This is a genomic window from Phytohabitans aurantiacus (genome assembly GCF_027923225.1).
Classification (GTDB): domain Bacteria; phylum Actinomycetota; class Actinomycetes; order Mycobacteriales; family Micromonosporaceae; genus Phytohabitans; species Phytohabitans aurantiacus.
In genome coordinates, this window is record NZ_BSDI01000009.1 from 173014 (window position 1) to 229238 (window position 56225).

The window sequence follows — 56225 nt, forward strand, 5'->3', positions numbered from 1 at the left end:
CCCGACCAGCCACTTCCCTGGCTACTGGGCATCGCTCACCAGCTGCACCGAGCCCGCCACGGCACGCCGGTGCCGTGGACGCCCCTGGCCCGCGCGGACGCCCAACTGGCCGCCGCGTGCGCTGAGCTGACCGACGACGAACGCACCTGCCTGCTGCTGTTCGTGCTCGACGACCTCACCGACGAGGAGGTCGCCGAGGTCGTGGGGTGCGACCCCGCGGCGGCCCGGCGCAACCGGGAGCGGGCTCGCGACAAGCTGCGGCACGCTCTGGGCGGCGTGATGACCGCATGAGCGACGACGATTTTCGCGACGACGACCTGGTACGCCGTGCCGCGGTGGTCATGGACCCGACGTACGGCCGGCCGGTGCCCGCGCCGCGCCGCAACGCCGCCGAGCTGATCCAGATGGCGCACCGGCAGCGCCGTTCCACCATCGCGCGCCGGGTGTCCTGGGTGGTCATGCCGGTACTGCTCGTCGTCGCGGCCGCCGTCGGGCTGGCCACCGGTGCCCCGCCGAAGCCGCCCGTCGTGGCACCAAGCCCCTCCGCCGCGCCGTCGCCCTCGCCGCTCGCGGTAGCCGACCACGCCGATGCGGTGCCGGCACGCGCGCCGCTGACAGTCCTGGAGGGCAAGGTCGGCGCCGGGTCCGACCTGCGCCGCACCGGCCGGTACACGTTCGTGCACCTGCGCACCTGGGCGTCCGACACCACCGGGTTGTCCACCGCCGTCAACCGCGACGAGAAGCTCTGGTGGACGCCCGACCGGGCCGGCCGCCAGCTCGTCATCGACCTGACGACGGCGCCCGCCCGGGAAGAGGTCACCGAGTACAAGCGCGGGCAGCTCGCGGTACCGGTACCCGACCCGTCTGCCGAGCCCGCCATCCTCGCCAGCCAGCTCGCCGAGCACCAGCCCTTCGACGCCGGCCCCCATGCGGCCCTGCGCGCGGTCGTCGACCTGTACCGCTACCACGCCCTGGACGCGGCACACCGGGGCGCCGCCCTGCGCGTACTCGCCGACACCGACGGGATGACCTACCTCGGCGATACCGTGGACCGCGCCGGGCGGCCCGGAGTGGCGGTCGCCGCCGACAGCGACGCCGGCGCGGTACGCGAGGTGGCCGTGTTCGACCCGGAGACCGGTGCGATGCTGAGCTACGAGCGGCTGGACCGGTCAGCCGACGAAACCCGGCTCACCGACTTCATCGTGTTCCTCGCCGCCGGGCACACCGATCACGCGGCGTGACTCAGGGGCCATCTCATACTTTGGTCGTAGGCGGCCGGCCGACAATTACGCTCCTGGTAGGTCGCGCCCGTGGGGGTTCGCTTCCTAGGCTTCTTGCCATGGGGGAACAGCTACGCACCGAAGTCACGGTGGGCGCACGGGGGATCGATGTGCGCGTCACCGGCGAGATAGACATAGCAAACGTCGACGAGTTCCGCGCTCAGCTCTGGGCACTGCCAGCGGGACCGCTGCCCGTACGGCTCGACCTGCGTGGCGTGGGCTTCCTGTCCGCCACAGCGGTGCGTGCGCTGGTAGCCGTACATCTGCGGATCCGGGCGCGCGGCGGCCAGCTCGTGCTTTGCGACCCCAACCCGGTGGTTCGCCGCACCTTGCGAGCCACCCGCGTCAACCGGGTCATCCCGATCGTCGGCAGCGCGGCAGTCGGCGCGAGCGACCCGTCCGAGGCACTACGCCGCCCGTGGCCGAGCACCCCTCTACGCCCCCGAATCCCCGCCCACCACTAAACCGCCCCATACCCCGTCCGCGCCTGCCTCGTCCGCCCGCCCCGCCCGCCCCGTCCGCGCGCGCCGGTCCGCGTGCGGCGCCGGTCCGCGCGGCGCCCTTCCGCGTGCGGGCCGCTCTTCCGCGTGCGGCGGGCCGCGCGGCTGCGGCGCCCCCTTTCCGCCGATCAAGGGCGAATGCACGCGGTTCGATCTCTTTTCCGCGTGCATTCGCCCTCGATCCATGCGGTTGCCCTTGATCGCCGCCGCTGAGCCACGTGATCTGGCGCCCTACCACCGGCTGCAGGCGTGGCGGCGCTGGGCGCCGCCCGCCGGTCGGGTCGGACTACTCGGGCTGTGAACATCTATTGCTGCTGGAGCAGTAATAGATGTTCACAGCCCGTCGTGTGATCGGCCCGCGAACTCGTCCCGACGGCGATGGCTTGATCGGCGCTCCACCGCGCCGCCTTCCCAAGCCATACGTCGTTCCGCTGGCCGTCGGCCGACGGCAGCGCGAGCAGCGCGCTCAACCTTCCCGCGCGCCGGGCGCACATACCGCGTAGTGCGCGGACGCCGATCCGCGTGCGATGCAGCAACATCGGGGAAAATGCGGCATCCGCCGCCCTCCGACCCCGCGAAATCCCGGAACATGCGCGAACGCCAGGCCCGCACCGGCACCCGAGCCCGCACCCTCCGCGCGGGCCGCACCCCCCGCGCGGGCCTGCGCCCCGGTGCTGGGCCCGACCGTCCCCGCCCGCGCTGTCCGTGCAGACGAGGCGGGGGTGCATCCCCCCGGGAATGCACCCCCGCGTTCCTCCCCCCACCCCGCCGGGGAGGTGTGGCGCGACCGGCCCCCTGTTGGCCGCGCCCCCAGCAGGGTCTGGTTAGAGGAGCGCCGGCACATCCGGGTGATACCCGAAGTTTTTTTCGCCACATCCGGTATCAGGGGCGCACGCAGGCACCTCCTCTCGGGTGTGCGCGCGCACTGCGCCCACCGGGCCGATACCGCGCACTTACCATGGCGGGCAGTCTGTGACCTTTGGGGAGGAGGGTCATGACGTCTACGACCTCTGGCGACACCGGGGTCGCGGTGCCTTCGTGGGAGCTGGCCGCCCGCGAGTTCGCCGCGTGGCGAGCCGGTGACCCGGATGCCCTCGACCGACTCGTACGCGTGCTGACCCCGGTGCTGTGGCACGTGGTCCGGGCGTACGGATTGGATCGGGAGTCAGCCGAAGACGTGGTTCAGACGACGTGGCTCGCGCTGGTGCGCAACGTGGAGTCGGTGCGCGACCCGCGAGCAGTCATGCGTTGGGCCACGACGACCGCGCGCCGCGAGGCGTGGCGGATTTCCCGGGCCGGCAGGCGTGAAGACGTCGCCGAGCCCGAGACGCTCGACACCGCCCTGCCACCCGTGGACGGGCCCGACAAGACGGTGCTCGCCGCCGATACGGCCCGGATTCTGTGGCGGGCCTTCGCTGATCTGCCGGAGCGCTGCCGCCGGTTGCTTCGCGTGATCGCATTCGACGACCGGCCTGACTACGCGACGCTCTCCGCCGAGCTGGGCGTACCGGTGGGCAGCATCGGCCCGACAAGAGGGCGCTGCCTCGACAAGCTGCGCGGCCGGCTGGCCGCCGACCCGGATTGGAGTGGGGCGGCGTGACTGATGACGTGACCCTGTTGAGGGACGTCCACGACATGTGGGAGGCCCTCGACCCGGCCCCGGCCGACCTCGCCGACCGAATCCTCTTCACGCTCGCTCTCGAAAACGTGGAGCACGAGTTGATGCGGCTGCACGAGAGCCTGGCGCCGGTCGGTGCGCGCGGGCCGGAGACCGCAGCGACGATGACCTTCGCCGCCGAGAGTCTCACCGTCATGGTGACCGTCTCGGACGCCGGCCCCAGACAGCGCCGCATCGACGGGTGGATCGCGCCAGGAGCCGCCCTGCGCGTCGAGCTGCGCACCGCCCGTGGCGTACAGGAGACCGTGGCCGACACCGACGGCCGGTTCGCGTTCGCCGCCCTGCCGGCGGGCCTCATGCAGATCATGATCCATCCGACCGCTGGGGCGGCTCTGCCCCTGCACCGCGCGGTCGCCACCCCTCCGGTGCAGCTTTGAATCAGGAGTCCATTGTGGCTAGAAGCGATAATCATGTTCCCGCGCCGTCGGGCCGCCTGCTGGCCGCGTACGGGGCCCGTGCGCTCGACCCGGTTTCCGCACAGGTGCTGCCCGACCAGCGGCTCCAGTCGACGGTCTACGTGGCGAACCGCCTGCTCATGCGCGACGCCGCGCCGGGCAGCCACCGCCGGCCACTCGACGAGGCGGTCCGCGAGCTGCGCCTCCGTCTCGACGGCGACGGGCGGGGTGGCCGCTGCGTTCGGGTCGCACCAGGCGAGGGTGCGCCAGCGACACCGGACGCCTGGCGGGTCCTCCAGACGCTTCGGGCTCGTGACGCGAGGGGTATGCGATCACTGGGTGTGGGCCTGGATCACCTGATGTTCGCAACGACCATCTTCGCCCACCCCTACACCTCGGCGCATCCCTACACATCCGCCCACCCCTACACATCGGCGCATCCGTACACCTCCGCGCACACCGGCCCGGTAGCGCAGTACGGGATGGTGGGCTTCGGTGCGACCCAGCCGGTCAACCTGGTGCTGCCGAAGCCGGCGCGCCGGTCCGACACGGCCTTCCGGCGCCCAGTCGTCGCTGTGCTCGACACCGGTTGTGGCCAGCACGACTGGCTGACCGAGGGCGTACTTCCGGCGATCGACGCGATCGGCGACACCGGCCCGGGTCTCGACAGCGACGGCGACGTGGCGGGTCCGCTCGACGGCATGCGCGACCCGCTCGCCGGCCACGGCACATTCATCTGCGGCCTGATCCGCCAGACCTGCCCGGACGCCGACATCCTGCCTGTTCGCGTCATCCACTCGGACGGCGTGATCCTCGAATCCGAGCTGCTCAACGCGTTGCAGATGGTCGCCGACCTCGCTCGCAAGCACGCCAATGGCGAGGCTGGCGGCCAGCCGATCGACGTGGTGACGCTGTCGCTCGGCTTCTACCACGAGTCGCCCGACGACGAGGCATACACGTCACTGCTGTACGAGGCGGTGCGCGACCTGGCCGATCTCGGTATCGCGGTCGTGGCCGCGGCGGGCAACGACGCTACCGCGCGGCCGATGTTCCCGGCGGCGTTCGCGGCGACGCCGGATGGTGCCGAGGAGCCGGCGGTACCGGTGTCGAGCGTGGGTGCGCTCAACCCCAGCGGCTCGATCGCGCTGTTCAGCAACAGCGGCGACTGGGTGCGCTTCTGGGAGCCGGGCGCTTCGGTGGTCAGCACCGTGCCGGCCTCCTTCAACCACGGCCTCCAGCCCGCCGCCGCGGTGCCGGATCCGCATCACGGCATGCTGCGCGAGAACATCGACCCTGACAACTTCGCCAGCGGGTTCGCGATCGCCAGTGGCACGTCCTTCGCGACACCGGTCTTCGCTGGTCGGATCGCGCAGGAGCTGATAGCACAGCAGAACTCCCTGTCCCTCGCGACCGGTGACGAGCCGGTAAAGCGGATCCAGCGCGCCATCGAGACCCTGACCGCGCGCCAGCGCGAACGGATCGGGCGCCGCTAGCGACGAGCCTCGGCTGGCGGCGGGCGTGCCATGATACGGGCGTGTCCGTCGCCAGCGCCGAAGAGCTACACAGGCAGGCCGTACGGGAGACCGAGCACGGCCGGCACGGGGTGGCACAACGGCTGCTGCGCAGTGCGTTGCGCCGGCATCCCGAGCCGAGCTTGCGTGCGCAGATCCTCGTCAGCCTCTCGTTCCACGCTGCCGAGCGCCGGAGTCTCGCGGACGGACTCGCCGTACTCGACGAGGCAGACGCGGCACCAGACCTGCCGGAACGCATTCGCGGTCTGGTAGCGGGGCAGCGGGGTCTGCTTTACGTGCGCGCGGGCCAGCCCGCCGACGCGCTCGCCGCGTTCGACGTGGCGCTGCGCCTGCTCGACGAGACCGAACCGCAGGATGTCTGCCGGCCGCTGCTCAACCGGGGCGTCGTCCACATGCAGCGCGGGGCTCTGCGGGCCGCCCGAGCCGACTTCGCGCGGTGCGTCGACATCGCCGGTCGGCACGGCCTTGATGTCATCCGTGCCAAGGCGTCGCACAACCTGGGCTACCTGTCGCTGCTGTCCGGTGCGCTGCCGCAGGCACTCCGGGAGATGGACGCCGTCTCGTCGGCGCTGAGTAGTCAATCCGAGATCTACGCCGCGATCTATCACGTGGATCGAGCACAGGTACTGCTGGCCGCCGGCTTGTGGCGCGAAGCCGACGACGACCTCGCGCAGGCCGTTGACCTCTTCAGCTCCGCGCGCGCCCCGCAGGACCGGGCGGAGGCGGAGCTGGCTCGGGCCCAGGTGGCGCTGCTCGAGGAGCGGTTCGCGGAGGCGCGCCGGCTCGCCGGACGGGCGCGGCGGCGGTTCGCCAACCGGGGTGCGGACGCGTGGGCTCTGCTCGCCGATCAGGTCGCGCTCGCCGCGACGGTTGGCGAGGGGCGCGGGGTGCGGGCGGCCGCCGCGGAGGCGGCCCGGGTCGCTGCCGCGCTCGCCGACGCGGGGCTTGGTGACGACGCCCGGCGGGCGGTTCTCACCGGTGTCGCGGCGCTACTGTCCACAGGAGACTTCGCGGCTGCGAGCGAGGCGGCCGGCGACGCGATCCGGTTGCGCCGCAGCGATCCCATCGCCACCCGGTTGCAGGCCCGGTCGGTACGGGCGACGCTGGCCGAGGCGGGCGGGCGGCCGCGAGAGGCCGAGGCGGAGTTGCGTGCCGCCCTTGGCGACCTGCACCGGTACCAGGCGTCTTTCGGCAGCCTGGACCTGCAGACGGCGGTCAGCGGGCACGGACGGCGGCTCGCGGAGCTCGGACTGGCGAGGGCGCTCGCCAGCGGCCGGCCCGCGACGATCTTCGGCTGGGCGGAACGGGCCCGCGCCCTCTCGACCCGCCTGCCACCGGTGGTGCCGCCGGCCGACCCGGAGGCCGCCCAGCTCCTGGAGGAGCTGCGCCACGCGCGGGTCGAGCTGCGCATGCAGGTGCTGGCGGGCCAGCCAGCCCGCTCCCTGTACGCCCGATGCGCTCGGCTGGAGCGGTTGATCAGGCAGCGTTCGTGGTACGTGTCGGGTCCCGGGCAGACGATCGCGCCCGCGCCGCTCGGCCAGCTTCAGGACCGGCTCGCGGTCGCCGACGCCACGTACGTCGCGCACCTGCTCTCGGGCGGCCGCCTCTACGCGCTCGTCGCTGGTCCGCGGCGCCGCACCGTGCTCGACCTCGGCCTGGCCGACCGCGCCATCGAACTGCACCGCCGGCTGCGCGCCGACCTCGACGCCCTCGCCACCATCAACCTGCCCGAAGTGGTGCGCGCTACGGTGCGGGCGGCCAGCCGCACGTCGCTGCGAGCGCTCGACGAGCTGCTGTGGCAACCGGTACGCCGGTATCTGGCCGATGGTCCATTGCTTCTCGCACCGGCGGCCGGGCTGGTCGCGGTACCGTGGACGCTCCTGCCGACGCTGCGCGGACGTCCTGTGGCGGTCGTCGGCTCGGCCACCGCTTGGCTCGCGGCCCGCGACCGGGCCGCACTTCCCGAGCGGCCGGTGGTCGGCCTGGCCGTCGGGCCGCGCGTTGCGCGCGGCGCCGAGGAAGCCAGGCTCGTCGGCGCGGTCTGGTCGGATTCTTCCGCGCCGCCCGGGTCCACCACATCAGAGGTACGCGACGCGGCGCGCGCCTCGGACGTGCTGCACGTGGCCTCGCACGGCGTGCACGAGCCCGACAACCCGCTCTTCTCGCACTTGGAACTCGCCGACGGGCCGCTCTTCGGCCACGAACTGCACCAGCTTCCCAGGCTGCCCGCGCACATCGTGCTGTCGGCGTGCGAGTTGGGCCTTGCCCGGGCCCGCCCCGGCGAGGAGACGCTCGGCATGACCGCCGCGCTGCTGCACGGCGGCGCCGGCAGCGTGGTCGCCGGGGTGGCCCGGATCGCTGATTCGGTCGCCTACCAGGTCGGGCCCGCCCACCACGCCGCGTTGCGTGATGGCAGCTCACCAGCGGCCGCACTGGCCACTGCGATCGAGACCGCGGCGAAATCCGAGGAGGACCCGGCGCCGCTGGTCTGCTTCGGTGCTGGCTGGTGAAGTTCGCTCATGACAGGTAAGAGCACGCAGGCGGTTATCCGATACATCCCGCGTCGGACTTCGGGTAGCGTCACCCGTATGGCATGCGCCCACGCTCTGATCAACGGAACCCTCGCCGCCGGTGCGGCCGCGTGGGGTTCTTCCGTGGTGACCAGGCTGCGGCCGGGGCTACCGGCCCTGGTCTGATCTTCGCCGCCCTTCCACCCGCGCGCGTCCGCCCGGGGCCATTCCGCTTTTCCGCGTTGGCCCTTGCCTGGGAGAGGACGCCCCTGTGGCGCAGAACACCTATCGAATTCGCAATGAGCGCGAGCGTGCCCGCCGCGCTTACTCACAGACCTTTCTGACCGACCGCGGCGCGCTCGGCCAGGTCGTGCGCGCGGCCCGTCCGGCGGCCACCGATCTGGTACTGGAGATCGGCGCCGGCGCTGGCCACCTGACCCGGGAACTAGCTCGGGTGGCGGGGCGCATCGTGGCGTACGAGGTCGACCCCGATCTGGTCCGTGCTCTAAACCCACCGTCCAATGTGGTGGTCCAGCAGCGAGACTTCCTGGCCGCCCGGCCGCCTCGGGAAGACTTCGCCGTCGTAGGCAACATCCCGTACGCGTTGACGGCCCGGGTCGTCGAATGGTGCCTGCGCGCACCATCGTTGACCTCGGCGACACTGGTGACGCAACTTGAGTACGCGCGCAAACGTACCGGTGACTACGGTCGCTGGAGCCGGCTCACCATTGAGACCTGGCCCACGCACCGGTGGGTGCTGGCCGGGAAGATCGCGCGGCACAAGTTCCGGCCGGTGCCACGGGTCGACTCGGGCATCCTGCGGCTGGAACGGCGCCCAGTACCGTTGGTGGAGCCCCGTCTCCTTGAGCCGTACCGGCGCTTCGTCGAGCTGGGCTTCAGCGGCGTCGGCGGCACACTGCACGCAAGCCTGCGCCAACGCCACCCCGCACGCCGAGTCGACGCCGCCTTCCGCGCGTGCCGCCTCGACCCAGCCCTGGTCGTCGCCTACGCCTGGCCCGAACAGTGGCTAACGCTGTTTCGCGCCCTCCACTCCTCGTGATCAGGGCGTCCCTCAAGTTGTTAGGGCGACTTGAGGGACGCCCTGATCACGGGTCAGCGCTCTTCGCGGAACTCGACGTGCCGGCGCGCCCGTGGGTCGTACTTGCGCAGGACCAAACGATCGGGATCGTTGCGCCGATTCTTGCGGGTGACATACGTGAACCCGGTCCCCGCGGTGCTGCGGAGCTTCACGACCGGGCGGGCTTCATTGTTGCGGGCCATGCGCTTAGTATAACGAAAACCGTTTTCAACAACAAGGAGCCGCCATGCCAGCCGTCACGGTGCTGTCCGGGTTCTCGCCCGCCGCCACCCATGCCGTCGCCCGCGGTCTGCTAGCGGATGACCAGCGACTCATTCTCATTCGGCACGATCTGACCGGCGTGCGCGACGGCATCGTGCACCGGATCGTTCGGACGGCGGGGGAGGTGCTCGAAGACGAGCGGGTCACTCTCGTACACGGCTGTGTCTCGTGCACGCTTCGCGAAGACGTGCTGCCGACCCTGGTGCGCCTCGCCCGCGCCCACCCCGACCGCGACCAGGTGCTCATGCTGCCGGAAGCCGTCGAGCCGGAGGCCGTGGCAGCCGCCACCGGGTGGTGCCTGATCGACGGCGCACCGGTCACCGATCATGTGCGCTTCGCCTCGTACACCACCGTGGTGGACGCCGGGCGGGTGCTCGACGATCTCACCACCACCGACTCGCTGCGAGACCGAGCGTTGCACGCCGCCGATGACGACCATCGTGAGGTCGCCGACATCGTCGCGCGGCAGATCGAGTACGCGGACACCGTCGTGATGTGGGGCTTCGGCGAGATGAGCCTTCCGGTACTGCTGCATCGGCTCGCGCCGTGGGCCACTCACGTGCCCGCGGCGGGTTTCCGGCCCGAGGCGCGGCACCGTCCCGGTACGCCCGGCGTGCTCGTGCGCGGGATCGAAGGGTACGCCGTGGGCGTGCACGAGCCGGTGCCGGACTGCGGCGTGGTATCGATGTTGTTCCAAGCGCGGCGGCCGTTTCACGCCGGGCGCCTCAACGACGCGCTCAACACGATCGTCCGCCCGACGCTGCGCGGTCGCGGGCACCTCTGGCTGGCGAACCGGCCCGATACCGCCATCGCGTGGGACTCGGCCGCCGGCGGGCTGTCGATGGGGTCGCTCGGGCGCTGGCTCGCCGCGCTGCCGGAGGAGCGCTGGGAGGAGGCGAGTGAGGGCCGGCGGCTGGCCGCGACGGTGGAGTGGGACCCGTATTACGGGGACCGGGGCAACCAACTCGCGTTCGTCGGGATGGAGCTGGACGCGGCTGACCTGCACCGGCGGCTCGCCGCGTGCCTGCTCACCGACGACGAGCTGGCCGCTGGGGAGGATACGTGGAAGACCTGGTCCGACCCCTTCGCTGGGTGCCTGCGTGTGGGGGAGAATCCGGTTCGTGACTGACGATCCATACACCGTGGTCTGGTCGGAACACACGGCGCACCTGCACGTCGTCGCGCGGGAAGAGGCCGGCTGGTACGCCGAGGTGGCCCGCGCCCTCATCCGCCCGCGCGACATGCTGGCGGTCGACATCGGTTGCGGCGGCGCGGGCATGACCAAGGCGATGGCAGCCGTGCTCGGCGCGACCGGCCGCGCGGTTGGAGTCGACGGCGACACCACGATTCTCGAGGCCGCTCGGGCGACGGTACCCGATGCGCAGTTTCTGCACGCTGACCTCGACGGCGATCTCGCCGACCTGCGAGCCGAGTTGGGCGCGCCGGCCGACCTGGTGTGGGCGTCCGCGTCCGTGCACCACGCGGGCGACCAGCAGGCCGCGGTCGACGCGCTGGCGACGCTGCTCGGGCCCGGTGGCCGGCTCGCGCTGGCCGAGGGCGGGCTGCCGCCCCGGCATCTGCCGTGGGACCTCGGCGTCGGCGAGCCCGGCTTGGAGATCCGGTTGGACGCCGCGCAGGACCGCTGGTTCGCGCGGATGCGGGCCACGCTGCCCGGCTCCCGCCCGATGCCGTACGGCTGGACCGAGGCGCTTCGCCGTGCCGGGCTGACCGACGTGACCACGCGGACCACACTGGTGGAGCGGGTCGTGCCACTGTCCAAAGCAGACGTCGAGCGGCTGCTGGACCGGCTCGCCCACCGTGTCGACCGGCTCCGGCCGGCCGACCTGCTCGCGCCGGACGACCTGGTGGCGTGGGACCGCCTGCTGGACCCCGCCGACGAGGCGTGGCTGGGCAAGCGCACCGACCTGTCCTGGCTCGACGCCCGCAGCGTCCACATCGGAACCCGCGCCTAACTCCCGTGATCAGGGCGTCCCTGAAGTCGCTAGAACGACTTCAGGGACGCCCTGATCACGGTTGGAGGAGCACGGTTAGGGGCGGGCTAGGGCTAGCCAGTCGCCTGCTGAGACGTCGGTGCCTGGGGGGACCAGGAGGCGGTCGAGGGTGCCTGGCGACGAGGCGGTCAGGTCCCACACCGCCCCGCCTGGCAGGCGCACCCGGGCCAGTGGCACACCGTCCAGATAGGCCTGGCCCGGCGTCACGAGCCACCGCAGCAGGCGCGCCCCGCCGCCCGGGATGCTCCACGACAGCGGCACGCTCGGCTCGGGCGAGGTGCGCGCGGACACCCGGCGCGGGCCGCTGACCGGTACCCAGCGTGCGGCTCCGCGCACCGTCGCGAGCTCCGGGTCGACGACTCGGCGCAGCGGCAGCCCCAGTCCACGTTGGAGCAGGTCGGCTACCGCGGGCATGCGGGATCCGCCGCCCACCACGAGAGCGGCGGTGACATCGTGCACCGCGACGCCCAGGCGGGCGAGCAGCTCGGTGCAGCAGGTCGCCGTGCGGCCGAGCATGGGTGCGGCCAGCGTCGACAACTCCTCCTGCGACATCCGGTACGACGGTGTGTTGGGCATCAGGAAGTCTTCGACCACGGCCGCGTCGCTGAGCTGGTGCTTGACGCGCTGGGCGAACTCGGTGACCGCCATGCCGAGGCGCAGGGTCGCCGGTGTCGAGGAGCTGGCCGCCGAGGTGAGGGGCGCCAGCCACTGCTGGCCGTCGGTGCTGACGCGGCTCGCGATCAGCGCGTCGATGTCGTGGCCGCCGCAGTCGTCGAGCGCGGCGTGGCCGAGCACCTCGTGCCAGTGTTCGCCGATGCGCACGAGTGCGGTGTCGAAGGTGCCGCCACCGAGGTCGTACACGAGTACCAGGTCGCCGGGCTGAAACGGTGCCCCGGCGATCGGCGCGAAAGCCGCGGCCACGGGCTCGGGGAGCAGCTCGACGGTCTGGAACCCGGCGGCCTCGGCGGCGGCCACCATCCGGGTACGCCGCACGTCGTCGGGCTCGTAGCTCGCGGGGACGGTGAGGACCGCCCGGTGGATCGGTGCCCCGTGAAGGCGTTCCGCCTCGGCGCGCAGCGTGGACACGATCGCGACGATCTGCTCCACGGGCCGGAACCGTCTGGGGCCGAGCAGTACGGAGGTGTCGGCGGCCAGCCCGCGCTTGAACCCGGAGTCGAAAGCCTCAGGGTCGGAGCGCTTGCGCCGCTCGGCGAGCGTGCCGACGAGCATCTGCTGCCCGTCCCAGAAGACCGATGACGGCCAGGTGGCCGCCCCGGTCACCGGCTCGGGCACCAGTACGGTCGTGTCGCCCGCGACGACGGCGGCTGACGACGAGGTGGTGCCGACGTCGATGACGAGGACCGGCGGTGCTGTGCCGTCAAAGGTCCCAGACATCGACCACGCTCCGATCGTCGGACTCCCACACCGCCAGCAACTGCCGGGCGTCCGCGCTGAACCCGACGCGTACCCGTTGACCCGGCGACCCCTGCACGCGGAAGACCTCGTGGTCGGTGGCCACGTCGTGGACGACCAGCGTGGCGGTGCCATCGGCGGTCTCGCTGGCCGTGGCGCGCAGCTGACCGTCTGGGCAGGTGGCCGCGGCGGCGAAGGCGTCGGCGCCGCTCCGGGCGGCGTACCCGGGATTGCGGCGAGCCCACGCGTCGTCGTTGACCTTTTCGAGCCGCGCGCCGGTGCGCAGGTCCCACGTCGTCACGGCCGACCGCCGGTACCGGCCGACGACCTTGCCTTCGGCCTCGGTGGCGAGCCGCCACTGCGCCTCGTCGACGAGTACCTTGTCGGGCGTGCTCGGGTCGCGGAACCGGGTCGCGAGCGTGCCGCTGTCGAGCTCCCACACGGAGATCCAGCCGTCGGCGTCCCACGCCACCAGGCACAGCCGCCCCTCGGGTCCGATGTAGACCCGACCGCCGTGGGGTGCCGCGTCACCCGGCGGCGGAACGAACTCGCTGATCACCGTGCCGTCGTCGACGCCGCGCACGCGCACGTACCGCCCGGCGGCGTCGCACTCGACGAGGCGCTGCCGATCGGGTGCGAGCAGCCACGAGCCGGCGACGTCGAGGCGCTGCCGCTGCGCGGGCGGCTGCTCGGCCAGCGCCTTCGGTGCCTTGGCGGCGGCTGCGACAAGTACCGGACCGACATGGTCGCCGGCGGCCGCGCGATGTGCGAGCAGCGTGCCCGCCTGCGGCGCTATGAGGTCGAAGACCCGCTCGTCGGGGGTGCGCACCTGCGCGACCACCTCGCCCGCCTGGTACGAGTGGCCCTCCGCGACGAGCCAGCGCGACAGCTGCCCGACGGCGCCGGGAATCTCCCACGAGACCGGCTCGATCCGCCAGCGCGGCCGGTCGGCCGGCACCGCCCGGGTGACCGCGCCCACCGACCAGCGTGCGGCTCCGCGCGCCACGGCCAGCTCCGGCTCGGCCGATGTGCGGATCTGGTGGCCAAGCCCGGCGCGCAGGGCCGGCTCGACCATCGGCAGCCGCGCTCCACCGCCCGCCAGCACGATCGCGGACAGGTCTTCCGGTGTGGCGCCCGCCTCGCTCACCACCGCCATGCAGCTCGACACCAGCCAGCGCAGGGCCGGCTCGGCGAACGCGGCCAGCCACTCCCGGGTCAGCCGGTACGGCGGGGCGAGCGGGGTCAGGTGGTCGGCGACCTCGTCGGCGTCGGCGAGCTGATGCTTGAGCCGGCGGGTGAAGTCGATCGCCTCGTAGTACGCCCGGAGGCCCGCGTCACCGGGCGCGGCGAAGAGCGGCTCGATCCACGCCCGGCCCTCGGAGCGCAGGTCGTTGATGAGGAGGGCGTCGAGGTCGTGGCCGGCCGCGGAGACATGGTGGGTGAGCTGCGTGGTGTGATTGCCCCGCACCCGCACGATCGCCGCGGTCCAGGTGGCGCCCAGATCGCAGACCAGCACCAGGCCACCGGCCGGCAGGCCGCCACCGGTCTCCGGATCGAGGGCGGTGCACACGGCGTCGCTGACCAGCTCGACGTCGGGGAAACCGGCCGCCTCGCCCGCCGCCACCAGCACCTCGCGGCGCGGGTCGCCGGGCAGGTAGTCGGCCGGTGCGGTCAGCGTCAGGCGGTGGATCGGCGCGCCGTACTGCTGCTGAGCTTCCAGGTGCACGGCCGTGAGATATGCCGTGAGCGCCTGCACGCCGGTGACCTCATGATTTTCCAGCCACATCGACGCCTGCGCGTCGACGGCCCGGCGGGGCCCGTCGATGTATCGCCGGGGGATTGCCCGCTTGCGCCGCTCCGCCGCGGTGCCGATGAGGTATCCGGTGTCGTCGAGGCACACCGACGACGGCCACACGTAGGTGGCGCCGCCGGGCTCGCGGATAAGACCGGACCGATCACCGTCGACGAGCGCGACTCGGGTGCCCGACGCGCCGACGTCGACCACCAGGATCGGCTCGGCCATGGGCGTACCTCGCACCTCATGTGAAGGGGGGACTGGCTTAGTCTCGACGAGTCTTCCACTCGCGTCCACCCTCTGGTGACCCAACGCATTTCAGTCGAAACAATGTGGTAACAATCAATGCGCCAATCCGATCGGGGCGCCGCTCCGAACTACCTATGTGCACGCGACACTGAGGGGCGGGAGGCTGTCTGGCATGAGTGACGGCGGAAACGACGCGGCCCGCCGGGCCGACCATCTTTCGGCCGTGCCCGAGCCGCCCCCTGACCCGGCGACCGAGGCCGACACCCTCCTGCGGGCCGTCGCGCGCGGCGACGAGGCGGCGTTCACCCGGCTGTACGAGTTGGTCGCCCCACGCGTGTACGGGCTCGTGCGCCGGGTACTACGTGACCCCGCACAGGCCGAAGAGGTGGCGCAGGAGGTGCTCGTGGAGGTGTGGCGCAACGCGACGCGGTTCGACCCGGCTCGCGGCTCGGCCACCTCGTGGGTCTTCACGATCGCGCACCGCCGGGCGGTCGACCGCGTACGGTCCGAGCAGGCGGGCGCCGAACGCATCCGCAAGATCGCCGCCAGTTCGGCCGAGACGCCGTACGACGAGGTGGTCGACCAGGCCACCGTGCACCTGGAGCAGCAGCAGGTGCGGCGCTGCCTGCAGGGGCTGACCGGTCTGCAACGCGAGGCGATCACCCTCGCGTATTACGAGGGGTACACATATCGCGAGGTAGCGCAGCTTCTCGATACCGCGTTACCTACGATCAAGACACGAATGCGCGACGGACTGATCCGCCTGCGCGACTGCCTGGGCGTGGGGGTGGTCGCATGACCGAGGTTCATGCGTTGGCTGGGGCGTACGTGTTGCACGCCTTGACCGACATCGAGCGGGCGTCGTTCTCGCGGCATCTGGCCGAGTGCGAGGCGTGCGCCGTCGAGGTGGCCGAGCTTCAGGAGACGGCGGCGCGGCTCGCCGATGGCACGTGGTCGGTGCCGCCGCCGCGACTGCGCGACAACGTACTGGCAGAGGTGCGACGCACGCGCCAGGTGCCGCCCGGCAAGGTGGACCGCGAGGCGACGCCGGCCGCGAATCGCTGGCGGCGACGCACGCTGGCGGCGGTCGCCGCCGGGATCATCGCCGCGGCCGGGGGCACGGTTTCGTTCGTGGCTCAGGAGCAGCGGGTACGCGATCAGCGCACCGCCGCCTCGGCGGCGCGTGCCGAAGCGGCCCGGGTCGAGGCGGTGCTCGGCGCACCAGACGCCCGGCTGCGCACCGGCACGCTGAGCGGCGGCGGCCGGGTGACCATGGTGCTCTCCGACAGCCGCGACGAGGGCGTCGTGGTGCTCGCCGACGCGCCCGCGCCCGGCCCCGACAAGGCGTACCAGCTCTGGGCGATCGACGCGGGCGGCCCGAAGTCGATGGGCGTGGCGGGCTCCGACACTCAACTTGTCACGGGCGTCCGCGGCATGCAGGCACTCGGTGTGACGGTGGAGCCCGCCACCGGATCGAAGACCCCCACTTTGCCAATCCTGGTCACAATGGCGGTCACATGACGGATTACGAGGTGGGCTCCGCGGAGTAGATCGCTTCGGCGAACTCGTGCAACGAGTGCTCGTCGAGGCGAACGGCCAGGTCCGCTTCACTGATCATGCCGATCAGCCGGCGGTTCTCCATGACCGGCAGCCGGCGGATCTTGTTTTGCTGCATGAGCCGCAGCACCTCGCTCTGGTCGGCGCTGGCCTCCACCCAGATCGGCGTGCCCTTCGCCATTTCCCGTGCGGTCATCGACCGGGGGTCGCCCCCTTCGGCGATGCAGCGGACCACGATGTCGCGGTCGGTGATGATGCCGTGAAGGCGGTCGTCTGCCCCGCAGATCGGCAGCGCGCCCACCTTCAGGTCCCGCATCATGCGGGCGGCGTTTTCGAGTGTCTCGTTCTCGCTGACGCAGTCGGCGCCTGGGTGCATGATCTCGCGAGCAGTGCTCATGGTGTGACCTCCTCATGCTGCACTTGTGCTCACCGTATCCGCCCTGTTCAGAGGCGTCCCGGCAACGCGAAGATCTGTCGAAAGGCAGGTGCGGCGGGTGCCGTTCGTGCACTGTGCCGGGCCACCCGTTTCCGTACGGTCGATCGCCATGACCATCACGTTGACCGGGTTGACGAAGCGGTACGGGTCGACCGTCGCCGTGCACGACATCAGCCTCCAGATAGCGCCGGGCAAGGTCACCGGGTTTCTCGGACCGAACGGTTCCGGCAAGTCCACGACCATGCGGATGATCCTGGGCCTGGACCACCCGACGTCCGGCACCGCGCTCATCAACGGACGCCGGTACGCCGACATCCGCCATCCACTTCGGACAGTCGGTGCGCTGCTCGACGCCAAGGCGGTGCACCCCGGCCGCACGGCGCGCAACCATCTGCGCGCCATGGCCGCCAGCAACGGCATACCCGAGCGGCGCGTGTCGGAGGCGCTGGAGACCGTCGGTCTCACGACGGCGGCGGGCAAACGTGCCGGCACGCTGTCGCTTGGCATGAGCCAGCGCCTGGGCATCGCCGAAGCGCTCCTCGGCGACCCCGAGGTGCTCATCTTCGACGAACCGGTCAACGGACTCGACCCCGACGGCGTGCGCTGGGTGCGCCAACTCATGCGTTCGCTCGCCGCCGAGGGGCGCACGGTGTTCGTGTCCAGCCACCTGATGAGCGAGATGCAGCTCACGGCGGACCATCTCGTGGTCATCGGCAAGGGCCGGGTCATCCGGGACGCCCCGATCCAGCAGGTCATCGCGGGCAGCGCCGCCACCGAGATCCGGGTGCGCAGCCCGCAGGCGGAGGCGCTGCGCGGGCACCTCGCGGCGGCGAGCATCACGGTCCGGCAGACCGCGCCGGACGAACTCGCCGTCGCCGGCGCGCGCATCGAGCAGATCGGTGACATCGCGTACGCCGCCGGCGTGCGCCTGCACGAGCTGAGTCGCCAGGACGCTTCACTCGAAGAGGCGTACCTCGAACTGACCGCGAACGACGTCGAGTACGGAGCCGTCCGATGACCGCCCAAGCCTCTGCCCGATCTGAGTGGATCAAGTTGTGGTCGGTACGGTCGACGTGGTGGTGCCTCGCGAGCAGCGTCCTGCTGATGGCGGCCTGCGCGTGGACCCTCGGCAAAGACTTCGTACACGATCTGGAAAACCCCGCTGAGCAGGCCGTACGGGACACCACCGCCACGACGATGCCCCTGCACGAGCCGCTGGTGCTGTCGGCTCTGCTGGCACAGTTCGCCGTGGTGGCGTTCGCGATGCTGGCGATGACCGGCGAGTACGCGACCGGCCTGATCCGCTCCACCCTGCGGGCCCAGCCGTCGCGCGGTCGGGTACTGCTGGCGAAGGTCGGCGTGGTGGGCGCCGTGACATTCGCGTCCGGCCTGGTGCTGGGCGTTGCCGGCCTTGCCGCCGCACAGCTCGGCCTGTCCGACTACGCGGTCGTAGACGGCGGCGCCACAGCGGGCGCAGTCTTCCGGGTGGCCGCGTACCTGACCCTGGTCAGCGCGATCAGCGTAGGCATGGGCGCGATCCTGCGCGGCGGCGTCGGCACCATGGGCGCCGTCCTGGTGCTCCTGGTAGGCCCCCTGTTGATCGCCGGCCCGTTGAGCGACTACCTCCCCGGCACCGCCGGCGCCACGTTCCTCCGCGACGGCACGGCACGCGATGGGATCGTCCTGGCGCTCTGGACCGCAGCGGTCCTGGCAGCGGCCTACACAACTTTGCGCCGCCGCGACGCCTAACAGTGATCAGGGCGTCCCTCAAGTCGCTCTAGTGACTTGAGGGACGCCCTGATCACGAGGGGTTAGAGGCCTAGGGGGATTGTTTGCTTGGAGACGAGGTGGGCGTCGCGGAAGCAGAGTTGGTAGACGTCCAGCTGGGCGTTGAAGATCTCGCCGTGGGAGCGGTAGTAGCGGCAGACCGCGCCGGCCGGTTCGTCGCGGGTGGGTGGGTCGAGCATTTCGCGGCGGGGGAGGACCTGCTCCACGGTGGCTAGGTCTTGGCCGGTGGTGAGCGCCGCGTAGTCGCGGGGTGTGAGCACCGCGCTCGTCGTCGCGTACACGTAGTAGCCGATCGCCACGGCCCCGAGCACCGCCCCGATCCCCGCTGGCACCGCCACCGCCGTGACCAGGCCGCGCCGGGCCCGGCGCTGGGCGAGGCGGCGGCGGTCGGCGGAGGCGGTCTCGACCGGTGGGGGTGCGACGGTGCCGCCCGCGTACGGCATGCGGGCCATGACGCGGAAGCCGCCGTCTGGTGTGCGGCCGGCGTCGAAGGCGCCACCCGTGAGGCGGACCCGCTCGCGGAGCCCGACGAGCCCCTGCCCACCCTGGCCGATGCCGGGGAGGGGGCCGGCCGGTGGGGGTGCGTTGCGGACGGTGACGGTGACGTCGGTGTCGGTGTGGTGGATGTCGACGGTCACGGCGGCGCCGGGGGCGTACTTGTTGGCGTTGGTCAGCGCCTCCTGTACCAGCCGGTGGACGGCGCGATCGACCATCGGCGGGACCGGGGTCGACGGGGGAGTCGTCGTGAGCTCGGCTGCCATGCCGGAGGCTTTGGCGCGGCGTACCAGCTCGGTGACGTCTTCGTCGGTGGGATGGGTCGGCGCGGGCGCGGTGTCGTCACGGAGTACGCCGATGATCTCGCGGAGCCGTTCGGTGGCGGCACCCGCGCTGGCTCGCAGCGACGCGGCGGCCTCCCGGTGGCGTTCGTCCAGGTCGGGGGCGAGTTCCAGGGCTCCGGCGCGCAGCGCGATGAGGCTCAGCTCGTGCCCGAGGGAGTCGTGCATGTCCTCGGCGATCCGGGTGCGCTCGCGCAGGCGTACCTGGTCGGAGATGATGCGCTGCTCGCGTTCGAGCTGTTCGGCGTGTTCCCAGCCAGCGGCAACGAGATCGAGCTGCTGCCGCCGGTACCGGCCGACGAGCCACGGGAAGAGCCCGGCGTACACGAGCACGCCAGCCAGCGACGCCCAGGTCAGGAAGCCGGTGCGGATGAGGACGTACGGCGAGAAAAGCACCACGATCGCCGTGAACCCGATGGCGGCGGGCCGGATGCTGGCCATCCGCCGGCCGACGAGGTAGCTGATCACGGGCAGGGCGAACGAGAAGTTGCCGTCGATGGCGGTGAGCGACACCACGATGAACAGCGACACGAGCGGGTACCGCCGGCTGACCGCGACGGCGGCGCCGAGGCCGGCCAGCCCGACGAGGAGCAGCCAGAACGGGTACGCGTTGTGGCCGGGCCAGGAGAACGCGACGGGCGCGGCGAGCACGACCCAGAGCCCGATGTCCGTCGCCAACCGCCGCATACAAAGACCGTAACCTGCCGAAAGTGAGTGCCGGCTTACATCCTTTGGCCGGTGCGGGTGCCCCATGGCGCGGCCTAGCGTCGCCAGCATGTTGACAGTCAGCACGGGGGGCCTCAGCACCGCTGAGGTGGCCGAGAGGGTCGCGACGGGCCGGGTGAACGACGTACCGGCGCGGGCGAGCAGGAGCGTCGGGGAGATCATCCGGGCGAATCTGTTCACCCGGATCAACGCGATCATCGGCGTACTGCTGATCATGATCCTGGCGGTCGGGCCGATCCAGGACGCCCTCTTCGGCGGTGTGATCATCGCCAACACCCTGATCGGCGTCATCCAGGAGCTGAGAGCCAAGCGCACCCTCGACCGGCTCGCGATCGTGGGCGCGGCGCGGCCCGTGGTGCGGCGTGACGGGTACGCCGTCGAGGTGGACGCCTCCGAGATCGTGCTGGACGACCTCATCGAGCTGGGCCAGGGCGACAAGATCGTGGTGGACGGCGTGGTGGCCGAGGCGGACCAGCTGGAGGTGGACGAGTCGCTGCTCACCGGCGAGGCCGACCCGGTGGTCAAGCAGCCCGGCGACCAGGTGCTGTCGGGGAGCTTCGTGGTGGCCGGTGGCGGCGCGTTCACCGCCACGAAGGTGGGGCGTGAGGCGTACGCGGCGCGGCTGGCCGAGGAGGCGAGCCGGTTCACGCTGGTCAACTCGCAGTTGCGGAACGGGATCGACGCGATCCTGCGGTTCGTGACGTGGCTCATCATCCCGGCCGGAGCCGCGCTCGTGGTCAGCCAGCTCATGGTGAACAGGGACGACGTGCCCGAGGCGGTACGCCGGATGGTCGCCGGCCTGGTGCCGATGGTGCCGGAGGGGCTGGTGCTGCTGATGTCGGTGGCGTTCGCGGTCGGCGTGATCCGGCTGGGCCAGCGCCGCACGCTGGTACAGGAACTGCCCGCCATCGAAGGGCTGGCCCGGGTCGACGTGGTGTGCCTGGACAAGACCGGCACCCTGACGGAGGCCACGATGGAGGTCGCCGAGGTGCTCAGGCTGGAGGCCGACGCGCCCGTCGAGGCGGTGCTGGGCGCGCTGGGCACCGCCGAGGAGCGCCCCAACCCGAGCCTGCGGGCCATCATCGAGGCGTTTCCGCACCAGCCAGGTTGGACAGTACACAGTAGAACTCCGTTCTCGTCGGCGCGGAAGTGGAGCGGTGCCACGCTGTCCGACCCGTCGGGCGGCACCGCGACGTGGCGGCTGGGTGCACCGGAGGTGGTGCTGCCGGCCGGCGATCCCGCGCTGGTGGAGGCGGACGAGTACGGGGCACGCGGGCTGCGGGTGCTCGCGCTGGCGCGGGATGGCGTACCCGTGGCGCTGGTCGTCATCGCCCAGCGGTTGCGCGCCGACGCCCGCGACACGCTGCGGTACTTCGCCGAACAGGGCGTCGCCGTCAAGGTGATCTCCGGTGACAACGCGCTGTCGGTCGGCGCGGTGGCGCGCTCGCTCGACATTCCCGGCGCCGACGACCCGGTGGACGCGCGCACGCTCCCGGAGGACCCGGACGCCTACGCGGACGCGGTCGAGCGCACGACCGTCTTCGGGCGGGTGGGCCCGCAGCAGAAGCGCGATCTGGTGAAGGCGTTGCAGGCGCGCGGACACACGGTCGCGATGACCGGCGACGGCGTCAACGACGTGCTGGCGCTGAAGGACGCCGACATCGGCGTGGCGATGGGCGCGGGCAGCCCTGCCACGCGCGCGGTGGCGCAGATCGTGTTGCTGGACAACAGCTTCGCCGCGCTACCCGCCGTCGTCGGGGAGGGCCGCCGGGTCATCGGCAACCTCGAACGGGTCGCCAACCTATTCCTGACCAAGACGGTGTACTCGGTGCTGCTCGCCATCGTCGTCGTGCTCGCCCAGGTGCCGTACCCCTTCCTGCCCCGCCATCTCACGCTGGTCGGCTCGCTGACGATCGGGATACCGGCGTTCTTCCTCGCGCTCGCGCCGAACGCGGAGCGGGCCCGGGCGGGCTTCGTGGGGCGGGTGCTGCGGTTCGCGATACCGGCTGGAGTGCTGGCCGCGGCGGCGACCTTTGGCACGTACCTGTACGCCCGCGGGCTTTATGACGACCTGGCGGCCGAGACGTCTGCCGCGACCCTCGCGCTCTTCCTCGTCGCGCTCTTCGCTCTCGCCGTCATCGCGCGCCCGTACACGTGGTGGCGCGCGGCTCTGGTGGCCGCCATGGGCGCGGCGTTCGCGATCGTGCTGGCCGTGCCGTTCCTGCAGGACTTCTTCCAGCTCAAGCTGGTCGGCTGGCGCGGGCCGGGCGTCGCGGTGGCGATCGCGGTCTCGGCTGGCGCGCTGCTGGTCGTCACTGAGCGTCTACTAGACCGGCTTCGTACGCGATGATGGCGGCCTGCACGCGGTTGCGCACGTCGAGCCGGGTGAGGATCGTGCTCACGTAGCTCTTGACGGTGCCCTCGACCAGATAGAGCTTGCGCGCGATCTCGGCGTTGGACATGCCGGCGCCGACCAGGGCCAGCACCTCGCGCTCGCGGTCGGTCAGCGCGTCGATCCGGTCGCGGGCGGCGGCACCGCGCGACATCCGGCCGTCGCGCAACTCGCTGATGACGCGGTGGGCAACCTGGGGCGAGAGGTACGCCGCACCGGCGGCCACCGCGTGGACGCCGGTGATGAGCTCCCTCGGATCGCCGGACTTGAGCAGGAATCCGCTGGCGCCCTCACCCAGCGCCCGCGCGATGTAGTCGTCTTCGCCGAATGTGGTCAGCATCACCACGGCGGTGTCGGGGGCCACGCGCCGGATCTCGGTTGCCGCGGCCAGCCCGTCGAGCTGCGGCATCCGGATGTCGAGGAGGGCGACGGCCGGCCGGTGGGCGCGTGCCTGCTCGACAGCCTCACGGCCGTTGGCGGCCTCGGCCACGACCTCGATGCCCGGATCGGCGGCCAGGATGGCCTTGACACCGGCTCGGATCATGGCTTCATCGTCGGCGAGCAGGACGCGGATCATGACGCCGACGGTACCCGGTGACTGGCCCAACCCCTGTGATCAGGGCGTCCCTCAAGTCGTCCTAACGACTTGAGGGACGCCCTGATCACAGGTTGCGTCGCAGTGCAAAGCTGGGCGCCATGAACCCGGAGAATCCCCCGGCTCCGTTCCAGGGTGGACCGTCCAGTGGTCCGCCCGCCAGCGCGCCGCCGGTAAGCGGTGGTGCGCCCGTGCCCGCCCCCGTCAGGCGCAGCACCCTCGGCCCCATCCTGGGTTCGCTGGCGGTACTGCTGTGTGTCGTCCTCGGCGTGGTGGCGGTGGTGCAGGCGCGGCAGATCGCCAGCCTGCGCGACGACGTGAAGGAGGCGCGCGCTGACGCGCGCTCCGCACAGGCCAGCGGTGACCAGCGGCTCGACAGCCTGGAGGGCCAGGTCGCCCAGCTCGGCGAGCAGGCCGGGCAGCAGTTCAACCCGCAGGTGATCGCGGCCGCGGTGCTGCCGAGCGTGTTCAAGGTCAGCGCCGACAACGTGACGGGTACCGCCTTCGCGGTGGGCAGCCCGTCGGGCGGCAGCACGAAGTTCCTGACGGCGTACCACGTGATCGACGCGGTCTGGAAGCGCGGTTCGACCAGCGTCACGCTCGAACGCGACGGCCAGACGTACCCCGGCACCGTCACCGACGTCGACCAGGCCACCGACATCGCGCTGATCAGCGCACCGTTCGACTTCACCGGGCTCGCGACGGCGAAGAAGCCGGCCGAGCCGGGCCAGCAGGTTGTCGTCGTGGGCGCGCCGCTCGGCCTGTCCGACAGCGTCACCGCGGGTGTGGTGAGCGCCGTGCGCCCCACCGGGTCGGGCGTGGGTCTTGGCCCGCACATCCAGTTCGACGCTTCGATCAACCCGGGCAACTCCGGTGGCCCGGTGGTCAACACCGCGAAGGAGGTCGTGGGGATCGCGACCGCCAAGGCCAACAACGCGGAAGGGATCGGCCTGGCCACACCCATCGCCACCGCGTGCACGACCTTCAACCTCTGTTAACCAGCCACAGGAGGAAGCGATGACCCACCCCGGGTACCCGCCGCCGGACGACCCGCAGCACATGCCGCCGCCGCAGCAGCCGTACCCAGCCGCCGGCTACCCGCCACCGCAGATGCCACCGCCCATGCCGCCGCCGCAGCAGATGCCGCCGCCGCAGGTGCCCACGTCGGGTTGGCCCGCGACCGCCAGCGCACCGCCGTACGCGGTGTCGGGCGCGCCCGCGGTGACCAGTGTCCCTTATGGACAGCCGCAGCCGCCTTCGCAGCGGTCGAGCACGACGACGGTGCTCATCATCACGGCGGTCGCGCTCTTCCTGCTCGGTGGCGTGATGACCGGCCTGTTCCTGGTGAAGAACAACGAGCTCGGAGACACCAAGCAGGAGCTGACCAGCCAGGTGTCCGAGCGCGACAAGACCATCACGTCGAACCAGGAGAAGCTCACCAAGCTGGAGGCGGACCTCAAGGCGGTGACCGACGAGCTGGCCAAGAACAAGACCAGCCTCGCCGACGTGACGAAGGACCGCGACGCGCTGGTGCCGTGCATGCGCCGCTTCAACGAGGCGCTGGACGCGGCGGGCCGCAACAACGAGGCCGCGCTGGACACCGCGCTGCGTCAGGCGACGACAGCGTGCGAGAAGGCAAAGGCCACAGTGGACTCCTGATACGGGTCCCGCCCGGTGATCACAGAAGACGGTGATCACCGGGCGGGAATCCGGTTTAGGAAGCCACCTCGGAGCGGTCGCCGCCCCACAGGACGTGGAACGCGCCCTCGCGGTCGACGCGGCGGTAGGTGTGTGCGCCGAAGAAGTCGCGCTGGCCCTGCACCAGGGCGGCCGGGAGGCGCTCGGCGCGCAGGCCGTCGTAGTACGCCAGCGCCGAGGAGAAGCCGGGTGCCGGGATGCCGAGCTGCGTCGCGGTCACGACCACGCGCCGCCAGGCGTCCTGCGCGCCACGGACGGCGTCGAGGAAGTACTCGTCGACCAGCAGCGACGGCAGGTTGGGTGCCGCGTCGTACGCCTGCTTGATGCGGTCCAGGAACTTGGCGCGGATGATGCAGCCGCCCCGCCAGATCGTCGACATCGCGCCCGGGTCGATGCTCCACCCGTACTCGGCGCTGCCGGCCTGGATCTGGTTGAAGCCCTGCGCGTAGGCGACGATCTTCGAGGCGTACAGCGCCTGCTCGACGTCGGCCACCAGCGAGTACGCCGGCTCGGCCAGCGCACCCGACGGGCCGGGCAGCTCGCGGGCGGCCGTGCGGAGCCCCGCGTCGCCGGAGAGGGACCGCGCGAACACGGCCTCGGCGATGCCGCTGACCGGTACGCCCAGGTCGAGGGCGATCTGCACGGTCCAGCGGCCGGTGCCCTTCTGCTCGGCCTGGTCGGTCACCACGTCGACGAACGGCTTGCCAGTGGCGGCGTCGGTGTGCGCCAGCACCTCGGCGGTGATCTCGATGAGGTACGAGCCCAGCCGGCCCTCGTTCCAGCCACGGAACACCTCGGCGATCTCGCCCGGCTCCATGCCGGCGCCCCGGCGCAGCAGGTCGTACGCCTCGGCGATGAGCTGCATGTCCGCGTACTCGATGCCGTTGTGCACCATCTTGACGAAGTGTCCCGCGCCGTCCGGTCCGACGTGGGTGCAGCACGGCACCCCGTCGACCTTGGCGGAGATGTCTTCGAGCAGCGGCCCGAGCGCCTCGTACGACTCGGGGGAGCCGCCCGGCATGATGCTCGGCCCGTGCAGGGCGCCCTCCTCGCCGCCGGAGATGCCGGCGCCGACGAAGTGGATGCCCCGCTCGCGGAGCGCTGCCTCGCGGCGGCGGGTGTCGGCGAAGTGGGCGTTGCCGCCGTCGACGATCATGTCGCCCGGCTCCAGGAGCGGGGCGAACTCGTCGATGACCGCGTCGGTCGGGCCACCGGCCTTCACCATGATGACGAGCCGGCGCGGGCGTTCGAGGCTGGCTACGAACTGCTCGGCGGTCTCGGCGGGGAAGAAGGTGCCCTCATGGCCGAACTCCTCGACCAGTTCCTTCGTCCGCGAGTAGGACCGGTTGTGCACGGCCACCGGGTGCCCGTGCCGCGCCAGGTTGCGGGCCAGGTTGCGGCCCATGACCGCGAGCCCGGTGACCCCGATGCGCGCCAACTCCGTCATGGTCTTCCTCCTCATGGCCGGGCGATCGCCACGGCGTTGTACTCGGTGTCGGGTGTCGCCTCGGTGCCGAACCGGGCGTTGGGCAGATAGAGCAGGTCGCCGACGGCCGCGACGGTGGTCGGCACGTCGAACCGCTCGTCGCTGAGCTGGTCGACCAGGTCGGCCTGGCTGCCGGTGCCGTTGATCTCCAGCACCGCCACCGTGTTGAGTCGATTCTGCACTACGAACAGAGTCTGCCCGACGACGAGCAGGCCGTCTCCGTTCTGGAGGAGCCCGTCGCCGTTGACGTCGACCACCTCGGAGCGGGTCGTCTCCCCGGTGGCCGCGTCGACGGTGAAGAGCAGGCCGGTGTTGCTCTGGACGATCAGGAGCGTCTCGCCGTCGGGGGCGAGCGCGATGCCGTTGGCGTTGATCCCGTCCCCGTACTCGATGGCGCCGGATAGCGGGATTCGCACCACATCGTCCTGGGCGGGCAGCTCACCGGAGGCGTCGACGGGCAGGTGGTAGAGCACGGGGTTGGTCGAGTCGGTGAAGAACGCGCCCGACGGGGTGAGAACGACGTCGTTGACGAAGCTCTCCGCCTCGGTGGCGAGCGTGAGACTGGCCAGTGCGGCCCCGCTGGTGGCGTCGATCACACGGGCGTCGCCGGCCCGGCCGCCGGCCACGAAGAGGCGGCCGCGGTCGTCGAGCTTCATGCCGACCGAGGGCGTGCCGGGCGGCTCGCCGATCACCTGGCCCTCACCGGTGACAAGGTCGGCCCGGAAGATCGCCCCGTTGGCCAGGGAGCCGAAGAACGCGACCGGCTCCGTGCCGATCGCGATGCCTTCGGGCTGGAAGCCGTTGGGGAGTGTGATCTCGTCGCGCAACTCCGCCGCGGGCGGCTCCTCGCCCGCGACGGCCAGGCCACTCACGGTTGCGAGCGCCGCCGTGGCGGCTCCGGCCAGCACTACCCGGTTTATTCGCATATGAGGTGGTACGCGAGATGTGACCCCAACAGTTCAGCGTCGCTGCCGGCGGGTCATCCCGCCGCCCTGCCACACGCCACCGAAGCCGGGACGCCCCAGCGGTGCCCCCCGCGCCTTCAGCTTGCGACGGGTGCGGACCAGCATCGTGAGGCCGAGGAAGACCATCATCCCGCCGATGGCGAGGCCGACCGGGAGCAACCCGGAGCCGCCACTGGTGCGATCGAGGTCGACGGGCTGGCCGACGCCGCCACCGGCCACCGGCGCGGCGGTCTCTTCTTCGGTCGCCTCTTCGGAGGGCTCCTCCGTGGGCTCTTCCGTGGCCTCTTCGGACGGGCTGGGCTGCGCGGATGAGTTCTCACCCCGGACGCTGCGCGTCACGGTGGCGCTTTCCAGCAGCTGGCCGCGCTGGTCGAAAGCGCCGACCTGCATCGACAGCCGGCCGTTCGCGACGTCGTCGGCGAACCGCAGCGCGTACCGCGCGGTCACCGTGCGGCCGCGGCACAGCGTGCCCGGATCGAGCTGTACGTCGGTGAGCCGCGCCTCGTCGCCGTCGGACTCCACGTCGAGCGGGAACGAGCCGTTTTCCTCGACCCGATCGATGCCGACCTGGTTGAGACGCATGCCGTCGACGCGAAGCACCATCGACCAACGCACCTTGAGGCATTGGTCGGTGCGTTTGGAAGCCACCACGGTCATTTGCGCCTGAGCGCCGGCCTCGAAACGGCTGGACACCTCGGTGATCTGGACCGTGACGCCCTCAGCGGCGGACGCCGGGCCCGCGGCCACCGCCACGAAACCTGCCACGCACGCCAACGCGGTGCCGAGCCGGCCCGCGAAACGCCACACAGTCATCACCGCCTCGCCTTTAGCTCCACTGCCACGCTAGGTCGGAGGCCAGGCATAGCGAAAGGCGCTCAATTCGCGCCAGTCGCGGATGAAGGACACCACTAACACGGACAGTGGTGAACCCTTCACGAAGCGGCCCGAATGAGTCGCTCTGCAGATAGACCAAAGTTGGAAGCGCCGCGGGGCGCGGCGGGCCTACCTTGAGCGAATGCTGGGGGAGCTGCGTAATGAAACCGTCGTGTCATACCCGGCCTGGGCCTGGGGGCTCGTCTGGGCCGGGTTTCCGCTGGCCGGAGCCGGTATCGGGTGGTTGCTCAAGGCGGTCGCCGGCTGGATCGCGGAGCTGCCGTGGGCGCCATTGAAGGGTGTCTTCGAAGCGGTCGACAAGCTCGACGAGCCGCTCGCCACGATCGGCGCGCTGGCTATCGGCGGCCTCGCCGGGCTGGTGTTCGCGTTCCTCGCCGCCGCGGAGGCGCTCACCGTCACGGTCTCCAGCGGGCAGGCCGTCCTGGCACGAGCGGGGAAGTCACGGGCCGTTCCGCGCGCGTCGGTCCAGGTCGTCTTCCTGGACGGCAAGCACCTGGTACTGCTCGGACAGGCGGGCGAGGAACTGGCCCGGGAACCGTCCGATCTGGAGGCCAACCGGGTACGTGAGGCGTTCCGGCAGTACGGGTACCCGTGGCGCGACGGCGGCGACCCCTACCGCGACGAGTACCGCCGCTGGGTGCCCGAGACGCCCGAGCTGCCCAGCGGCGCCGACGCCCTGCTCAAGGCGCGCGCCAAGGCGATCGGCAAGGGCGACAGCAGTGATGCGGCCGACCTGCGGGCGGAACTCGTCAAGCTCGGCGTCGTCGTACGCGACGAGAAGAAGCGCCAATACGTGCGAGTGGTGCGTTAGGAGTGTCCATCGTGGAATGAACTGGTCACTTCCTCGTACGTCAGGTGCAGCGCCATGCCGAGGTCGGCGTGTGCGAGGTTGTGGCAGTGGTTCATCCACACGCCCGGGTTGGTGGCGCGGAAGCCTACTTCCCACACCTCGCCCGGCCGCACGTCGAACGTGTCCAGCAGCAACGGGCTGCCCGTCGGGGCCCTGCCGTCCTTCGCGAGCACCAGCACCCGGTGCCCGTGCAGGTGCCACGGATGGGTCTCGAAGCCCCGGTTCACCACCGTCACGCGCACCAGGTCGTTCGCGCGAACGACCTGCGCCGGCGTGCCCGGGTACGCGCGGCCATTGATCGTGTACGCGTACTTCGGGCCCCCGCTCAGCCGGACGCCCCGGTCCAGCACCATCGTGAAATGGCGATTCTCCTCCCCGAAAGGCGCCGCCGGCCCTCGGGCCGTGCCGTAACGGGTCAGGTCCAGCTCCGGCCAGTCCGCGGTGTTCTCGACCGCTGGCGCGCTGCCGTCCGGTGACAGGCGCAGCCCGGTCATGAGGTCGTCGCCCGCGAGCAACGCGACCGGCCCGTCCGGCATCGTGAACGCCAGGTCGTACCGGCCACCGGCGGGCAGCCGCAACCCGTCGCGCCCCAACTCGCCAGGCCCGTTGAGGTCGTTTCCGTCGACCGCGACCAGCCGGTACCGCGTGCCGGCGAGCGTGAACCGCCGTGGCACGCTGTCGGTGTTGATGATTCGCAGTCGCACGGGTGTGCCTGGTGAAACCCGCCGGGCCTCGACGCGGTCGTGGGTGCCAAAAACCACCATGCCCGCGAACGTGTGCACCGGGATCGTCAGGTCCAGCCCCGTGCTCGCGGCACCGCGCGGCGCCACCACCAGCGTTCCGTACAGGCCCATCCGCACGCCCCGGTCCGAGACCTGGTGGGTGTGGTACCAGTACGTGCCGACCTGGTTCGCGAGGAACCGGTAGGTGTACTCCTGGCCGGGCAGTACGGCGTCCTGTGTCACGCCGGGCGCACCGTCTTCGGCGTTCGGCACGTCGTACCCGTGCCAGTGCAGCGTGACACCCCGATCGATGTCCTTGTTGCGCAGGGTCACCTCGATGAGGTCGCCTTCGGTGGCGGTGAGCGCTGGACCGGGCGCCTGCCCGTTGTACGTCCACGCCGCCACCGTCCGGCCCGAGGCGAGCGCGATCGTGGCCCGCCGAGCGGTGAGCTCGTGCCGCCGCACCGTCCCGCCCGGTGCCGGCTCGGTCGGGCCGCGCAGCGCGCTGACGGGTCGCGCCTGGCCGGCCGCGAGCCGGCTCGGCACCCCGCCGTCGTCGACCGTGTCGCCCGGCACGAAGGCCAGCCCGGCGCCCACCACCGCCGCGAGCGCCACCAGAGCCGTGCCCGCCCGCGCCACCCGTACCTGGGCCGCACGCCAGGTGACCAGCGTCGCCGCGCCGACCAGGGCCACCGTCAGCAGGGCCGCGCTCCACGTCGCCGGGTACCCGATGAGCAGCGGGAAGATCAGGCCGGCCGCGGCGGCGTACCCGGCGGTCAACAGACTCGCGACCGCCGGGCCGCCGGCGGGCCGTGCGCCCCCGAAAACGCGCGGCCCGGCGAGGATGGCGGCGGTTACGCCGCCAGCGAGCAGCAACGGCAGCGTGAGGGTGACCTTCTCCTGCGCGAACCACCAGCCCTCCGCCGCGAGCGTGACGGTGGTGGCAACGCGGGCGAGTGAGGCGGCGACCGCCAGCGCGCACAGCGCCCTGGCCAGGAGCAGGCGACCGGACCCGAGCGTCACGGCCGCGCCGATCCACCCAGCGGTGGCAAGCAACGCCGCCGCCAGATCCGCCGCGGTGAGCTGGGCGATCATGCGCTGACGGGCGTCCGGGCGGCGTCGGCCAACTGGCGGGCGCGGCGCGCGGCCGTGCCGGCGGCCGCCATCATGGCCAGGCCGTTCACCGCGTGCAGGCCGAGAATCGCCAGCCCAGCCGGGCTCGTGTTGTCGTCGGCGCCCCCGGAGATGGCGTTGCCCACCGCGATGATGAGCACCTGCACGACGACGAGGCCGAGCGGCAGCACCGTGAGCCCGATCAGCTTGCCAGGCGCCTTGACGAGGGCGGCGGCGCCGGTCGCGAGCAGGACCAGGAGCGGTATGACCGCCATGCCGTTGATGCTGTGCAGGCGGAACGACCCGTCCTCCTGCGGCCGGTCGAACGCGCCGGTCGCCGCGAAGTAGAACTGCACCAGGATCGCGACGCCCACGAGCCGGGTAAGCACGACGTAGGCCATGCGCATGGGAGGCTCCTCTCTCGATGAGAGGCAGCGTGCCGCGTGGGGCGCCTCCGGTCGTCGGGCCGGAAACGGCGATGGGGTACGGCATCGGGCTCAAGTCGGGCGCGCGACGGGTACGCGCACGGGCGTACCCGGCTACGTCAGCGGACGGATCTCGCGCGCCTGGCCAGCGGATACGATCGCGCCATGCCCCTGATGAGCCGACGCCTGCCGGTATGGGCACAGGACGCGCTGCTCGCGGCGTTCGTGACGTACGCGCAGATCAGCGGCACGCAGCGGTCCGCGCCCGAAGAACTCGCCGCGCTCGACACGGTCGGCATGTACGGGCACGCGATCCTGCTGACCACGAGCGGCATCGCCCTCTCGATGCGACGCCGCTACCCCGTGCCCGTCGTCATCTACGTCGCCGCCGCGAGCCTGGTCTACTACCTGGCCGGGTACCCGGACGGGCCGGGTTGGCTGGCGCTGTTCGTCGCGATCTACACCGTCAACGCGTACGGAAACGAGCGCTACGCGCGGTGGCTGAGCTGGTGCGGGCTGCCCTTCGTCACGGCCGGCTGGGTGCTCGCCGCCCTCCTGTTCCCACCGGTCGAGCCGGGCTGGCTGTTCTTCCGGATCGGCACGGCGTTCCTCGCGGCGATGATGGGTGTCTCGGTGCGGATGCGGCGCAAGCTCATCGCCGAGGCGCACGCGCGTGCGGAACAAGCCGAGCAGACCCGCGAGGAGGAGGCCCGGCGCCGGGTGGACGCCGAGCGGCTGCGCATCGCCCGCGAGGTGCACGACACCGTCGCCCACGCCATCGCGGTGATCAACGTGCAGGCCGGCGTCACCGCGCACGTGCTCGACAAGCATCCCGAGCAGGCCCGCGCGACGCTCGTGACGATCGAGCAGACCAGCGCGCGGGCGCTGCGCGAGCTTCGGGTGACGCTCGGGGTACTGCGCGGGGCCGACGACGACGGCCGGGCGCCAACGCCGGGGTTGGACCGGGTCGACGAGCTGGTCGGGATCGCCCGCGAGGCGGGATTCGACGTCACGGTGGAGAGCCACGAGGTGCTCCGCGAACTGCCCGGCGCCGTCGACACCGCCGCGTACCGCATCCTCCAAGAGTCGATCACCAACGTGATCCGCCACGCCGGGCCGACCCGGGTCACCGTCGCGCTCGCGCAGTGCGCCGACAACCTCACGATCCGGGTCAGCGACGAAGGCCGCGGCCCCTCCGAGGGCAACGGCGGCGGCCGGGGGATCCGGGGCATGCGGGAGCGGTGCGAGCTGCTCGGCGGCGAGCTCACCGCCGGTCCGCGCGCGGCTGGTGGCTTCGAGGTCTTCGCCCGCCTGCCGGTGGTTCCCGCATGACCGACGTGAGGGTGTTGCTCGCGGACGATCAGGTGCTCGTGCGCACCGGGTTCAAGCTGCTGCTCGACTCGGAAGACGGCATCGAGGTGGTAGGCGAGGCCGCCAACGGTTCCGAGGCGGTCAGTCTCGCCCGCGCGCACCGCCCCGACGTGGTGCTGATGGACATCCGCATGCCGGTGCTCGACGGCATCAAGGCCACCCGGGAGATCGCCGGCACCCGCGGTTTGGAGCAGGTGCGCGTGCTGATCCTGACCACGTACGACACCGACGAGTACGTGTTCGAGGCGCTGGAGGCGGGCGCGAGCGGTTTCCTGCTCAAGGACAGCGGCCCGGCCGAACTGCTGCACGCCATCCGAGTCGTCGCCGCCGGTGAGGCCCTGCTGGCGCCGCGGATCACTCGCCGGCTGATCGCCCAGTTCACCGCGGCGCGCGTGGTGCGGCACGTGGCCGACGACCGGCTGGCCGTGCTCACCCAGCGGGAGCGCGAGGTGCTCGCCCTGGTCGGGCGCGGGTTGAGCAACGACGAGATCGCCACCGAGCTGACGTTGAGCCCAGCCACCGCGCGCACCCACGTGAGTCGTGCGATGGTCAAACTGGGAGCCCGCGACCGCGCGCAACTGGTCGTCGCCGCGTACGAGACGGGGCTGGTGTCGCTGGGGGGCTGAAGATTTTTTCGGTGAGGTGTCGATCCGGCTGTCTCCCGTTCGACGCGTTGGCAGAAGGTAACCCGACACACCTGAAGGAGACCGCGATGCGTTTCATGGTTCTGGTCAAGTCGACCCCGCAGTCCGAGGCCGGCGAGATGCCGAGCGAGGAGCTGCTCACCGCGATGATGAAGTACAACGAGGAACTGGTGAACGCGGGCGTCATGCTCGCCGGTGAGGGTCTGCACCCCAGCGCGAAGGGGGCCAAGGTGCGCTTCGGGGCGGGCCAGCCGACGGTGATCGACGGGCCGTTCACCGAGACGAAGGAGCTGATCGCCGGGTACTGGCTGATCCAGGTGAAGTCGCTCGACGAGGCGATCGAATGGGTCAAGCGCGTGCCGAACCCGGACAACGAGGAGTCCGAGATCGAAATCCGCCAGGTCTTCGAGACGGACGACTTCGGCCCCGAGCTCACCCCGGAACTCCGCTCCAAGGAGGAAGAACTCCGCGCCCGCACCGAGGGCTGACAGCGCTCCGCGCCTTCCGGGGCGCGCCGCGCCCCTTCCGGGCGCGCGCCGCGCCCCTTCCGGGCGCGCGCCGCGCCCCGCGCGCGGCCCTCCCCGTCCGTCGATCAAGGGCGAATGCACGTGGTTGGATCTCTTTTCCGCGTGTATTCGCCCTTGATCGTTGGGAATGCCCTTGATCGGCGATCGTCGCGCTTAGGATTTCTTGCGATCCGGCGGCGGTTCATGTCCGGTCCGGGTCCGCGGCGCCGACGTCCCGGGTGAAGGCGCCGCACGGGCGCCGCCGAGAGGAGCCACCATGAAGTACATGATCATGCTGTACGCCTCCCAGCGCGACTACGACGCGATGGCCGGCAAGGGCAGCCCCGGCACGCCGGCGTGGCAGCCGGAAGAGGTGGCGGCCATGCACGACTACATGGGGAAGTGGAATCAGGCGCTGATCGACTCGGGCGAGTTCGTCGACGCGCGCGCACTGTCCGCGCCCGTCCACGCGCGCCGCATCACCGGGCTGAAGGACGGCGTGCCGGTGGTCACCGACGGTCCGTACGCCGAGACCCAGGAGGTGCTGGCCGGCTACAACGTGGTGGAGTGCGCCAGCTTCGACCGCGCCACCGAGCTCGCCGCCCAGATCACGCTCTGCCCCGCGCCGGCCGGCATCGACATGAGCACCTGGTATGTCGACGTGCGGCCGATGGACGAGGGCCCCGACGACACCGAGAGCTGATCACATGGCCGGCGACCGCGTCGAGGTCCTGCTGCGCGAGTTGGCACCGCAGGCTCTCGGCGCGGTGGTGCGCCGGTACGGGCACTTCGATCTGGCCGAGGACGCGGTACAGGAGGCGCTGCTCGCCGCCGCGACCCAGTGGGCCGAGGATGGGGTACCCGCCAACCCCCGCGCCTGGCTGATCACGGTGACCGCCCGGCGCCTCACCGACCTGCTCCGCGCCGAGCAGGCCCGGCGCCGCCGCGAAGACGAGGTCTGGCGGCGCGAACTGCCGCTCACCGGCTCCCACACCGCCGACGCCGACGACACGCTCGTGCTGCTGTTCATGTGCTGCCACCCGGCGCTGTCGCCCGCGTCGCAGATCGCGCTGACGCTGCGCGCGGTCGGCGGGCTCACGACCGGCGAGATCGCCCGCGCGTTCATGGTGCCGGAGAGCACGATGACGCGCCGGATCACCCGGGCGAAGCAGTCGATCAAGGAGAGCGGCATCCCGTTCGGCCTGCCGCCGGCGGCCGAGCGTGGAGATCGGCTCGCCGCCGTAATGCACGCGCTCTACCTGATCTTCAATGAGGGGTACGCCAGCACGACCGGCCCGCTCCTGCACCGCGTGGAACTGGCAGCGGAGGCGATCCGGCTGACTCGGATCGTGCACCGGCTGCTGCCCCACGACCCCGAGGTCACCGGGCTGCTCGCGCTCATGCTGCTCACCGACGCCCGCCGCCTGGCACGAACCGGGCCTAACGGTGAACTGATCCCGATGGCCGAGCAGGATCGCAACCGGTGGGACGCCGAGCAGATCGCCGAGGGGGTCGCCCTGGTCAGCGAGGCCCTGCCGAAGGGGCCCACCGGCCAGTACCAGGTCCAGGCGGCCATCGCGGCCCTGCACGACGAGGCACCGACCGCCGATGCGACCGACTGGCCGCAGATCGTGGCCCTGTACGAGGTGCTGCTGGAGCTGTCGGACAACCCGATGGTGGCGCTGAACCACGCCGTGGCGGTGGCGATGACGCACGGCCCGCGGGCCGGTCTCACGCTGCTCGACAAGCTCGCGACCGACGATCGCCTCGCCACCGACCACCGCCCGTACGCCGTCCGGGCGCACCTGCTGGAGATGGCCGGCGACGAAGTGGCCGCCCGCGAGGCGTACCTGGCAGCGGCGCGCCGCACGACCAGCCTGCCCCGCCAGCGCTACCTGAACGCCCGAGCAGCACGACTCGCACCGCCCGAAAAATGAGCCGGAGGGGTGTCGAGAATCGGGGGCGGGCTCCGACCCATCTGTGAAAGCGCACACCGACGGAGCCACGAACAGGGAGTGAGCAGCGTGAAGTATCTGTTGATCATGAATGTCAACCCGAGCGTCCTGGAGGCACTCTCCGAGGAGGAGCGGAACGCGATCGGGAGCGGCCACGAGGAGTTCATGCGCACGATCCGGGAGTCGGGCGAGATGATCAGCACCAACGCCCTGGCTGACCCGTCGAACAGCGTGGTGGTCCGGTCCAGGGGCGGCGAGCAGGTCGTGACCGACGGGCCGTTCGCCGAGTCGAAGGAGTTCCTCGGCGGGTACTACCTGATCGACTGCGAGACCAAGGAGCGCGCGATCGAGCTGGCGGGCATGATCCCTGACGCGAAGATCGAGGGTCTCGGCATCGAGGTACGCCCGGTGATGTTCTTCGCGGGCAGCGAGATGTAGGCGCCGATCAAGGGCGATCGCATCGATCAAGGGCGAATGCACGCGAAAAAGAGATCGAACCGCGTGCATTCGCCCTTGATCGGCGGGCGCGGCCGCGTCGCGCGCAAGCGCGGCCGCGACGCGCGGGGCGCGGGGCGCGGGGCGCGCAAGCGCGCGGGGCGCGCAAGCGCGCGGGGCGCTCGCGGGCGCGCCGAGGCTCAGGGGAGGGTGATCACGAGCTTGCCGCGGCCGTGGCCGGTCTCGATTTCGCGGTGGGCGTCCGCGGCGCGTTCCAGCGGGTACGTGGCGCGCACGTGAACGCGCAGGTCACCCCTGGCGTACAGGTCGACCAGCTCGGCGAGGCGTGCCTGGGAGCGCAGCGGCGGGGTGAGCCTGATGCCCAGCTCGCTGGCCTTGTCGTGCTCCACGAGCGTGAGGATGCGCTTCCGGTCGGCTACCAGTGCGAGCGAGACGGCCAGCGCGTCGCCACCGGCACCGTCGAGCGCCACGGTCACCCCGTCGGGCGCGAGCGCGCGGACGCGGTCCAGCAGGCCCTCCCCGTACGCCACCGGTATGGCGCCGAGCAATCGCAGGTACTCGTGGTTCTCCTCGCGGGCGGTACCGATCACGGTCGCGCCCCACGCGACGGCCAGCTGCACCGCCACCGTGCCGACCGCTCCGGCGGCACCGTGGATCAGCAGCGTGTCACCCCCGCTCACGGCCAGCTCCTGCAGGGCGATGTGCGCGGTCTGGGCGCCGGCGGTGAACCCGCCCGCCACCTCCCACGGCATCGACGCCGGCTTGGCGGTTACCTGGTCGGCGGGCACGACGATGTACTCCGCGTACGCGTCGAGCTGGCCGAAGCCGAGCACCTCGTCACCGGGCGCGGCACTCGTGACGCCCGCACCGACCTGGTCCACCACGCCCGCGAACTCGTTGCCCGGTACCTTCGGCAGCTCCGGCCCCTTGCCCGGTGGCACCCAACCGGCGCGCACCGCCGCGTCGTACGGCTGGACGCCCGCGGCCTTGACCCGCACCCTCACCTGTCCCGGCCCGGCCTCCGGGGTGTCGAACTCCGCGAGCTGGAGCACTTCTGGGCCACCCGGCTGGAAAAACGCTGCTACCTTCATGCGTCCAGCGTGGAATCTCAACCGAGGTTGAGGTCAAGTCATCCGGATGTGACGCTCGCCCGAATCACCTGGCGTGGACGCACGGCGCAACGGGTGGGCGTTGGTGGGCCGGGACGCGGAGCTGGAATCCGTGGCCGCGGCGCTGGCGTCCGGCTCGTGCGGCGGCCTGGTACTGGTCGGCGCGGCGGGCGTGGGAAAGACCCGCCTCGCACGGGAAGCCTTACGCCGCTGGGCCGACGCCGGCGGCGACCACGAGTGGGTGGTCGGTACGCGGTCGGCCGCCTCGATCCCGTTCGGCGCGGTATCGCATCTCCTGCCACCCGGCCCGCAGCCCAGAGGCACGGGTGCCCTCGTCGCCGCCGTCGCCGCGCGATTCGAGGCACTTACTGGCAACGGCCGCCTGGTCGTGGGCGTCGACGACGCACACCTGCTGGACGAGGCGTCGGCCGCGCTGCTGCACCAGCTCGTCGTCCGTGGCGCCGCCGCCCTGGTGGCCACGGTCCGCGGCGGCGAACCGACGTGCGACGCGGTCATGGCACTGTGGAAAGACGCCGGTGAGCGGCTGCACGTGCATCCCCTGCCCGACGAGGCGATCGACCGGATCGTCGCGGAGGTACTGGGCCCGGTCGACCCGATCAGCCTGCGGCTCCTGCGCCGGCTGGCCGGCGGAAACCCGTTGCTGCTGCGCGAATTGCTGGCGGACGCGCTGGAGACCGGCGCGCTGGCACGATGCGAAGGTCTCTGGTGCTGGCGCGGTGCGGTGCCGGGCGGGGCAAGGGTCGGTGAGCTGGTGGCCGCACGGCTACGGGCGCTCGATCCGGCTGCTCGGGCAGCGCTCGAAATTGTCGCGTGCGGCGAGCCTCTCGCACTGTCTCTTGTAGAGCGTCTGGCCGGTGTGGACGCGATCGAAACCGCCGAGCGCAGCGAGATGGCGGTCGTCGAGCGGTCCGGCGCCCGCACCGCGCTGCGGCTCGCCCACCCCCTCTACGGCGAAGTGCTGCGCGCCGGACTGCCGGTCGGCCGGGCCCGCGCCATCTGGCGTGGCCTGTCCGAGGCCCTGACGGCGGGACCGATGCGCCGCCGCGACGACGTACTGCTCGCCGGCGTCTGGGAGCTGCAGTCGGGCACCGTGTGGCGACCGGACGTCCTGCTGGCGGCCGCCCGCCAGGCGGTCGGTCGCTTCGACTTGGAGCTCGCCGACAGGCTGGCCCGAGGGGCGCGCAGTGCGGGTGGCGGAGCGGCCGCAGACTGGCTGCTCGCCGAGATCCTCCAGTTTCGGGGGCGCGGCCGGGAAGCGGCCCAGGTACTGCCCGCCGCGCCGGAAGCCGACAGCGGGCAGGCGGTCACCCGGGCGCTGATCCTCTACTGGGGACTCGGGCAGGTCGAAAACGCCGAGAAAGCCTTGGACGTCACCGGTTCAGCCGAGTCGGAGGCCACGCGGTCGTGGATAGTCCTCTTCGACGGGCGGTGTCACGAGGCACTGGCTGTCGCGCAGACCGTCCTGCTGGATCCGGCCGCCAGCGACCAGGCGGTGATCTGGGCGGCGATGGGTGGCGGGCTGGCCGCTGGCCTTCTTGGTCGCGCCGAGCGCGCCACCGCCATCGCCGCGCGCGGGCGGATGGTGGCCGACGCGCACGCCGACCGGTACCCGTGGGGGCAGGCGCAGGTCGGCTACGGCTTGTGCCTCGCGCGGTACGCCACCGGGCGGTTGCGCGGTGCCGCCGAGGTGGCCGAGCACGGGTATCGGACGGCGGTGGCCAAGGACGCGCGGCCGATGGCAGGGTTCTGGGCGGCGTTCCGCGGTGTGGTGGCCAAGGCGCGTGGCCGGGTCGCCGACGCGCAGGCCGCTCTGCGGGAAGCCATCGTGCTGATGGAAGACGGCGACACGTACCAGATCTCCCGCGTGCACCTCGGTGAGCTTGCCGGTGCCTGCGCGCTGGCCGGCGACCAGGCCGGGGCGCGCGACTGCATGGCCCGGGTCGACGCCGCACAGGCCCCGTCGAACCGGCTCTTCGACGCCTGGGTCGAACTCAACCGGGCCTGGGTCGAGGCGGCCGGCGGCAGCCTCTCAGCGGCCGCGGGCACGGCGCTCCGCGCGGCCGACCTCGCCCGCGACACCGAGCAGCCCACGATCGAGGCGATGTGCCGGTACGACGCGGCTCGGCTGGGCGCCGCGGCGACCGTGCGGGAGCGGCTGGCGGTGCTCGCGGAGCAGGTCGAGGGTGGTTTCGTGGCGCTTCTGGCCGCCGCGGCCACGGCTCTGTCCACAAGGGACGCCATGGCGCTGGACCGGTCGGCGACCGTCTTCGCCGAACGGGGTTACCTGTTACTGGCCGCCGAGGTGTCCGCCGCGGCGGGGCACGCCCACCGGCACGCCGGACGCCGCGGCAGCGCGCGGCACTCTTTCGAACGGTCGGCGACGCTGGCGGGACAGTGCCAGGGCGCGTACACGCCACTGCTGGACCTGGACGGCGTCGGCACTGTGCTGACCCGCCGCGAACGCGAGGTGGCCGTGCTCGCCACGACCCTGCCGAGCCGTGAGATCGCGGTGCGGCTCGGCCTGTCTGTCCGGACAGTCAACAACTACCTCGGTCGCGCGTACCAGAAGCTCGGCATCGCGAGCCGTGCCGAGCTCCAGGACGTCTTCGAACCCCGTTCCAGCTAGACCTTGCGGGTACCCAGCTAGACCTTGCGGTACCGCGCCTGCACGAAGCAGAACGCTCCGAACGCCGCCACGCCCAGCGCGACCACGATCAGCAGCAGCGTCCCGTACGACTGCTCCCGCAGCGTGTGCAGGGCGGCGTCCAGTCCGCGCGCCTTGTTCGGGTCATACGTCGCGGCCGCCACGACGAACAGGATGCCGGCGATGCCGTACGCGACACCCTTGCTGGTGTATCCGGTGACGCCGAGCCGGCGCGCGAGCGTCCGCGCCGCGTGACTCATCTGCCCCGTGCGCAGGTGCTTCTCGAACCGCTTGACCACCCCGTACCAGACCAGGCCGGCACCGAGCGCGGCCAGCGCAATGCCGATCAACGCCACCAGCCACCGGCCGCCGCTCGACGACATGAGGTCGGAGGTGAGAGCCTGCTGCTTGTCGGCGCTGGACGAGTCGGCGTTCGTGAAAACCTTGTAGCCGGCCCACGCGAAGTACGCGTAGACCAGCGTCCGGCCGGCGGAGGCGAGGCGCTCGAGGGTGCGCTCGTTGCCGCGGTCCTCGCGGTGACCGACCGCCGCCTCCAGGAGCTGCCAGATGGCCATGGCCAGCATGCCGATCGCGACGGCGGCCACCAGGAACTTGCCCAGCGGTTGCTCGGCGAGGGTGCGCAACGCGCCCGTCTGGTCGCCCTCGTCGGTGGGGCGCCCAACGGCGATCTGCACGATCATCCAGGCGAAGAGCAGATGTACCACCCCGTATCCGATGAAACCGGCACGGGTGAGCACTTCCAGGAACGTACTGCCTTCCACGCGGGAGGCCGTGAGTCGCACGTCAGCCATGCGCAGAACTTGACCGCACGCCACCGTTCTCAAACCGGCTGACAACCCTCTCCCGTTTCCGGGGCACCACGAGCTATCGGTGAAGTAATAGCATCGATGCTATGTCTTGGGGTACAGTCGAACTCGAACCTGAGGTACGCGAGTGGCTGGAAGGCTTGTCCACCATGTACTTCGCCCGGGCGGCGTTCTACGTCGACCTGCTCGCCGAGCAGGGAGTGCTGCTCGGCGAGCCGTACACGAAGCAGCTTGACGGCAAGCTACGAGAGTTGCGGTTCTATCTTGATCAGGACGCGATGCGGATTACGTACGGGATAGCGCCCGATCGACGGATCATCCTGCTGACCGTGTTTCGCAAGAGCAGATGGCAGGAGTTTCGCGAGGTCGAGCGGGCCCGCCGGGCCATGGCACGATGCCGGGCCGAGGCGCACCGGATCAGTGAGGGAGAGGTCGCGTGAGCGAGCGGGAGCAGTGGGGGGACCTGCGGCAGCGGCGGTTGGCGGAGCCCGGTGCCGCCGAGGCGTACGAGGCGACACGGCTCGCCTTCGAACTGGGGCGTGCCGTTCGTGAACTGCGCGAGCAGCGAGGGTGGAGCCAGCGCCAGCTCGCCGACGCGGCGGCCATGACGCAGTCCGCGGTAGCGCGCTTCGAGGCGGGTGGCACCGTGCCGACGCTTCCCGTTCTCGAACGCTTGGCACGCGCGCTCGATGTGCGACTCGACGTGCGGTTTACACCACGGACGGCGGCGGCCTGAGGGCCAGACCAGCCCTGATCACCCCATCGGTGAACGCTGCGGTGATCAGGGCTTTGATCACGACAAGGCGTAGGCGCGGAGGATGGTTTGGGTGACAGTGTTGCCGTTCGCGTCGGTGGCTTGGGCTTGTAGCGAGGCGTAGCCGGTGGCCGAGTGGGTCACCGCCACCGACCAGCGGCCGCCGGAGCGGGTCACGGTGGCGGGTGTCCAGGTGCGGCCGTCGTCGTACGAGACGTCGACCGCCAGCGAGGTGACCCGCGCGCCGCTGCCGCTCACCGTCGCCGGAAACCGGAACGCCTTTGCGCCCGGAGCCCGGTTGCGCAGGTCCACCGCCGGGTCGAAGCGCACGGTCAGCAGCGGAAGCGCCGCGCCCTCGCCCGCCGCCGAGGAGCGGAACGTCCACGCCGCCGACACCGATGTCGACAAGGGCCACCAGTCCACGGACCGGCTGGTGGTCGCCTCCAGGCGGTACGTCGCCGGCTCCGGCGGGACCGCGAACCGGGCGTGGTGCGGCACGGGCTCCTCACCCACGAGGTTGCCGTCCCGGTACAGCTTGATCGAGCCAGTATCGGTGTCCCAGTCGAACGGGATGCGTGCGTGACCGGCCCCGTCGCTGTACATGGGCAGCGTGACGTCCAGCGCGCCGTCGCGCCGCACGGCGTACGAGCCGTCGGGGAAGGCCGGCCCGCTGACCGCCTTGTTCCAGGCGAGCCTGTACTGCCCACCCGCCTCCAGCCGTACCGTTTCGTGCATCTCGTCGCGCGGACCCCAGTACCCGTTGGAATGCAGCTCCCACGTGCCCGGTGTGAAGTACTCGACCCGTTCTTGTGGTGCCTTCGTCACCCCGGTCCAGCCGCCGCCCAGCCACACACCGGCGATCTCCGTGTTCGCCGCGAAGTAACGGCGGGAGTCGGCGACGTTGTCGTGGTACGCGGTGCGCACGGCGACCAGGTCGCGGGTGCGCGGCCGGTGCACCTGGGGCGTCGTGACCTTGCCCCGCACCGCGTACGCCAACTCGTAGCGCGACGCGGACAGTGGCCGGCTGGTGTACGACACGGATGTGGCGCCGGCCTTCACCAGCGCGGCGAACCGAGCACCGGTGACGCTGTAGCCCCGCAGGGTGGGCAGCGCCGGTCCGGGCTCCTCCTCCGGCACCTCGTCGAGGAGCGCGTACGCCCGCTCGTCCGCGACGTTCACCATCGCCAGGCGGGCTCCGGCCTTCTTGATGTCCTCGGTGCGCCGGTAGACCTCCTCGTACGTGGTCTCGCCCGGCACCTCGAACAACACCAGCTTCCCCCTGGCGTCGATCTTCGCGAGGTCTTCCGGCGTGCCCGCGCCTCCGTACACGGCCGTGAGGTTGGCCTGCTCCGCGGGCTCGGGCGAGCCGCGCAGCCAGCCGGCCGCGACCTCGAACCGTTGAGCGCCGCGGGTGAACAGTTCCAGGCGCGGCTCGTACGCCCGCCTGGACTGTGCGAAGGCGAACGAGGGCGAGGCGGTACCCGGCACGGTCGCCGCGTACGCCTCCTGGAGCCGCGGATCCAGGTCGTTGGTCACGCTGAACATGCAGTCGCAGGACGTGATCCGGCTGTTCTGCTTGACGATGTGGTTGCCGCCGCGCGCCGCCGGATTGGGAGGCGTCACCGAGACCGGCTTGCCGTCGCGGGCGTCCAGCGTCACCGTCGTGTCCTTGCCGACGGTCAGCTCCGGGTGGGAGATGAAGCTGTACGACGGTTCCCGCCCGGTGCGCGGCGTCGTGATGACGCTGTGGAGCGCGTACCGGCCGGGCGGCAACCGGACGGTGCCCGGGCCGCCCCGGTGGTCGAACTCCTGGTCGTCGAGGTTGAAGATGATGACACTCCCGGAGTCCTCATCGGACACCGGTGTGCCGTTGCGGTCCACCAGTTTGACCGTCAGGTCGTACAGCTCCGGCTCCTGCCGCACCGACAGGGCGGTGCGGGTGACCGTGCCATCCGCGCCGCGGGCGGTCAGGATGCCGCTGTACGTGCCATGCGCGCCGGCCCGCGCGGCGACCGTGAGCCGCACCGAGGCGGTACCGCCCGCCGGCACGGTCACCGAACTCGCGGAGAGCGAGACAAGACCGCCGAGCTCGGTGAGGTTTACGTCCAGCGCCAGCGTCACGCCGGCCGGGCCGGTGTTTCGCCAGGTGACCACCTTTTCCTCGCGGGCACCCTGATTGGGCGAGGGAAGGTTGGGCCAGCGCAGGTACGCGGAGACGCTGCCGGTCGCGGTGACCGCCTGGCGGGTGGCCCGGTCGGCGTCCACCCGGCCGGTGCCGACCGCGTACGGCCCGGCGTCCGGCACCTCGGTCGCCGTGCTCATCAGCGCCGCCTTGAGAGCGTCGCCCTTCCAGCCCGGGTGCCGCTGCGCGAGCAGCGCCGCGGCGCCGGCCACGTGCGGGGTGGCCATCGAGGTACCGTCCAACCGCTGGTACGCGTCGCCGACCGGCTCGCCCCGGGGCGGTACGCCGGACGGCCGGGCCGCGACGATCGCCTCACCGGGCGCCGCGATGTCGGGCTTGACGGCACCGTCGACGAGCCGCGGCCCCCGGTTGGAGAACCCGCTCAGCACGTCGCTCTTGCTCACGCTGCCGACCGCCAGCGCCTCGTCGGCGACGGCTGGGCTGGACACGCCCTCGTCCACGCCGTCGTTGCCGGCCGCCACGACGAAGAGCGTGCCGTACTCGCGGGACAGCGTATTGAGCACATCGGACACCGGGTCGGAGCCGTCGGTGGGGCGACCGCCGAGGCTCATGTTGACGATTTTCGCCTTGGCCTCGGTGGCCGCCCACTGCATGCCGGCGATGACCGTGTCGGCCGTACTGTCACCGGAGTCGTCGAGGACCTTGCCGACCGCGATCGTGGCGCCCGGCGCGACCCCCTTGTACTTGCCGTCCGACGCCGCTCCGGAGCCGGCGACCGTGGACGCGACGTGGGTACCGTGCCCGTTGCCATCGTCCACATTGCCCTTGCCGGAGAAGTCCTTCGTCGGGCCGAGCCGCCCCGCGAAGTCTGGGTGGTCGGCGTCGATGCCGGTGTCGAGCACGGCGACGGTCACGCCGGCTCCGGTCAGGTCGCGCGCCCACGCGGCGGGCGCGCCGATGCGGGTGACGCTCTCGTCGAGGCTGGCCCGGATCCTGGCGTTCAACCAAACCTTCTGGATGCCGGCCGGGAGTCCGCGCCAGAAGGCGGCCGCGGTCGATTTCTTCTCGTCGACGGCCGCGATGCGCACCTTGGGGAGCGCGCGCCGGAGCGTGGTGCCCTCGGGGGCGGCGGAACGCGTGCCCGTGTACTTCACGAGCAGCGGCAGGCTCGCGGTGCGCTGGTCGTCGTACCCCTGCCGGACCAGGCCGGAAACGTTGAACAACTCCCAGTCCAGGATGCCGGCCCGCAGCTTCGGGGCGGCGTCGGCGGGCACCACGTACCGGTCGCCGCGCCGGGTGAGTTCCACGAAACCGGCCGGTCCCGGGCGCTGTGCGGGCGTGACCGTCACGTCGGTGCGGCCGCCGGTCTGGCGTACCAGTACCCGGTCGCCGGTGATCAGCGTCACCCAGTGCTCCTGGCTGGCCTGCGCGGCCGCCGCCGGGCGTGACCCGGCGTGGCCGGGCGGCACGGCCAGCGCTCCCAGCAGGCCGGCGATCCCGACGACCGCGATGGCTGCGGTACGTCTTCTCATGCGCTCTCCTCGAATCGGGAAGTCCGTCAATGAGTTCTTGTCCGCAGGCGCCCGCCGCGTTCCCGAAAGTGAAACTTGACCTCAACCGCGCTTGAGATAGCAGGCTGGTCGGCATGAGAGCGTTCCGCGCCACCGGCCAGGGGCCGTTCCGCCCGGAGCTGCCGATGATCCCCGGCAACGGGGTGGGCGGTGTTGTCGCGTCGACCGGGGACGGTGTCGACGCCTCGTGGGTGGGCCGCCGGGTCATCACGTCGACGGGCGGCTCCGGCGGGTACGCCGAGCGGGTCGCCATCGACGCGGCGGGGCTCCTACCGGTACCCGATGAGCCCGGGCCTGCATCAAGGTGGATGACCGGGCTGCGGCGGGCCAGCCCCCACCTTGATGCAGGCCCTGGAACTGGACGCGGCGGTGGCGCTGTTGGCGGATGGGCGGACCGCGACGATGCTGGCGCGCGCGGCGTCGCTGCGCGGCGGCGATCGGGTGCTCGTGGAGGCCGCCGCGGGTGGGGTCGGCTCGCTGCTGGTTCAGGTGGCGGCCGCTGCCGGTGCGACGGTGGTCGCGGCGGCGGGCGGCGAGCGCAAGCTGGCGCTGGCCGGCGACCTGGGCGCCGAGGTGTTGGTGGACTACCGCGATCCGGAGTGGCCGGTCAGGGTGCGGGAGGCGGTGGGCGGCCTCGACGTGGTGTTCGACGGGGTGGGCGGCGAGGTCGGGCGAGCGGCGTTCGGGCTGCTGGATCGGGGCGGCCGGATGCTGAGCTACGGCCTCGCGAGCGGCGCCTGGGCCGGCGTCTCCGAGGACGAGGCCGCCGAGCGTGGCGTGACGCTGATCGGGTTGCGCCGGCCGGCTCCGGATGAGCTGCGCGAGCTGACCGAGAGCGCGCTGGCGGAGGCCGCGGCAGGGCGGCTGCGGCCGGTGATCGGGCAGCGTTTTGCCCTGGATCGGGCCGCCGCGGCGCACGCCGCGATAGAGTCGCGAGCGACCGTTGGCAAGACACTTCTCGTGGTTTAACGGCGAACGCGAAAATGCTATCTGCAAATTGCACGTGAGCCAAAAAACAATGGCACATCGGAATGGCTTGACGTGTTGGCTTGGGTTGCCTCAACGTAGAAATCCCGGAGGCAACCCGTGGAGCTCAAACCGTTCTCTGGCGCCTACCTGGTCCATCCGGCGGCGATTTGGCGTGCGCTGCTGGGCGACACGGACCGGGTGCATTACGCCGACGACCTCAACCTGTGGCTGATCAGCCGGCACGCCGACGTCCGAAATGCCCTGGGCGACAATGACGCTTTCCAGAACGCGTTGACTCTCGCGCCGGTTTACGAGATGTGTCCGGAAGCGTTGGCTATCGTCATGAAAATCGACGCGCCGCCCACTACGGCGGCCGCCGATCCCCCCACCCACCCGCGCACTCGCCGCGCCTTGCGCGCGACGTTCCCGAACACGGCGGCGCGGGTCGACGAGCAGTTCGGCCCCATCGTGCGGAAGCGGGTCGACGAGCTGGTATCGCGCATCGCTGGCAGGCGTGGCGCGGTGGTCGACCTGATTCCGGAGTTCGCGGCGGAGTTGCCGCTGCTCGTGGTGCTCGACATCCTCGGTGTCCCCGAAGACGACATCGCGCAGATCAAGCGCTGGTCCGACGGGCAGATCGCGCTGGTCTGGGGCCAGCCGAGCCCCGACGAGCAGGTGCGGCTCGCGCAGGGCCTGCTGGACTTCTGGCGGTACTGCCAGGACCTGGTGGCCCGGGTCAACCACAGTGGACACCTCGGCAGCGACTACATCAGCCGGGCGCTGCGATACCGCGACGGCGACGACAGCGTGCTGACCGAGTCCGAGGTGGCGAGCCTCGCGTTCAACCTGCTGGTCGCCGGCCACGAGACCACGTCCGGGCTGCTGGCGCACTGCCTCGACTACGCGCTCGCGATCCCGAGCCGGTGGGACGGGATCGTCGCCGACCCGTCGATCGTGCCCGGATACGTCGAAGAGACCCTCCGATTTGGACCCGCCATCGACGGCTGGCTGCGCATGACGAGCCGCGACGTCACGATCGGCGACGTGACGATACCGGCGGGCGCGCGGTGCCTGCTGCTGATCGGCGCGGCCAACCGCGACCCGGCCGTGTTCGCCGAGCCGGACCGGTTCGACCCGCACCGCGCCGACGTGCGTGACCACGTGTCGTTCGGGTACGGCCCGCACTTCTGCATCGGCGCCGCGCTGGCCCGGCTGGAGGCGCAGACCGCGCTCACCCACCTCGCCGCGGCGGTGCCGGGGCTCCGCCTGACGCCCGGCCACGCTCGCTCGTATAAGCCGAATGTTGCTTTCCGGGCGCATCGGGCACTGACGGTGATCGTCGACCCGGTCGGCGTGCACGCGACCGGCGAAGAGGAGGTGCTCGCCGCATAGCGCTGGGTACGGGCGTCGATACCAGGCGTCGCAATCGTCGCACTTTTTGTGCGACAGGATCGCACGGCTCACCCACACAGTCAGCTTGATCAATGTTGACGACACGTGGGAGCCGGCCTTGGTGTCAGCCACGCAAGCCCATGCGGATCATCAGTATCCGAACCGCCTGAGAGGCTGGAAAATCGCCTCCAGGCTGCGCATCATCGTGATCGCACCTCTGGTCGCGGTGGTGGGCTTCGCCGGGTTCGCGCTCGCCGCGAGCGTCCGGCAGGCAGACCGTGCCAGCGATCTCGGCGTCCTGTCCGACCTGGCCACGGACGCCGGCGCGCTGGCGTACCAGCTTCAGCGCGAACGCGTCGCCGCTGCCGACCTGCTCACCAACGGCACGCCGCGCCAGGAGAGCGCCTTCGCGGAGCAGACCGCCGCGAGCGACGAAGCCGTCGCGGCGTACCGGCGCCAGCGTGCCCTCGTGCCCCCTGTTTCGTCCGGAATGGGCGCCGTGCTGGACCGGATCGACTCGTCGCTGTCCGGGCTCGCGCCCCTGCGCGCCCAGGTCCGCACGGCCGCCAACGCCTCGGTCTCCGCGATGACGTTCAGCTATCGCATCGTCGTCGCCGACCTGCTGGCGTACCGGGAGGCCACCGCGCAGGGCGTGGCGTCGACCGACATCGCCGACGACATCCGGGCCGCCGCCGCCCTCGCGAAAGCCGGCGAGGCGATCGGCCAGCAGCAGGTCGCCGTCATGCGGGCGCTCGCCGCCGGCCAGCTCACATCCGCGCTCCAGCAGGACATCACCGCGGCGCGCACCGGCTTCACCGAGTCGAGCCTCACGTTCCTCGGCCTCGCGAGGCCACAGTGGAGGGTCTGGTGGGAACAGGCCGGTAGCGGCGAGGAGATCCTTGCGCTGCAACGCCTCCAGGACGAGGTGTCGCGCGCCCGCGCCGGTGACGAGCTGAGGCTCGACACCGCTCAGTGGATCACCGCGACCCAGGCGCAGGCGCGCCGGCTGTACGAGGTGCAGCAGCGGGTGGACGCGGCGGTGCGGGTCGACATCGAGGCGGCCCGGGTCGACCAGCGCCAGCGCGCGGCCCTCGAAGGCGTCGCGATGCTCGTCGCGCTCCTGCTCACGCTCGTGGTGACGTGGGCGGTCGCCCGCCAGATCACGCGCCGCCTGCGGCGGTTGCGGGACGCGGCGAACACGGTGGCGTTCAACGAGTTGCCCCACCTGGTGGCGGAGTTGCGCAGCGCGGATCGCGCGGCCGTGCATCCGGAGGCGCTGGCGATGCAGGTCGCCCCGCTCGAACGCTTCAGCAAGGACGAGATCGGCGAGGTGGGCCAAGCGTTCAGCGCGGTACACCGAGCCGCCGTGCGCACCGCGGCCGAGCAGGCCGTCATGCGGGCCAACACCGCCGACATCTTCATCCATCTCAGCCGCCGCGAGCAGCGTCTGGTGGACGCGGTACTGGCACAGGTCGACACGGTCGAGAAGGACGAGACCGACCCCGAGCGGCTGCAGCAACTGTACACATTGGACCACCTGGCGACCCGGATGGCGCGGATCAACGCCAGCCTCCTGGTCCTGGGCGGGGTTGGTGTCGGCCGGGTACGCCGCGAGGACGTGCCGCTGCCCATGGTGCTGCAGGCGGCGATGTCGCAGATCGAGAACTACACGCGCATCCGCCTCGGTGTCGTCGACGGTGACGTCGCGGTGATGCCGGACGCGGTCGACGAGGTCGTGCACCTGCTCGCCGAGCTAATGGACAACGCCACCACGTACGCCCCGCCGGGCAGCGACACCTGGGTCACCGCGCGCGGGCTCGGCGACCGGGTCATCGTGCAGATCAGCGACGAGGGCGTCGGCCTGCCACCCGCACGGCTCGCGCAGCTCAACGAGCTGGTCGCCCACCCGCCGGCCATCGACGTCGCGGCGGTCCGCGCGATGGGCCTGGTCGTGGTCGGGCAGCTCGCCAACCGCCTCGGGGCCACGGTGGAGCTGCGGCCCGCCCCGAAGCTCGGCACGATCGCCGAGGTCTCCCTGCCCGGCGCGATCATCAAGCCGATACCGCCGGAAGCGCAACTGCCAGCCGCCGGCCGCCCGCCCGCCGACCTGCCGCGCGCGGCGGCGTACCGCAGCCGGGGCGCCGAGCGGGCGCTGCCCGTCGCGCCGATATTCCAGTCGGGGTCCGTACTGCCGATACCGGTGTCGCCGCCGGTGACGCTGTCCGCTCCGGTGGCCATGTCACCAGCCCCGGCCCCAGGCGGGGGCGGCGGGTATGGAGGCCCGCCGCCCTCCCGCCGGCCTCCGCCCCGCAGGGAGGACGACCAGACCGAGGAGCTCCTCATCTTCGAGCAGGTGAACAGCTGGTTCCGTGCCGGCAGTACGGCGGACACCAACGGCAACGGCAACGGCAACGGTCACACGGAACCCCTGCCCGACCCGCCGGAGCCCGCGCCGGTGCCGGAGGCCGCGCCCACCACCTATCGCGGCAGTGCTTGGGAGACGCCCGGCGACCACGGCTGGGCCGCCGCCGAGGCGGCTCTGATGCCGCAGGTCGAGTCGAAGACCCCGTCGGGCCTGCCGATCCGGCAGCCGCAGCGCCACCTCGTACCCGGTGGCATCAGCGCGCCCGCTGACCGGGATGACCGCTCCGAGCAGCGCGACCCCGCGCAGGTCGCCGCCGCCATGTCCGCGTACGCCCGTGGCGTGGCCGCGCGCCGCCCGGTGGTCGTCAATGGCAAACCCGCAACGGACCCGAAGACTGGAGAACGACAGTGATCACCAATTACGGAGATCTCGGCTGGATGCTGGACAGCTTCGCCGAGCGGGCTCCCGATGTCAGCCACGCGATCGCCATCTCCGCCGACGGTCTCATGGTCGCCGCCACGCGCGACCTGCCGCCGGACCGCGCCGATCAGCTCGCGGCGACCGGTAGCGGCCTGGTGAGCCTGCTCCGCGGCGCGGCGGCGTTCTTCGACGCGGGCGCGGTGATCTCAAATGTGACCCAGCTCGAGGGCGGCTTCATGTTCTCGATGTCGTTCAACGACGGTGCGTCCCTGCTCGTACTGGCGACCCCGACCTGCGACGTCGGAAAGGTCTCGTACGAGATGACGGAGCTGGCGAACCGGATCGGCGAGGCGCTGACCCCAGCGGCTCGAGGAGCACTCAGGTAGAGGGAGAATGATGTATCGCAGCAAGATTCTGGCCGGCTTGCTCGCGCTCGGCACGGCGGTCGCCGCCGTGGGGTGTGGGGGCGAACCGGAAGGGTCGCCCGGGACGATCAAGGTAGGCCTGCTGGCGTCGCTGTCGGGCACGTACCAGGCGATCGGCACCGACATGCGTGACGGCTTCCAGCTCTATCTGCGAACCCATGGCGGAAAGCTGGGCGGCCACCCGATCGAGCTGGTCGTGGCCGACGAGGGCGACGGGCCGCCGACCGCGGTGCCCGCCGCGACCAAGCTCGTCAAGCAGGACAGGGTGTCGGTGGTGACCGGCATCGTCGGCGGTGGCTCGGCGGCCGCCGTGTACCCGGTGCTGACCGAGGCGAAGGTCCCGTTCATCGGCGCCAACGCCCGGCCGGTGTTCAAGGACGTGTCGCGCGTCTGGCACACGTCGTACCTGTCACAGGAGACCGGCGCGTCCGTGGCGCAGTACGTGCGCGACCACGTCGAAGGTTCGGTGTACGCCATCGGGCCGGACTATCAGGGAGGTCATGACCAGCTGAAGGGCTTCACCGAGGCGTTCACCAAGGCGGGTGGCACGCTCGCGAACGCGGACGGCAAGACGCGGTTCACCCCATTCCCCACCACGACCAACTTCACGCCGTACTTCGCGCAGATCAAGGCGTCCGGCGCCAAGGCGGTCTACACGTTCTACGCCGGCACCGCCGCGATCGACTTCGTGAAGCAGTACTCCCAGTCGGAGATCAAGGACCTTCCGCTGTACGCGGCGGGCTTCCTGACCGAGGGCGGCGTGCTCAACGCGCAGGGCGACTCGGCACGGGGCATCTTCTCGGTTCTCAACTACTCGCCCGACCTCGACAACGCGGAGAACCGCTCGTTCGTGGCGGCCTGGAAGGAGAACCACGACGGCCCGCCCACCACGTACGCGATGGCGTCGTATGACGCGGCGGCCGTGCTGGACAAGGCGATCGGCGCTGCGGGTGACAACCCGACGCCTGAGTCGATCAACAGGGCGATCGGTCAGCTCGGGCAGATCGACAGCCCGCGCGGTGCCTGGCAGTTCTCCAAGACCACTCACTCGCCCGTGCAGAAGTGGTACCTGCGCCAGGTCCGGCAGGACGGGCGTGCACTGTCCAACATGGTCGTGACCGACCTCGCCACGGTTGGGAAATGAATGGATCGGGTTGACCCTTACCTGATTCCGGCGCTCGACGGTGTCGCATATGGACTGTTGCTGTTCGTCGTGGCTTCGGGGCTGGTGCTCTCCTTCGGGGTGGCCGGCATCCTGAACCTCGCGCACGGCACGCTGTACGCGATCGGCGCCTATGTCGCGGCGACCCTGAGCGACGGGAGCTGGCTGGCCTTGCTGCTGGCTCTCGCCGCCGGGGTCGGCGCCGCGACCGCCGGTGGCGCCGCGCTGTCCGGCATGCTCGCCGCGGTACCGCGCGGCGACCACCTGACCCAGGCGCTGCTCACGTTCGGGGTGGCCCTCGCGGGCGGCAGCCTGCTGGTGATGGCGTTCGGCGCGGAGAACCTTCCGGTGCGGGTACCGGCCACAGTGGACCGGCCGGTCGATCTGGCCGGGCACGCCTACGCCGGGTACAGGCTGGTCTTCATCGTGGTGGCGGCGGCGCTCGCGCTCGCACTGCACGCGGTGGTGAACCGCACCCGGGCCGGCATGCTCGTGCGTGCCGCGGTCGACGACCCCGACATGGTGGCGTGTCTCGGCGTGAGCCCGGCGCGGGTACGCCTCGGCGTGCTGGCCGCGTCGGGGGCGCTCGCGGGTACCGCCGGCGTGCTCGGCGCCCCGATCATCGGCCCCGGCCCGAGCACCGCCGCCACCGTCCTGCTGCTCTCGCTCGTGGTCGTCGTACTGGGCGGACTCGGCTCGGTCGGCGGTACCCTCCTCGCCGCGCTCGCGGTCGGTGAGATCCAGACGCTCGGCGTAGCCCTGGCGCCGACCGCCGCACCATTCCTGCTCTTCGCGGCGATGGCGGCCGTCCTCGCGGCCCGCTCGCACGGACTGATCCGGCGCTGGAGCCCGGCATGAAGTGGCTCATCGCGCCGGCACTGCTGGCAGCCGTCGCGGCGCCGTGGCTCGCCGACCCGTACACCACGGCGACGCTCGCCCGCATCCTCGTACTCGGGCTCGTCGCGGCGAGCGTCGCACTGCTGACCGGCGTCGCGGGGCTGCCAACGCTCGGGCAGACAGCACCGTTCGCGGCGGGCGCGTACGCGGCGGCACACTCTTCTTCGGTTGGTGTGGTGCAGCTTTTGACCGCAGCCTGCGTTGGCGCGGCGTTCGCGGCGCTCACCACCCCGCTCGTGGTGTACGCCCGCGGCGTGGTCGTCCTCATGATCACGCTGGCGATCGGTGAACTGGCCGTGACAGCGGCCAGCCGGTGGCGTTCGGTGACCGGTGGCACCGACGGGCTCGCGGGAATGGCGTCGCCCCGCCCACTGTGGGGACTGCCGGTTCTCGACACGGACCGGGCGCGATACCTGTACGCGCTCGCCGTCGTCGGCATCGTCCTGTGCGTGGTCGTCCTGCTGTTGCGTGGCCCCGCCGGCATGTACCTGCGTGGCTGCCGCGACGACGAGGCCCGGATGCGGGCCAGCGGGCATCCGGTGAATGCCTACCTGGCCATCGCGTACATCGCGGCCGGGGCGATCGCGGGGCTGGCGGGCTCGTTGCTGGTCACCACGCAGCAGTACCTGTCGCCGGCCGACTTCGGGTTCGACATCGCGGCGCTGCTGCTGCTCGGTGTGGTGATCGGCGGGGCCGGTTCGGTGGTCGGCGCCATCGCCGGTACCGCTGTAGTGCTCGCCGCCCGCGACTGGCTCTCGGGCCTGCTGCCCGGACGCGGCCCGCTCCTGCTCGGCGCGCTGTTCATCGTGGCGGCGTACGCGTTGCCGCGGCTCCGCTTCAGGTTGCGGAGCGCGGTCACATGAGGGGCCTGCTCGAAGTGGACGCGCTGACGCGCCGGTACGGGTCGCTGGTCGCACTGGACCGGATCGACCTGCGGATCGGTGAGGGGGAGCGGCACGCCGTCATCGGGCCCAACGGCGCGGGCAAGACCACGCTGCTCGACCTCGTGGCCGGCGTGTCGCGTCCCAACGGTGGGCGCATCCGGTTCGCAGGCCGCGACGTGACCCGCCTCGGACCGGCGCGCCGGGCTCGGCTCGGCGTCGGGCGCATCCACCAGCGACCGGCCGTCTGGCCGTCGCTGTCCACACTGGACAATATCGCGGTGGCGGGCGCGCGGCACCGCGGCGGGTACCGCCGGACGCTGCCGGAGGCTCGCAAGCTCCTCTCCTCCCTGGCGATCCCGGACGTGACCGCCGCTCGGCTCTCGCACGGCCAGCGCCGGCAACTGGAGATCGCCATGGCGCTGGCCGGCCGGCCCCGGCTCCTCCTGCTCGACGAGCCGGCCGCCGGGCTGTCAGCGGTCGAGTTCTCGCAGCTCAGTGCGGTGCTCAGCGAACTGCCGCGCACCGTGACCGTGCTGCTCGTCGAGCACCGTCTCGACCTCGTGTACGCCCTCGCCGACCGGGTCACCGTGCTGCGCGACGGCCAGTACGTCGCCACCGGTACGCCCGACGAGATCCGCGCATCCTCGACGGTGCAGTCCGCGTACGCCGCGCGGCAGCCCGAGGCGGTGATCTGAGTGCTCCGGATCAGCGGGCTCAACGCCGGGTACGGCGGTGGAACCGTGCTGCACGACGTCGCCCTGACCGTCGAAGCCGGGCGGATCCAGGCGATCGTCGGGCGCAACGGTGCCGGCAAGACCACGCTCGTGCACGCGATCGCCGGCCTGCTGCGCCCGTACTCGGGCACCATCACAGTGTCCGATGTGGACCTCGCTGGGAAGCCCGCGCACCGGATCGCCCGCACCGGCGTCGGCCTGGTACCGCAGGGGCGGCGCGTCTTCGCGAGCCTGACGGTGGCGGAGCATCTGCGCCTGGCCCTTGCCGGAAGGCACAATCCGATGTGGACGGTCGGCCGCGTCCTCGACCTGATGCCGCGGCTGGCACAGCGCCTGGGGCACCGGGGCAACCAGCTCTCCGGCGGCGAGCAACAGATGCTCGCCCTGGCACGCGCGCTGCTGACCCAGCCGCGACTGCTGCTGCTCGACGAACCCTGCGAAGGGCTCGCCGGCGAGGTGGCCAGCCGGGTGCGGGAGGTCATCGCTGGCCTCGCCGCCGGAGGCATGACCGTGCTGATCGTCGAACAACAACTCCACCACGCGATACAGCTCGCCGACCGGATCGCCGTACTCGACTACGGCCGCCTGATCGCCGACGAGCCCGCGGACGGCGTACGCGCCGATCCCGCACCCATCGAAGCCCTGCTCAGCATCGCCCAGCGGAGGTAACACCATGCCCGGATACGCGTTCAGCAACCGCTCGCCCGAAGCCGACAGCCAACTGCGCGCGCTGGAGTCCTTCCTCGATCCGATCACGGCACGTCGGCTCGTCCTCCGCCCCGGTGCCCGTTGCTGGGAGGCCGGCGCGGGTGGCGGATCGGTGGCATATTTCATGGCGCGCGCGGTCGGCCCGGTCGGGCACGTCGTCGCCACCGACATCGACCCGCTGCACCTGGTGCCCGACGACAACCTGTCAGTACTGCGGCACGACGCCCGCGACACCCCGCCACCCGGTGGACCGTTCGACATCATCCACGCCCGGCTCCTGCTCCTGCACCTGCCCGAGCGCCGGCGGGTACTCAAGCAGATGGCGAGCGCGCTGGCGCCGGGCGGCTGGTTGGTGGTGGAAGAGTTCGACTGCACGGCGGCGCCCCGGGTGCTGACCGCTCCGAACGACGACTCGGCGAAACTCTTCCAGGAGGTCATGGAGGCGCTGTTCGGCGTGCTCCGCGACCGGGGCGCCGACCTGGGATGGGCGCAGGACGTGCATGGCGAGATGGCGCGGGTGGGCCTGACCGACATCGACACCACGATGCACGTGGAGAGCTGGTTGGGCGGCTCCCCGGCCATGGCCCTGTACGACAACAACTCCCGCCAGCTAGAGCCGAGACTGCTGGCGGCAGGCATCTCCCCAGACCAACTACGCCTTTTCCGCGCGCTGACGCGAGACCCCGGCTTCGCCGCAATGTCCTACTCCTTCACCTCCTCCCGAGCCCGCCACCCCTAGCCCCACTCCCCACGCCGCGCCGGCCGCGCCGGCCGCGCTGCGCCGCGGCGTGCCGCGCCGGCCGCGCTGCGCCGCGGCGTGCCGCGCCGGCCGCGCCGCGCCCACCGCGCCGGCCGCGCCGATCAAGGGCAAATGCACGTGGTTCGATCTCAAATCCGCGTGCGTTTGCCCTTGATCCACGCACATGGCCTTGATCGACGGCCCGTCGCGGGGCAAGGGCGAGGCCGGAACCAGGATCGAGGTCTGAGCTACCGCGACGTGCGTCGTGCGCGAGACGCTGCTCCCGCGGCCTCACCGTCCGTGTCCCTATAACCCGGGCGGG

General features: G+C 71.5%; 51 protein-coding genes and 1 pseudogene (1 of these 52 running past the window's edge). 38 read left to right on the forward strand and 14 right to left on the reverse strand.

Going from position 1 to position 56225, the window contains the following annotated elements:
* The 8 genes from QMG73_RS12755 to erm all read left to right on the forward strand — a co-directional run.
* On the forward strand, positions 1 to 291 hold the 3' portion of the coding sequence (locus QMG73_RS12755; RefSeq protein ID WP_281894950.1) for an RNA polymerase sigma factor. It extends 159 nt beyond the left edge of the window; the window shows 291 of its 450 coding nt (coding positions 160–450); its start codon lies beyond the left edge, outside the window; its stop codon occupies positions 289 to 291.
* Positions 288 to 1241, forward strand: a complete 954-nt coding sequence (locus QMG73_RS12760; protein ID WP_281894952.1) for a hypothetical protein — start codon at positions 288 to 290, stop codon at positions 1239 to 1241. Before QMG73_RS12755 ends, QMG73_RS12760 begins: the two co-directional genes overlap by 4 nt.
* 98 nt (positions 1242 to 1339) lie before the next feature.
* Positions 1340 to 1744: an STAS domain-containing protein gene (locus QMG73_RS12765; RefSeq protein WP_281894953.1), complete on the forward strand. Its 405-nt coding sequence runs from the start codon at positions 1340 to 1342 to the stop codon at positions 1742 to 1744.
* Positions 1745 to 2774: 1030 nt separating this feature from the next.
* The gene (locus QMG73_RS12770; protein ID WP_281894954.1) at positions 2775 to 3380 is read left to right on the forward strand and encodes an RNA polymerase sigma factor; all 606 of its coding nucleotides are present in this window, start codon (positions 2775 to 2777) and stop codon (positions 3378 to 3380) included.
* Entirely contained in the window at positions 3377 to 3835 is a 459-nt protein-coding gene (locus QMG73_RS12775; RefSeq protein WP_281894956.1) for a hypothetical protein, read from the forward strand. The genes QMG73_RS12770 and QMG73_RS12775 overlap by 4 nt, the downstream gene beginning before the upstream one ends.
* Before the next feature lie 14 nt (positions 3836 to 3849).
* On the forward strand, positions 3850 to 5346 hold the full coding sequence (locus tag QMG73_RS12780; RefSeq protein WP_281894957.1) for a S8 family peptidase: 1497 nt from the start codon (positions 3850 to 3852) through the stop codon (positions 5344 to 5346).
* Between the two features lie 41 nt (positions 5347 to 5387).
* Complete coding sequence (locus QMG73_RS12785) at positions 5388 to 7895, forward strand: CHAT domain-containing protein (protein ID WP_281894958.1); 2508 nt, start codon at positions 5388 to 5390, stop codon at positions 7893 to 7895.
* A gap of 292 nt (positions 7896 to 8187) precedes the next feature.
* Positions 8188 to 8955 carry an ErmE/ErmH/ErmO/ErmR family 23S rRNA (adenine(2058)-N(6))-methyltransferase gene (gene erm / locus QMG73_RS12790; RefSeq protein WP_407676789.1) on the forward strand — a complete coding sequence of 256 codons (768 nt, stop codon included), beginning with the start codon at positions 8188 to 8190 and terminating at the stop codon, positions 8953 to 8955.
* A gap of 53 nt (positions 8956 to 9008) precedes the next feature.
* Here erm and rpmG read toward each other — a convergent pair whose 3' ends face one another.
* Positions 9009 to 9176, reverse strand: a complete 168-nt coding sequence (gene rpmG / locus QMG73_RS12795) for a 50S ribosomal protein L33 (RefSeq protein WP_281894960.1) — start codon at positions 9174 to 9176, stop codon at positions 9009 to 9011.
* Between the two features lie 44 nt (positions 9177 to 9220).
* Here rpmG and QMG73_RS12800 point away from each other — a divergent pair, with 44 nt between their 5' ends.
* The gene (locus tag QMG73_RS12800) at positions 9221 to 10384 is read left to right on the forward strand and encodes a CobW family GTP-binding protein (RefSeq protein ID WP_281894962.1); all 1164 of its coding nucleotides are present in this window, start codon (positions 9221 to 9223) and stop codon (positions 10382 to 10384) included.
* Complete coding sequence (locus QMG73_RS12805) at positions 10377 to 11228, forward strand: class I SAM-dependent methyltransferase (RefSeq protein WP_281894963.1); 852 nt, start codon at positions 10377 to 10379, stop codon at positions 11226 to 11228. The genes QMG73_RS12800 and QMG73_RS12805 overlap by 8 nt, the downstream gene beginning before the upstream one ends.
* 75 nt (positions 11229 to 11303) lie before the next feature.
* On the opposite strand, the gene QMG73_RS12810 is transcribed toward QMG73_RS12805, so the two are convergent.
* Both QMG73_RS12810 and QMG73_RS12815 read right to left on the reverse strand, forming a co-directional pair.
* The gene (locus QMG73_RS12810; RefSeq protein WP_281894965.1) at positions 11304 to 12662 is read right to left on the reverse strand and encodes an Hsp70 family protein; all 1359 of its coding nucleotides are present in this window, start codon (positions 12660 to 12662) and stop codon (positions 11304 to 11306) included.
* On the reverse strand, positions 12646 to 14703 hold the full coding sequence (locus QMG73_RS12815) for an Hsp70 family protein (protein WP_281894967.1): 2058 nt from the start codon (positions 14701 to 14703) through the stop codon (positions 12646 to 12648). The genes QMG73_RS12810 and QMG73_RS12815 overlap by 17 nt, the downstream gene beginning before the upstream one ends.
* 193 nt (positions 14704 to 14896) lie before the next feature.
* Between QMG73_RS12815 and QMG73_RS12820 the strand changes: the two genes are divergently transcribed.
* Together QMG73_RS12820 and QMG73_RS12825 are read left to right on the forward strand one after the other, a co-directional pair.
* A complete protein-coding gene (locus QMG73_RS12820; protein WP_281894970.1) occupies positions 14897 to 15523 on the forward strand; it encodes a sigma-70 family RNA polymerase sigma factor in 627 nt (208 codons plus the stop codon).
* A complete protein-coding gene (locus QMG73_RS12825; protein ID WP_281894971.1) occupies positions 15520 to 16245 on the forward strand; it encodes an anti-sigma factor in 726 nt (241 codons plus the stop codon). Before QMG73_RS12820 ends, QMG73_RS12825 begins: the two co-directional genes overlap by 4 nt.
* Before the next feature lie 4 nt (positions 16246 to 16249).
* Here QMG73_RS12825 and QMG73_RS12830 read toward each other — a convergent pair whose 3' ends face one another.
* The gene (locus tag QMG73_RS12830) at positions 16250 to 16678 is read right to left on the reverse strand and encodes a CBS domain-containing protein (protein WP_281894972.1); all 429 of its coding nucleotides are present in this window, start codon (positions 16676 to 16678) and stop codon (positions 16250 to 16252) included.
* Positions 16679 to 16826: 148 nt separating this feature from the next.
* Between QMG73_RS12830 and QMG73_RS12835 the strand changes: the two genes are divergently transcribed.
* Positions 16827 to 17735: an ABC transporter ATP-binding protein gene (locus tag QMG73_RS12835; protein ID WP_281894973.1), complete on the forward strand. Its 909-nt coding sequence runs from the start codon at positions 16827 to 16829 to the stop codon at positions 17733 to 17735.
* Entirely contained in the window at positions 17732 to 18466 is a 735-nt protein-coding gene (locus QMG73_RS12840) for an ABC transporter permease (RefSeq protein ID WP_281894975.1), read from the forward strand. The genes QMG73_RS12835 and QMG73_RS12840 overlap by 4 nt, the downstream gene beginning before the upstream one ends.
* 62 nt (positions 18467 to 18528) lie before the next feature.
* On the opposite strand, the gene QMG73_RS12845 is transcribed toward QMG73_RS12840, so the two are convergent.
* Entirely contained in the window at positions 18529 to 20028 is a 1500-nt protein-coding gene (locus tag QMG73_RS12845; RefSeq protein WP_281894977.1) for a sensor histidine kinase, read from the reverse strand.
* A gap of 88 nt (positions 20029 to 20116) precedes the next feature.
* Between QMG73_RS12845 and QMG73_RS12850 the strand changes: the two genes are divergently transcribed.
* Complete coding sequence (locus QMG73_RS12850; protein WP_281894980.1) at positions 20117 to 22417, forward strand: HAD-IC family P-type ATPase; 2301 nt, start codon at positions 20117 to 20119, stop codon at positions 22415 to 22417.
* Here the strand turns inward: QMG73_RS12850 and QMG73_RS12855 are convergent.
* Complete coding sequence (locus QMG73_RS12855; protein ID WP_281894983.1) at positions 22380 to 23036, reverse strand: response regulator; 657 nt, start codon at positions 23034 to 23036, stop codon at positions 22380 to 22382. The two genes, QMG73_RS12850 and QMG73_RS12855, sit on opposite strands and share 38 nt — an antisense overlap.
* A 209-nt stretch (positions 23037 to 23245) precedes the next feature.
* On the opposite strand from QMG73_RS12855, the gene QMG73_RS12860 reads away from it, so the two are divergent.
* On the forward strand, positions 23246 to 24052 hold the full coding sequence (locus QMG73_RS12860; RefSeq protein ID WP_281894984.1) for a S1C family serine protease: 807 nt from the start codon (positions 23246 to 23248) through the stop codon (positions 24050 to 24052).
* Positions 24053 to 24071: 19 nt separating this feature from the next.
* Positions 24072 to 24713: a hypothetical protein gene (locus QMG73_RS12865; protein WP_281894986.1), complete on the forward strand. Its 642-nt coding sequence runs from the start codon at positions 24072 to 24074 to the stop codon at positions 24711 to 24713.
* Positions 24714 to 24768: 55 nt separating this feature from the next.
* On the opposite strand, the gene gndA is transcribed toward QMG73_RS12865, so the two are convergent.
* The 3 genes from gndA to QMG73_RS12880 are packed head-to-tail and all read right to left on the reverse strand — an operon-like array spanning position 24769 to position 28016.
* Positions 24769 to 26199, reverse strand: a complete 1431-nt coding sequence (gene gndA / locus QMG73_RS12870; protein WP_281894988.1) for an NADP-dependent phosphogluconate dehydrogenase — start codon at positions 26197 to 26199, stop codon at positions 24769 to 24771.
* Between the two features lie 11 nt (positions 26200 to 26210).
* Positions 26211 to 27164 carry an SMP-30/gluconolactonase/LRE family protein gene (locus QMG73_RS12875; RefSeq protein WP_281894990.1) on the reverse strand — a complete coding sequence of 318 codons (954 nt, stop codon included), beginning with the start codon at positions 27162 to 27164 and terminating at the stop codon, positions 26211 to 26213.
* Positions 27165 to 27197: 33 nt separating this feature from the next.
* The gene (locus QMG73_RS12880; RefSeq protein WP_281894992.1) at positions 27198 to 28016 is read right to left on the reverse strand and encodes a hypothetical protein; all 819 of its coding nucleotides are present in this window, start codon (positions 28014 to 28016) and stop codon (positions 27198 to 27200) included.
* 202 nt (positions 28017 to 28218) lie between these two features.
* Here QMG73_RS12880 and QMG73_RS12885 point away from each other — a divergent pair, with 202 nt between their 5' ends.
* Positions 28219 to 28908, forward strand: coding sequence for a YqeB family protein (locus QMG73_RS12885; protein ID WP_281894995.1), 690 nt, complete (start codon positions 28219 to 28221; stop codon positions 28906 to 28908).
* Here QMG73_RS12885 and QMG73_RS12890 read toward each other — a convergent pair.
* Together QMG73_RS12890 and QMG73_RS12895 are read right to left on the reverse strand one after the other, a co-directional pair.
* Positions 28905 to 30764 carry a multicopper oxidase family protein gene (locus QMG73_RS12890; protein WP_281894997.1) on the reverse strand — a complete coding sequence of 620 codons (1860 nt, stop codon included), beginning with the start codon at positions 30762 to 30764 and terminating at the stop codon, positions 28905 to 28907. The two genes, QMG73_RS12885 and QMG73_RS12890, sit on opposite strands and share 4 nt — an antisense overlap.
* Positions 30761 to 31189 (reverse strand): DUF6220 domain-containing protein, encoded by a 429-nt coding sequence (locus tag QMG73_RS12895; RefSeq protein WP_281894999.1) that lies wholly within the window; start codon positions 31187 to 31189, stop codon positions 30761 to 30763. Before QMG73_RS12895 ends, QMG73_RS12890 begins: the two co-directional genes overlap by 4 nt.
* A gap of 183 nt (positions 31190 to 31372) precedes the next feature.
* Between QMG73_RS12895 and QMG73_RS12900 the strand changes: the two genes are divergently transcribed.
* From QMG73_RS12900 to QMG73_RS12925, 6 genes are all read left to right on the forward strand, one after another.
* A complete protein-coding gene (locus QMG73_RS12900) occupies positions 31373 to 32539 on the forward strand; it encodes a sensor histidine kinase (RefSeq protein ID WP_281895001.1) in 1167 nt (388 codons plus the stop codon).
* Entirely contained in the window at positions 32536 to 33204 is a 669-nt protein-coding gene (locus tag QMG73_RS12905; protein WP_281895002.1) for a response regulator transcription factor, read from the forward strand. Before QMG73_RS12900 ends, QMG73_RS12905 begins: the two co-directional genes overlap by 4 nt.
* Positions 33205 to 33290: 86 nt before the next feature.
* The gene (locus QMG73_RS12910) at positions 33291 to 33710 is read left to right on the forward strand and encodes a YciI family protein (protein WP_281895003.1); all 420 of its coding nucleotides are present in this window, start codon (positions 33291 to 33293) and stop codon (positions 33708 to 33710) included.
* A gap of 295 nt (positions 33711 to 34005) precedes the next feature.
* Entirely contained in the window at positions 34006 to 34431 is a 426-nt protein-coding gene (locus QMG73_RS12915; RefSeq protein WP_281895004.1) for a YciI family protein, read from the forward strand.
* A gap of 4 nt (positions 34432 to 34435) precedes the next feature.
* Positions 34436 to 35665 carry an RNA polymerase sigma factor gene (locus QMG73_RS12920; protein ID WP_281895005.1) on the forward strand — a complete coding sequence of 410 codons (1230 nt, stop codon included), beginning with the start codon at positions 34436 to 34438 and terminating at the stop codon, positions 35663 to 35665.
* Positions 35666 to 35752: 87 nt separating this feature from the next.
* Positions 35753 to 36121 carry a YciI family protein gene (locus QMG73_RS12925; RefSeq protein WP_281895007.1) on the forward strand — a complete coding sequence of 123 codons (369 nt, stop codon included), beginning with the start codon at positions 35753 to 35755 and terminating at the stop codon, positions 36119 to 36121.
* Between the two features lie 197 nt (positions 36122 to 36318).
* On the opposite strand, the gene QMG73_RS12930 is transcribed toward QMG73_RS12925, so the two are convergent.
* On the reverse strand, positions 36319 to 37230 hold the full coding sequence (locus QMG73_RS12930; protein WP_281895010.1) for an NADP-dependent oxidoreductase: 912 nt from the start codon (positions 37228 to 37230) through the stop codon (positions 36319 to 36321).
* A gap of 73 nt (positions 37231 to 37303) precedes the next feature.
* Here QMG73_RS12930 and QMG73_RS12935 point away from each other — a divergent pair, with 73 nt between their 5' ends.
* Positions 37304 to 39895 (forward strand): AAA family ATPase, encoded by a 2592-nt coding sequence (locus tag QMG73_RS12935; RefSeq protein ID WP_281895012.1) that lies wholly within the window; start codon positions 37304 to 37306, stop codon positions 39893 to 39895.
* Positions 39896 to 39912: 17 nt separating this feature from the next.
* Here QMG73_RS12935 and QMG73_RS12940 read toward each other — a convergent pair whose 3' ends face one another.
* Entirely contained in the window at positions 39913 to 40725 is an 813-nt protein-coding gene (locus QMG73_RS12940; RefSeq protein WP_281895013.1) for a DUF1206 domain-containing protein, read from the reverse strand.
* Between the two features lie 101 nt (positions 40726 to 40826).
* Between QMG73_RS12940 and QMG73_RS12945 the strand changes: the two genes are divergently transcribed.
* Entirely contained in the window at positions 40827 to 41180 is a 354-nt protein-coding gene (locus tag QMG73_RS12945; protein WP_281895015.1) for a type II toxin-antitoxin system RelE/ParE family toxin, read from the forward strand.
* Entirely contained in the window at positions 41177 to 41476 is a 300-nt protein-coding gene (locus QMG73_RS12950) for a helix-turn-helix domain-containing protein (RefSeq protein ID WP_281895018.1), read from the forward strand. The genes QMG73_RS12945 and QMG73_RS12950 overlap by 4 nt, the downstream gene beginning before the upstream one ends.
* Positions 41477 to 41533: 57 nt before the next feature.
* Here the strand turns inward: QMG73_RS12950 and QMG73_RS12955 are convergent, their stop codons facing one another.
* Positions 41534 to 45169, reverse strand: a complete 3636-nt coding sequence (locus tag QMG73_RS12955) for a S8 family serine peptidase (RefSeq protein ID WP_281895019.1) — start codon at positions 45167 to 45169, stop codon at positions 41534 to 41536.
* Between the two features lie 164 nt (positions 45170 to 45333).
* Between QMG73_RS12955 and QMG73_RS46375 the strand changes: the two are divergent.
* The 11 genes and pseudogenes from QMG73_RS46375 to QMG73_RS13005 form a co-directional block, all read left to right on the forward strand.
* Positions 45334 to 45432 (forward strand): annotated as a pseudogene (locus QMG73_RS46375) (NADPH:quinone reductase); the annotation flags it as partial.
* Positions 45433 to 45550: 118 nt separating this feature from the next.
* The gene (locus QMG73_RS12960) at positions 45551 to 46177 is read left to right on the forward strand and encodes a zinc-binding dehydrogenase (RefSeq protein WP_281895020.1); all 627 of its coding nucleotides are present in this window, start codon (positions 45551 to 45553) and stop codon (positions 46175 to 46177) included.
* A gap of 117 nt (positions 46178 to 46294) precedes the next feature.
* The gene (locus QMG73_RS12965) at positions 46295 to 47569 is read left to right on the forward strand and encodes a cytochrome P450 (RefSeq protein ID WP_281895022.1); all 1275 of its coding nucleotides are present in this window, start codon (positions 46295 to 46297) and stop codon (positions 47567 to 47569) included.
* 205 nt (positions 47570 to 47774) lie between these two features.
* Positions 47775 to 50345 carry a sensor histidine kinase gene (locus QMG73_RS12970; RefSeq protein ID WP_281895024.1) on the forward strand — a complete coding sequence of 857 codons (2571 nt, stop codon included), beginning with the start codon at positions 47775 to 47777 and terminating at the stop codon, positions 50343 to 50345.
* Entirely contained in the window at positions 50345 to 50740 is a 396-nt protein-coding gene (locus tag QMG73_RS12975) for a roadblock/LC7 domain-containing protein (RefSeq protein WP_281895075.1), read from the forward strand. Before QMG73_RS12970 ends, QMG73_RS12975 begins: the two co-directional genes overlap by 1 nt.
* 7 nt (positions 50741 to 50747) lie before the next feature.
* The gene (locus QMG73_RS12980; protein WP_281895025.1) at positions 50748 to 51923 is read left to right on the forward strand and encodes an ABC transporter substrate-binding protein; all 1176 of its coding nucleotides are present in this window, start codon (positions 50748 to 50750) and stop codon (positions 51921 to 51923) included.
* Positions 51924 to 52799 (forward strand): branched-chain amino acid ABC transporter permease, encoded by an 876-nt coding sequence (locus QMG73_RS12985; RefSeq protein WP_281895027.1) that lies wholly within the window; start codon positions 51924 to 51926, stop codon positions 52797 to 52799.
* The gene (locus tag QMG73_RS12990) at positions 52796 to 53701 is read left to right on the forward strand and encodes a branched-chain amino acid ABC transporter permease (RefSeq protein ID WP_281895029.1); all 906 of its coding nucleotides are present in this window, start codon (positions 52796 to 52798) and stop codon (positions 53699 to 53701) included. The genes QMG73_RS12985 and QMG73_RS12990 overlap by 4 nt, the downstream gene beginning before the upstream one ends.
* Positions 53698 to 54417 (forward strand): ABC transporter ATP-binding protein, encoded by a 720-nt coding sequence (locus QMG73_RS12995; protein WP_281895032.1) that lies wholly within the window; start codon positions 53698 to 53700, stop codon positions 54415 to 54417. The genes QMG73_RS12990 and QMG73_RS12995 overlap by 4 nt, the downstream gene beginning before the upstream one ends.
* Positions 54418 to 55125: an ABC transporter ATP-binding protein gene (locus QMG73_RS13000; RefSeq protein WP_281895034.1), complete on the forward strand. Its 708-nt coding sequence runs from the start codon at positions 54418 to 54420 to the stop codon at positions 55123 to 55125.
* 4 nt (positions 55126 to 55129) lie between these two features.
* The gene (locus tag QMG73_RS13005) at positions 55130 to 55903 is read left to right on the forward strand and encodes a class I SAM-dependent methyltransferase (RefSeq protein ID WP_281895037.1); all 774 of its coding nucleotides are present in this window, start codon (positions 55130 to 55132) and stop codon (positions 55901 to 55903) included.
* Positions 55904 to 56225 lie beyond the last annotated feature (322 nt).

What these genes read in the sequence shown, in the direction of transcription:
- QMG73_RS12760 (WP_281894952.1), top strand. Translation starts at nt 288, where the DNA reads ATGAGCGACGACGATTTTCGCGACGACGACCTGGTACGCCGTGCCGCG.
- QMG73_RS12765 (WP_281894953.1), top strand. Translation starts at nt 1,340, where the DNA reads ATGGGGGAACAGCTACGCACCGAAGTCACGGTGGGCGCACGGGGGATC.
- QMG73_RS12770 (WP_281894954.1), top strand. Translation starts at nt 2,775, where the DNA reads ATGACGTCTACGACCTCTGGCGACACCGGGGTCGCGGTGCCTTCGTGG.
- rpmG (WP_281894960.1), bottom strand. Translation starts at nt 9,176, where the DNA reads ATGGCCCGCAACAATGAAGCCCGCCCGGTCGTGAAGCTCCGCAGCACC.
- QMG73_RS12800 (WP_281894962.1), top strand. Translation starts at nt 9,221, where the DNA reads ATGCCAGCCGTCACGGTGCTGTCCGGGTTCTCGCCCGCCGCCACCCAT.
- QMG73_RS12810 (WP_281894965.1), bottom strand. Translation starts at nt 12,662, where the DNA reads ATGTCTGGGACCTTTGACGGCACAGCACCGCCGGTCCTCGTCATCGAC.
- QMG73_RS12815 (WP_281894967.1), bottom strand. Translation starts at nt 14,703, where the DNA reads ATGGCCGAGCCGATCCTGGTGGTCGACGTCGGCGCGTCGGGCACCCGA.
- QMG73_RS12820 (WP_281894970.1), top strand. Translation starts at nt 14,897, where the DNA reads ATGAGTGACGGCGGAAACGACGCGGCCCGCCGGGCCGACCATCTTTCG.
- QMG73_RS12825 (WP_281894971.1), top strand. Translation starts at nt 15,520, where the DNA reads ATGACCGAGGTTCATGCGTTGGCTGGGGCGTACGTGTTGCACGCCTTG.
- QMG73_RS12830 (WP_281894972.1), bottom strand. Translation starts at nt 16,678, where the DNA reads ATGAGCACTGCTCGCGAGATCATGCACCCAGGCGCCGACTGCGTCAGC.
- QMG73_RS12835 (WP_281894973.1), top strand. Translation starts at nt 16,827, where the DNA reads ATGACCATCACGTTGACCGGGTTGACGAAGCGGTACGGGTCGACCGTC.
- QMG73_RS12840 (WP_281894975.1), top strand. Translation starts at nt 17,732, where the DNA reads ATGACCGCCCAAGCCTCTGCCCGATCTGAGTGGATCAAGTTGTGGTCG.
- QMG73_RS12845 (WP_281894977.1), bottom strand. Translation starts at nt 20,028, where the DNA reads ATGCGGCGGTTGGCGACGGACATCGGGCTCTGGGTCGTGCTCGCCGCG.
- QMG73_RS12850 (WP_281894980.1), top strand. Translation starts at nt 20,117, where the DNA reads ATGTTGACAGTCAGCACGGGGGGCCTCAGCACCGCTGAGGTGGCCGAG.
- QMG73_RS12855 (WP_281894983.1), bottom strand. Translation starts at nt 23,036, where the DNA reads ATGATCCGCGTCCTGCTCGCCGACGATGAAGCCATGATCCGAGCCGGT.
- QMG73_RS12865 (WP_281894986.1), top strand. Translation starts at nt 24,072, where the DNA reads ATGACCCACCCCGGGTACCCGCCGCCGGACGACCCGCAGCACATGCCG.
- gndA (WP_281894988.1), bottom strand. Translation starts at nt 26,199, where the DNA reads ATGACGGAGTTGGCGCGCATCGGGGTCACCGGGCTCGCGGTCATGGGC.
- QMG73_RS12875 (WP_281894990.1), bottom strand. Translation starts at nt 27,164, where the DNA reads ATGCGAATAAACCGGGTAGTGCTGGCCGGAGCCGCCACGGCGGCGCTC.
- QMG73_RS12880 (WP_281894992.1), bottom strand. Translation starts at nt 28,016, where the DNA reads ATGACTGTGTGGCGTTTCGCGGGCCGGCTCGGCACCGCGTTGGCGTGC.
- QMG73_RS12885 (WP_281894995.1), top strand. Translation starts at nt 28,219, where the DNA reads ATGCTGGGGGAGCTGCGTAATGAAACCGTCGTGTCATACCCGGCCTGG.
- QMG73_RS12890 (WP_281894997.1), bottom strand. Translation starts at nt 30,764, where the DNA reads ATGATCGCCCAGCTCACCGCGGCGGATCTGGCGGCGGCGTTGCTTGCC.
- QMG73_RS12895 (WP_281894999.1), bottom strand. Translation starts at nt 31,189, where the DNA reads ATGCGCATGGCCTACGTCGTGCTTACCCGGCTCGTGGGCGTCGCGATC.
- QMG73_RS12900 (WP_281895001.1), top strand. Translation starts at nt 31,373, where the DNA reads ATGCCCCTGATGAGCCGACGCCTGCCGGTATGGGCACAGGACGCGCTG.
- QMG73_RS12905 (WP_281895002.1), top strand. Translation starts at nt 32,536, where the DNA reads ATGACCGACGTGAGGGTGTTGCTCGCGGACGATCAGGTGCTCGTGCGC.
- QMG73_RS12910 (WP_281895003.1), top strand. Translation starts at nt 33,291, where the DNA reads ATGCGTTTCATGGTTCTGGTCAAGTCGACCCCGCAGTCCGAGGCCGGC.
- QMG73_RS12915 (WP_281895004.1), top strand. Translation starts at nt 34,006, where the DNA reads ATGAAGTACATGATCATGCTGTACGCCTCCCAGCGCGACTACGACGCG.
- QMG73_RS12920 (WP_281895005.1), top strand. Translation starts at nt 34,436, where the DNA reads ATGGCCGGCGACCGCGTCGAGGTCCTGCTGCGCGAGTTGGCACCGCAG.
- QMG73_RS12930 (WP_281895010.1), bottom strand. Translation starts at nt 37,230, where the DNA reads ATGAAGGTAGCAGCGTTTTTCCAGCCGGGTGGCCCAGAAGTGCTCCAG.
- QMG73_RS12940 (WP_281895013.1), bottom strand. Translation starts at nt 40,725, where the DNA reads ATGGCTGACGTGCGACTCACGGCCTCCCGCGTGGAAGGCAGTACGTTC.
- QMG73_RS12945 (WP_281895015.1), top strand. Translation starts at nt 40,827, where the DNA reads ATGTCTTGGGGTACAGTCGAACTCGAACCTGAGGTACGCGAGTGGCTG.
- QMG73_RS12955 (WP_281895019.1), bottom strand. Translation starts at nt 45,169, where the DNA reads ATGAGAAGACGTACCGCAGCCATCGCGGTCGTCGGGATCGCCGGCCTG.
- QMG73_RS12960 (WP_281895020.1), top strand. Translation starts at nt 45,551, where the DNA reads ATGCAGGCCCTGGAACTGGACGCGGCGGTGGCGCTGTTGGCGGATGGG.
- QMG73_RS12980 (WP_281895025.1), top strand. Translation starts at nt 50,748, where the DNA reads ATGATGTATCGCAGCAAGATTCTGGCCGGCTTGCTCGCGCTCGGCACG.
- QMG73_RS12985 (WP_281895027.1), top strand. Translation starts at nt 51,924, where the DNA reads ATGGATCGGGTTGACCCTTACCTGATTCCGGCGCTCGACGGTGTCGCA.
- QMG73_RS12990 (WP_281895029.1), top strand. Translation starts at nt 52,796, where the DNA reads ATGAAGTGGCTCATCGCGCCGGCACTGCTGGCAGCCGTCGCGGCGCCG.
- QMG73_RS12995 (WP_281895032.1), top strand. Translation starts at nt 53,698, where the DNA reads ATGAGGGGCCTGCTCGAAGTGGACGCGCTGACGCGCCGGTACGGGTCG.
- QMG73_RS13005 (WP_281895037.1), top strand. Translation starts at nt 55,130, where the DNA reads ATGCCCGGATACGCGTTCAGCAACCGCTCGCCCGAAGCCGACAGCCAA.